39 protein-coding genes are annotated in these 50,003 nt (G+C 63.0%); 19 read left to right on the forward strand and 20 right to left on the reverse strand.

Going from position 1 to position 50,003, the window contains the following annotated elements:
• The coding region (locus tag ACFHWW_RS32960) for a GIY-YIG nuclease family protein (RefSeq protein ID WP_379943559.1) at positions 1-78 on the reverse strand (78 nt) is incomplete at its 3' end.
• A 199-nt stretch (positions 79-277) separates the two neighbouring features.
• Positions 278-520 carry a DUF1127 domain-containing protein gene (locus ACFHWW_RS32965; RefSeq protein ID WP_234841310.1) on the reverse strand — a complete coding sequence of 81 codons (243 nt, stop codon included), beginning with the start codon at positions 518-520 and terminating at the stop codon, positions 278-280.
• Between the two features lie 82 nt (positions 521-602).
• On the opposite strand from ACFHWW_RS32965, the gene ACFHWW_RS32970 reads away from it, so the two are divergent.
• From ACFHWW_RS32970 to ACFHWW_RS33005, 8 genes are all read left to right on the forward strand, one after another.
• A complete protein-coding gene (locus ACFHWW_RS32970; protein WP_018095084.1) occupies positions 603-2,021 on the forward strand; it encodes a PLP-dependent aminotransferase family protein in 1,419 nt (472 codons plus the stop codon).
• A 90-nt stretch (positions 2,022-2,111) separates the two neighbouring features.
• Positions 2,112-2,699, forward strand: coding sequence for an acyloxyacyl hydrolase (locus ACFHWW_RS32975; RefSeq protein WP_379943523.1), 588 nt, complete (start codon positions 2,112-2,114; stop codon positions 2,697-2,699).
• Between the two features lie 182 nt (positions 2,700-2,881).
• Positions 2,882-5,113 (forward strand): phosphoribosylformylglycinamidine synthase subunit PurL, encoded by a 2,232-nt coding sequence (gene purL, locus ACFHWW_RS32980; protein WP_379943525.1) that lies wholly within the window; start codon positions 2,882-2,884, stop codon positions 5,111-5,113.
• Between the two features lie 123 nt (positions 5,114-5,236).
• Entirely contained in the window at positions 5,237-5,470 is a 234-nt protein-coding gene (locus tag ACFHWW_RS32985; protein ID WP_003531391.1) for a BolA/IbaG family iron-sulfur metabolism protein, read from the forward strand.
• A 7-nt stretch (positions 5,471-5,477) separates the two neighbouring features.
• Positions 5,478-5,720, forward strand: coding sequence for a hypothetical protein (locus ACFHWW_RS32990; RefSeq protein WP_100673142.1), 243 nt, complete (start codon positions 5,478-5,480; stop codon positions 5,718-5,720).
• Between the two features lie 159 nt (positions 5,721-5,879).
• Entirely contained in the window at positions 5,880-6,215 is a 336-nt protein-coding gene (gene grxD / locus ACFHWW_RS32995) for a Grx4 family monothiol glutaredoxin (RefSeq protein ID WP_100673141.1), read from the forward strand.
• 336 nt (positions 6,216-6,551) lie between these two features.
• Positions 6,552-7,799 (forward strand): multidrug effflux MFS transporter, encoded by a 1,248-nt coding sequence (locus tag ACFHWW_RS33000; protein ID WP_275597850.1) that lies wholly within the window; start codon positions 6,552-6,554, stop codon positions 7,797-7,799.
• Positions 7,800-7,856: 57 nt separating this feature from the next.
• Positions 7,857-9,170, forward strand: a complete 1,314-nt coding sequence (locus tag ACFHWW_RS33005) for a multidrug effflux MFS transporter (RefSeq protein WP_275597849.1) — start codon at positions 7,857-7,859, stop codon at positions 9,168-9,170.
• A gap of 112 nt (positions 9,171-9,282) precedes the next feature.
• Here the strand turns inward: ACFHWW_RS33005 and ACFHWW_RS33010 are convergent, their stop codons facing one another.
• The 8 genes from ACFHWW_RS33010 to ACFHWW_RS33045 form a co-directional block, all read right to left on the reverse strand.
• Positions 9,283-10,107 carry an inositol monophosphatase family protein gene (locus ACFHWW_RS33010; protein ID WP_018095093.1) on the reverse strand — a complete coding sequence of 275 codons (825 nt, stop codon included), beginning with the start codon at positions 10,105-10,107 and terminating at the stop codon, positions 9,283-9,285.
• Positions 10,104-10,988, reverse strand: a complete 885-nt coding sequence (gene ttcA, locus ACFHWW_RS33015; RefSeq protein ID WP_100673138.1) for a tRNA 2-thiocytidine(32) synthetase TtcA — start codon at positions 10,986-10,988, stop codon at positions 10,104-10,106. The genes ACFHWW_RS33010 and ttcA overlap by 4 nt, the downstream gene beginning before the upstream one ends.
• Positions 10,989-11,137: 149 nt before the next feature.
• Entirely contained in the window at positions 11,138-12,085 is a 948-nt protein-coding gene (locus ACFHWW_RS33020) for a glutaminase (protein ID WP_018095095.1), read from the reverse strand.
• Positions 12,086-12,229: 144 nt separating this feature from the next.
• Complete coding sequence (rpsD, locus tag ACFHWW_RS33025) at positions 12,230-12,847, reverse strand: 30S ribosomal protein S4 (protein ID WP_003533017.1); 618 nt, start codon at positions 12,845-12,847, stop codon at positions 12,230-12,232.
• 253 nt (positions 12,848-13,100) lie between these two features.
• On the reverse strand, positions 13,101-14,615 hold the full coding sequence (locus ACFHWW_RS33030; protein WP_379943530.1) for a helicase HerA domain-containing protein: 1,515 nt from the start codon (positions 14,613-14,615) through the stop codon (positions 13,101-13,103).
• 167 nt (positions 14,616-14,782) lie between these two features.
• Positions 14,783-15,616, reverse strand: coding sequence for a glutamate racemase (gene murI, locus ACFHWW_RS33035; RefSeq protein ID WP_379943532.1), 834 nt, complete (start codon positions 15,614-15,616; stop codon positions 14,783-14,785).
• Positions 15,603-16,433, reverse strand: a complete 831-nt coding sequence (locus ACFHWW_RS33040) for an RNA methyltransferase (RefSeq protein ID WP_379943534.1) — start codon at positions 16,431-16,433, stop codon at positions 15,603-15,605. The genes murI and ACFHWW_RS33040 overlap by 14 nt, the downstream gene beginning before the upstream one ends.
• 50 nt (positions 16,434-16,483) lie before the next feature.
• On the reverse strand, positions 16,484-18,499 hold the full coding sequence (locus ACFHWW_RS33045; RefSeq protein ID WP_379943536.1) for an FUSC family protein: 2,016 nt from the start codon (positions 18,497-18,499) through the stop codon (positions 16,484-16,486).
• Positions 18,500-18,805: 306 nt separating this feature from the next.
• On the opposite strand from ACFHWW_RS33045, the gene ACFHWW_RS33050 reads away from it, so the two are divergent.
• A complete protein-coding gene (locus tag ACFHWW_RS33050) occupies positions 18,806-20,020 on the forward strand; it encodes an NADP-dependent isocitrate dehydrogenase (RefSeq protein WP_010969471.1) in 1,215 nt (404 codons plus the stop codon).
• An 84-nt stretch (positions 20,021-20,104) separates the two neighbouring features.
• Here ACFHWW_RS33050 and ACFHWW_RS33055 read toward each other — a convergent pair whose 3' ends face one another.
• Positions 20,105-20,953 carry an AraC family transcriptional regulator gene (locus tag ACFHWW_RS33055; RefSeq protein ID WP_338282913.1) on the reverse strand — a complete coding sequence of 283 codons (849 nt, stop codon included), beginning with the start codon at positions 20,951-20,953 and terminating at the stop codon, positions 20,105-20,107.
• Positions 20,954-21,123: 170 nt separating this feature from the next.
• Between ACFHWW_RS33055 and ACFHWW_RS33060 the strand changes: the two genes are divergently transcribed.
• Positions 21,124-22,782, forward strand: coding sequence for a SulP family inorganic anion transporter (locus ACFHWW_RS33060; RefSeq protein WP_379943538.1), 1,659 nt, complete (start codon positions 21,124-21,126; stop codon positions 22,780-22,782).
• A gap of 47 nt (positions 22,783-22,829) precedes the next feature.
• On the opposite strand, the gene alaS is transcribed toward ACFHWW_RS33060, so the two are convergent.
• On the reverse strand, positions 22,830-25,493 hold the full coding sequence (alaS, locus tag ACFHWW_RS33065; RefSeq protein WP_379943540.1) for an alanine--tRNA ligase: 2,664 nt from the start codon (positions 25,491-25,493) through the stop codon (positions 22,830-22,832).
• A 238-nt stretch (positions 25,494-25,731) separates the two neighbouring features.
• Positions 25,732-26,817 (reverse strand): recombinase RecA, encoded by a 1,086-nt coding sequence (recA, locus tag ACFHWW_RS33070; RefSeq protein WP_010969478.1) that lies wholly within the window; start codon positions 26,815-26,817, stop codon positions 25,732-25,734.
• A gap of 334 nt (positions 26,818-27,151) precedes the next feature.
• Between recA and ACFHWW_RS33075 the strand changes: the two genes are divergently transcribed.
• The gene (locus tag ACFHWW_RS33075; protein WP_379943542.1) at positions 27,152-28,111 is read left to right on the forward strand and encodes a carbohydrate kinase family protein; all 960 of its coding nucleotides are present in this window, start codon (positions 27,152-27,154) and stop codon (positions 28,109-28,111) included.
• 135 nt (positions 28,112-28,246) lie between these two features.
• Positions 28,247-29,176 (forward strand): pseudouridine-5'-phosphate glycosidase, encoded by a 930-nt coding sequence (locus tag ACFHWW_RS33080; protein WP_379943544.1) that lies wholly within the window; start codon positions 28,247-28,249, stop codon positions 29,174-29,176.
• 121 nt (positions 29,177-29,297) lie between these two features.
• Here ACFHWW_RS33080 and cckA read toward each other — a convergent pair whose 3' ends face one another.
• Positions 29,298-31,907, reverse strand: a complete 2,610-nt coding sequence (gene cckA / locus ACFHWW_RS33085) for a cell cycle histidine kinase CckA (RefSeq protein WP_379943546.1) — start codon at positions 31,905-31,907, stop codon at positions 29,298-29,300.
• 365 nt (positions 31,908-32,272) lie between these two features.
• Here cckA and ACFHWW_RS33090 point away from each other — a divergent pair, with 365 nt between their 5' ends.
• Positions 32,273-33,235, forward strand: a complete 963-nt coding sequence (locus ACFHWW_RS33090; RefSeq protein WP_379943548.1) for a flagellar biosynthetic protein FliO — start codon at positions 32,273-32,275, stop codon at positions 33,233-33,235.
• Positions 33,236-33,326: 91 nt separating this feature from the next.
• Here ACFHWW_RS33090 and dksA read toward each other — a convergent pair whose 3' ends face one another.
• Entirely contained in the window at positions 33,327-33,746 is a 420-nt protein-coding gene (gene dksA / locus ACFHWW_RS33095; RefSeq protein WP_003532995.1) for an RNA polymerase-binding protein DksA, read from the reverse strand.
• A 406-nt stretch (positions 33,747-34,152) separates the two neighbouring features.
• Here dksA and ACFHWW_RS33100 point away from each other — a divergent pair, with 406 nt between their 5' ends.
• The 4 genes from ACFHWW_RS33100 (at position 34,153) to ACFHWW_RS33115 (ending at position 38,119) form a co-directional block, all read left to right on the forward strand.
• Positions 34,153-34,689 carry a SixA phosphatase family protein gene (locus ACFHWW_RS33100; protein WP_379943551.1) on the forward strand — a complete coding sequence of 179 codons (537 nt, stop codon included), beginning with the start codon at positions 34,153-34,155 and terminating at the stop codon, positions 34,687-34,689.
• A 168-nt stretch (positions 34,690-34,857) separates the two neighbouring features.
• A complete protein-coding gene (locus ACFHWW_RS33105) occupies positions 34,858-36,357 on the forward strand; it encodes a YcjX family protein (RefSeq protein ID WP_275597840.1) in 1,500 nt (499 codons plus the stop codon).
• Positions 36,354-37,433, forward strand: a complete 1,080-nt coding sequence (locus ACFHWW_RS33110) for a YcjF family protein (protein ID WP_379943553.1) — start codon at positions 36,354-36,356, stop codon at positions 37,431-37,433. Before ACFHWW_RS33105 ends, ACFHWW_RS33110 begins: the two co-directional genes overlap by 4 nt.
• 134 nt (positions 37,434-37,567) lie before the next feature.
• Entirely contained in the window at positions 37,568-38,119 is a 552-nt protein-coding gene (locus tag ACFHWW_RS33115) for a hypothetical protein (protein ID WP_018095108.1), read from the forward strand.
• Positions 38,120-38,160: 41 nt separating this feature from the next.
• Here ACFHWW_RS33115 and folK read toward each other — a convergent pair whose 3' ends face one another.
• Genes folK through folP form a run of 3 tightly spaced genes read right to left on the reverse strand, consistent with a single transcriptional unit; the run spans position 38,161 to position 39,909 of the window.
• Positions 38,161-38,685 (reverse strand): 2-amino-4-hydroxy-6-hydroxymethyldihydropteridine diphosphokinase, encoded by a 525-nt coding sequence (gene folK, locus ACFHWW_RS33120; RefSeq protein ID WP_100673125.1) that lies wholly within the window; start codon positions 38,683-38,685, stop codon positions 38,161-38,163.
• A complete protein-coding gene (folB, locus tag ACFHWW_RS33125; RefSeq protein ID WP_018095110.1) occupies positions 38,672-39,043 on the reverse strand; it encodes a dihydroneopterin aldolase in 372 nt (123 codons plus the stop codon). Before folB ends, folK begins: the two co-directional genes overlap by 14 nt.
• Positions 39,044-39,057: 14 nt before the next feature.
• The gene (folP, locus tag ACFHWW_RS33130; RefSeq protein ID WP_275597839.1) at positions 39,058-39,909 is read right to left on the reverse strand and encodes a dihydropteroate synthase; all 852 of its coding nucleotides are present in this window, start codon (positions 39,907-39,909) and stop codon (positions 39,058-39,060) included.
• Positions 39,910-40,105: 196 nt separating this feature from the next.
• Between folP and ACFHWW_RS33135 the strand changes: the two genes are divergently transcribed.
• The gene (locus ACFHWW_RS33135) at positions 40,106-40,741 is read left to right on the forward strand and encodes a DUF922 domain-containing Zn-dependent protease (RefSeq protein WP_275597838.1); all 636 of its coding nucleotides are present in this window, start codon (positions 40,106-40,108) and stop codon (positions 40,739-40,741) included.
• A 472-nt stretch (positions 40,742-41,213) separates the two neighbouring features.
• Here the strand turns inward: ACFHWW_RS33135 and ACFHWW_RS33140 are convergent, their stop codons facing one another.
• The gene (locus ACFHWW_RS33140) at positions 41,214-41,534 is read right to left on the reverse strand and encodes a 2Fe-2S iron-sulfur cluster-binding protein (protein ID WP_029957011.1); all 321 of its coding nucleotides are present in this window, start codon (positions 41,532-41,534) and stop codon (positions 41,214-41,216) included.
• A gap of 399 nt (positions 41,535-41,933) precedes the next feature.
• The gene (locus ACFHWW_RS33145; RefSeq protein ID WP_018095114.1) at positions 41,934-42,302 is read right to left on the reverse strand and encodes an Hpt domain-containing protein; all 369 of its coding nucleotides are present in this window, start codon (positions 42,300-42,302) and stop codon (positions 41,934-41,936) included.
• 504 nt (positions 42,303-42,806) lie between these two features.
• Between ACFHWW_RS33145 and ACFHWW_RS33150 the strand changes: the two genes are divergently transcribed.
• Positions 42,807-49,091, forward strand: a complete 6,285-nt coding sequence (locus ACFHWW_RS33150) for a kinesin (RefSeq protein ID WP_379943557.1) — start codon at positions 42,807-42,809, stop codon at positions 49,089-49,091.
• Positions 49,092-50,003: the final 912 nt, after the last annotated feature.

Here is a 50,003-nt window from a genome sequence, read left to right on the forward strand (position 1 = left end):
GCGCGGCAGGTCCCGGGTCACGCCCGTGTACAGCGTCCCGTTTCGCTTCGATGCGAGAATGTAGACGTAACCTTTCATTGCGTGAAAGGTTGACCATTCTCTCGCATATTCGCAAGCAGAAGTTGTAGCGCCCAAACCTCCCCGGCCCTCATTCCTGTGCTTGTCACAGGAATCCAGCCGGACCAAGTCATTGGACTGGAAGGACTCTTTCGCGCCGCAGACGCGGCGCCGCTCTCATCCCCGTGACGGGACAGGGAGGAAAGCAATCGCCGGACACCTACCGCCAGAAAGGGACGGCCGATTCACGCCGCGCCTCTTTTTCGCTCACACCGATATCGTCGAGCAGATGCGTGCTCAGTTCGTCGAGCGCCAGACGGCTGCGCCTCTTGGACGCCAGTTTGCAATAAAGCTGCCAAAGCCGCGACAACAGGTTTCCCGCGCCACTTCGTGAATCAATGCCGAAGCGGGCCGGTGGCCGCGCATTGCACTCCCGGGGCTGAATTGCATCAATTGCACCCATTGTCATCACCATTGCTCGCATTGCATCTGCTGCCATAGAGATAATTGACATGAAATGTCGCGCAATATAGAGAATTGTCACTATGACAACTTGGCTTCCCGACATTGAACAAGGTCACGGGCCGCTTTACGCGCGCATCGCCGACCAGATCGAAGAGGCGATCGGCAACGGCACCCTGCCCGCGGGTACGAAGCTGCCGCCCCAGCGCAATCTCGCCTTCGATGTAGGGGTCACGATCGGCACGATCGGGCGCGCCTACGGCATTGTCCGCGAGCGTGGCCTGGTCAGCGGCGAGGTCGGCCGCGGCACCTACGTTCTCGATCATCCGGAAAGCCGGCCGCCGGAGCAGTCGGATCCGCTGACGACGTCGCTTTCAGGGACGCGCCCGCTCATAGCTCCAGCCGGCAAGCTCCGCTTCGACAGCACCGCCGCTCCTGATATCGGACAGGGCGACATCCTGGCGCAATTGCTCGGAGACATCAGCCGCGAGCATCACGGGGACATTGCGAGCTATGCCCGCAACTTTCCGGATCATTGGTTCGAGGCTGGATCTCAATGGCTGGCACGCGGCAATTTCCGGCCCGGGCCGGAAACGGTCGTCCCGACGCTTGGGGCTCATGCCGCAGTCGTCGCGGTGATCTCGGCCGTCACCTCCCCGGGCGACCGCATCGCCTTCGAGACGCTGACCTATTCCCAGATAAGCCGCAGCGCGGGCCTCATCGGCCGGCGGATCGCGCTGGTGGAAAGCGACGAATTCGGAATGCGGCCGGAAGATTTCGAGCGTGTCTGTGCCCAGCAGCACCCGAAACTCGCCTTTCTGATGCCCGGCGCGCAGAACCCTACGGTGGCGGTCATGCCGCTCGACCGGCGTCAGGCAATCGCCGACATCGCGCGCAAATACGGCGTCTGGCTGGTCGAGGACAATCTCTACGGTTCCATGACCGGGGACCCGCTGCCATTGCTGATGGAACTTGCGCCCGAGCGAACCTTCCTCGTCGGCGGACTTTCGAAGTCCGTTGCTGCCGGCGTACGCGGCGGCTGGGTCGCCTGCCCGCCGCATTTCAGCCAGCGCATCCGCGTAGCCCACAAGATGGTGAGCGGCGGCCTGCCTTTCATTCTCGCGGAGCTTTGCGCCCGTCTGGTCCTCTCCGGATCGGCGTCGGTATTGCGCAATCGCGGCGTCGAGGAAATAGGCGCACGCGAAGCTCTGGCGCGCGAGATCTTCACGGGCTTCGATTTCAACTCGCATCCGAAGATTCCGTTTTTCTGGCTGAAGCTGCCCGAGCCCTGGCTTTCCGGAACCTTCAAGCAGGCCGCCCTGCAGGAGGGCGTGCTCATCGACGACGAGGATGAATTCAAGGCCGGACGCTCCGACCGGGTTTTTCACCGTATCCGCGTCGGTTTCTCCTCGCCAATCGAACGATCCGAGGTACGAAGAGGCTTCGAAATACTGCGCCGTCTCCTCGATAGCGGGCGCGCCGGATACGACAGTTTCGATTGATTACTTTTTAGAGGTGACTTTCGCACAAGCCTCGGCAATCTATTCTTGCTTTTTATCCCGCAGAATTGATTCGCACTGGAAGGTTTGGGCATGAAGGATTTCCGCTCGTTTGCAGGTCGGGGACCGTTTACATTCGTTGCAGCAGCCCTGACGCTTTCGAGCGCACTCATCGGTTCTCAGGCCGGTGCAGCAGAAGGTGTCTTCGATGAATTGCGGTTCGGCGCTACGACCTCGATCGGCAACGGCTCAAATCAGGAAGGCGGGGTCTTCCCCTCCGCTACATTGTTCTTCGATCCGCTCGGCGCCGGCAGCGCAAGCGGTCTTGTCGAGAAAATCCTGCGGCCGCGGATCCATGCCGGCGCGTCCGTCGCGACCTCGTCCAGCGGCGTAAACGAAATCTACGCCGGCTTGAGTTGGAATGCCGACATCACCGAGCGCTTCTTCATCGAGCTCGGCGCCGGCGGCACGGTGCATGACGGCGATCTCAATGACGATGGATCGGACGGACCGAAACTCGGCTGCAGACTGCTGTTTCGCGAATATGCAGCAGCGGGCTACCGTTTCGACGATCACTGGAATCTCTCGGCCACGGTCGAGCATGCGTCCAATGCCAACCTCTGCGACGGCCCGAACGACGGGCTCACGCGCGCCGGGCTGATGCTCGGCTACCAGTTCTAGAGTCCCGCTCCGACGGGCTGAAATCCGGGCTGCCGCCCTGTTGATCGACCGTATTTTTCTGTCGCGCCGCGCCGCAGCATAGGCTAAAGAAGCCGCAAAGCGCCCCTGTTACGTTGCGGTACGCACGCGCCTTCCCTTTGAAGCCAGGGTTGCGCGCCGCCCGAAGGATTTGACGGTCGACGATGACGATTTCCAACACCCGCCCCATCACCCCGGACCTGATCGCCTCGCACGGGCTCAAGCCCGACGAATACGAACGCATCCTGAACCTGATCGGGCGCGAGCCGACCTTTACGGAGCTTGGCATCTTCTCCGCCATGTGGAACGAGCATTGCTCGTACAAATCCTCGAAGAAATGGCTTCGCACGCTCCCGACCAAGGGGCCTCGCGTCATCCAGGGCCCGGGCGAGAACGCCGGCGTGGTCGATATCGACGACGGTGACTGCGTCGTCTTCAAGATGGAGAGCCACAACCACCCCTCCTACATCGAGCCCTACCAGGGAGCGGCAACGGGCGTCGGCGGCATCCTGCGTGATGTCTTCACGATGGGTGCGCGTCCGGTAGCGGCGATGAACGCGCTGCGCTTCGGTTCACCGGATCACCCGAAGACCCGCCACCTCGTCTCGGGCGTCGTCGCAGGCGTCGGCGGCTACGGCAATTCCTTCGGCGTGCCGACGGTCGGCGGCGAAGTCGAGTTCGACGCGCGCTACAATGGCAACATCCTCGTCAATGCCTTCGCTGCGGGGCTCGCCAAGACCGACGCGATCTTCTACTCGAAGGCGGAAGGCGTCGGCCTCCCGGTCGTCTATCTCGGCGCCAAGACCGGACGCGACGGTGTCGGCGGGGCGACGATGGCGTCGGCCGAGTTCGACGAGTCGATCGAGGAGAAGCGCCCGACCGTTCAGGTTGGCGATCCCTTCACCGAGAAGTGCCTGCTCGAAGCCTGCCTGGAGCTGATGCAGACCGGTGCGGTCATTGCGATCCAGGACATGGGCGCTGCCGGCCTCACCTGCTCGGCCGTCGAAATGGGCGCCAAGGGCGATCTCGGCATCGAACTCGATCTCGACAAGGTGCCGGTGCGCGAAGAGCGCATGACGGCCTATGAGATGATGCTTTCGGAAAGCCAGGAGCGCATGCTGATGGTGCTGCGCCCGGAAAAGGAAGAGGAAGCCAAGGCCATCTTCGTCAAATGGGGCCTCGATTTCGCGATCGTCGGCAAGACCACCGACGACCTGCGTTTCCGCATTCTGCACCAGGGCGAAGAAGTCGCGAACCTGCCGATCAAGGAACTCGGAGACGAGGCGCCGGAATACGACCGCCCCTGGACGCCGGCAAGGACACCCTCGCCGCTCGCCACCAACGACATTCCGCAGGCTGATGTTTCCGATGCGCTTCTGAAGCTTGTCGGTTCCGCCAACAATTCCTCGCGCCGCTGGGTCTATGAGCAGTATGACACGCTGATCCAGGGTAATTCGCTGCAGCTTCCGGGCGGTGACGCCGGCGTAATCCGCGTCGAGGGCCACGAGACCAAGGCACTTGCCTTTTCTTCGGACGTTACGCCGCGCTACGTCGAAGCCGATCCGTTCGAGGGCGGCAAGCAGGCGGTCGCCGAGTGCTGGCGCAACCTGACTGCGACCGGCGCGCTGCCACTCGCCGCCACAGATAATTTGAACTTCGGCAATCCCGAACGGCCGGAGATCATGAGCCAGCTCGTCCATGCGATCAAAGGTATCGGCGAAGCCTGCCAGGCACTCGACTTCCCGATCGTCTCCGGCAACGTCTCGCTCTACAACGAGACCAACGGCCAGGCGATCCTGCCGACCCCTACCATCGGAGGCGTCGGCCTCGTCCGCGACTGGTCGAAGATGGCGCGGATTCGCTTTGCTGCGGCGAACGAGACCATCCTCCTCGCCGGTGCTCCGCAGAGCTGGGGAACGCATATCGGCCAGTCGGTCTACATGCGCGACATCCATGGCCGCACCGACGGTCCCGCGCCGCATGTCGACCTCGGCCATGAACGCAAGGTCGGCGATTTCGTTCGCGGATTGATCGAGGACGGCCTGGTTACGGCCGTGCACGACTGCTCCTCGGGCGGACTTGCGCTCGCCGTGGCCGAGATGGCCATCGCTTCCGGCATCGGCGCGACGATCGATACACCGCCGGAACACGACCCGATCCCGGTCTTCTACGGCGAAGACCAGGGGCGCTATGTCGTAACCGTCGCGGAGGGTTCGGCCGAGACGGTGGCCGCGCGGGCAAAAGCCGCCGGCGTTGCGCTGCCGGTGATCGGCAGGACAGGCGGAAATGCGGTGCAGCTCGGAAACGCCAGGCCCGTATCCGTCGACGAATTGCGTTCCGCACATGAGGCGTGGTTCCCCAATTACATGGGTGGCGATCTCGCACCGGACAATTGACCCGCCGGCCGGCAGACGGCCGAAACAGCATTTGCCTTCGGCCCCTGAATCGTGTTCCCTTTAGTTCATAGCGGGCGGCGGCAATGCCGCCGCGCCGCAAAATTACAAGGGAGTTGGCGTATCATGCCCATGGCACCAGGCGATATCGAAGACATGATCAAGGCCGGGATTCCCGGCGCAAAGGTCACGATTCGTGATCTGGCCGGTGACGGCGACCACTATGCCGCCGAAGTCGTGGCCGAAGCGTTTCGTGGCAAGACGCGCGTGCAGCAGCACCAGATGGTCTACAACGCCCTGAAGGGCAACATGGGCGGCATTCTGCATGCGCTCGCCCTTCAAACCAGCGCGCCGGAGTGAGGCGGAAATGGTCGACCTGATCAAGGAGCTCGTAAGCGGGGTCGTTGACAGCGCATTGAAAGAGATCCTCAAGAAAACCAGAGCGACCGGAACCGCGGCCAAACGGGCGAAACGGCGAAGCAGGAAAGCCAAGTCTGGCGGCATACTGGCTGACATCGTCGAGGCGGCCTTGCGTAAACCGGCAAAGAAGCAGGTGAGCCGTCGCCGGACCGCGGCTTCCCGGAGCAAACTGCGCCGCCGCTCGGCCTAGATCCCCTAGCCCTCGTGTCCCGCGGATAGTGGTGCGGAAGCCGAACTTTGAGGGACCATCAATAATTTTGCGATTGGGTGGTGAAAACCACGTCCATGCGTGCTATCTAGACCCCAATCGATATCCGGTCCTTGAAACCGGCGCAGGAAGGAAGACAAGATGAGCGGAATCAGCGATTTCATCGATAACGAGGTCAAGAGCAACGACGTCGTTCTTTTCATGAAGGGAACGCCGCAGTTTCCGCAGTGCGGTTTCTCCGGCCAGGTGGTGCAGATCCTGGATTACGTCGGCGTCGACTATAAGGGCATCAACGTGCTCGCCGATGCCGATCTGCGTCAGGGCATCAAGGATTATTCCAATTGGCCGACCATTCCGCAGCTTTACGTAAAGGGCGAGTTCGTCGGCGGTTGCGACATCGTGCGGGAGATGTTCCAGGCGGGCGAGTTGCAGACGCTTCTTCAGGGACAGGGTATTTCCGTCAAGGGCGCCGCCTAACACCCTCCGAACCGCATCTTTGCGATGATCGGAAAAGGCGGGTAACCGCCTTTTTTGATTCCGAAGCAATATGCCGCGCGCCTAATGTTCGATACGCTTCATGAGCGGGCGGCGAAATTCACGCCAGTCATGGGCGTCATGGACGACCGGCCGCGCGGTCTCGTACGCAGCCCTGCCCAAGGGTGCGGCCTCTTCCGCCGGCGAGTACTGCGTCCTTCTTCGATCCGACACAACAAAAGACTGAATTTATTCAGCAGATCCAAATCATTGCGAAACGTGCCACGCACTGGCTCGGCGTGGCAAAGAACCGGCTCCGGGAAAGCGGCAGCCGGCAGGATGTATGAAATGACAAGGCCCATAGACCAAGCCGCCACCCTCTCCGGGCTGACGAAAGTCCAGTTCATTGCATTGATGGCCATGCTGATGTCCATCAATGCGATCTCGATCGACATCATGTTGCCCGGGCTGCAGGAAATCGGCGCGAGCCTCGGCGTGGCCGATGAGAACCATCGGCAATACGTCATAACCGCCTACCTGCTCGGCATGGGGTTCGCGCAACTGTTCTTCGGCCCCCTGTCCGACCGCTTCGGGCGAAAGGCACCCTTGTTGGGCGGGCTGGCCCTTTACGGCGTCAGCGCTCTCGCGATCGTCTTCGTACCGACCTTCACGACACTCCTCTTCCTTCGGCTCGTCCAGGGCATAGGCGCGGCGGCAACCCGCGTCATCACCGTTTCCATCGTGCGCGATGTCTATGGCGGGCGGCAGATGGCCGAGATCATGTCGCTGGTAATGATGGTGTTCATGATCGTCCCGGTCATCGCGCCGAGCATCGGACAATTGATCATGCTCTTTTCCGAATGGCACATGATCTTCGTCGTGATCGCACTGTTCGCGGTTGCCGTAGCGCTTCCGGTCGCCTTGCGCCTTCGTGAGACTTTGGCCCCCGCCAACCGGCGCCCCTTCACGGCCTCGTCCATACTTGCGGGCTTCCGCATCGTGCTGACGAACCGGCTGGCGCTGTTCTATACGCTCGCGACGTCGGCTCTCCTTGGCGGTCTCTTCGGTTTCATCAACTCGGCGCAACAAATTCTCGTCGGCGTCTATGGCCTGGGCGTCTGGTTTCCGGCAGTATTCGCCGCTTTCGCCGGCATGATGGCGGTCGCCTCCTTTACCAATTCGCGACTTGTCCGGACGTTCGGCATGCGGGCATTGTCGCACGCCGCGCTTCTCGGCTTCACCCTGGCAAGTTTCATCTGGATGTCGGCTTCATTGATCGGGCCGCTGCCTTTGCCGGTCTTCATGCTCCTTCATGCCGCCACCATGTTCCAGTTCGGGCTGATCGCCGCCAACTTCAACGCCATGGCGATGGAACCGCTCGGCCACGTTGCCGGCACCGCCTCATCCGTTCTCGGCTTCACGCAGACGATCGGCGGCGGAATCATCGGCGCGTTCATCGGCCAGGCATTCGATAACAGCGTCACGCCCCTTGCGGTCGGCTTCTTCACGGTCGCACTCGTGGCGCTTGTCTGCGTGCTGATCGCAGAGGGCGGCAAGCTCTTCAAACCGCACAATCCGGCAGGCTAGCCGGATCGGCTCGAGGCCACCGATTTTTCCTCCCAGTCCATTTTGGATGTTTTGAACATGACTTCCGTTTCCCAACAATCTTCGCTTGGTGAACAATCATCGGGCCATGCCGATCAGGCTTCGGGCGCCGCGCGTCTCGGAATGGGCCTTGTCGAATTCATCGTCACCATTGCAGTCATGACCGCGAGCATTGCGCTCGCGATCGACAGCATGCTGCCGGCTCTGCCGAGCATCGGCCAGACGCTCAACGTTGCCAACGCCAACGATACGCAACTCGTGATCGGCGTCTTCTTTCTCGGCTTCGGCCTCTCCCAGATATTCTTCGGGAGCCTTTCGGATGCCTTCGGGCGCCGGTCCGTTCTCCTTTGCGGCCTTGCACTCTTCAGCGTGTCGATGTTCGCCGCCTCCTGGGTCGAAAGCATAGAGACGCTGCTCCTGCTCCGCTTCATCCAGGGGATCGGCGGTGCCGCCGTCCGCATCACGACCATGGCGATCGTCCGCGACTGTTTCGGCGGCCGCGACATGGCGCGCGTCATGTCCTATGTGATGATCGTCTTCATGATCGTGCCGATCGTCGCCCCGACACTTGGCCAAGTGGTTATCGCCTATGCCGACTGGCACTGGATCTTCATCTTGATCGGCGTGGTCGGCACCGCCCTGTTCGTCTGGGCGCTGACCCGGATGAAGGAGTCCCTGCCGAAGGAGGAACGTCTGCCGCTTTCGGTGGGAGCGGTCCTTTCCGGCTTCCGCACGGTGCTCACGAACCGCATCACCTGCGGCTACATGATCGGAATGACCCTGTTTACCGCCGTCATTTGCGCCTATGTCGTCAGCGTTCAGCAGGTCTTCGGCGAGGTCTACAACCTCAGTGACTGGATGCCTATCGCCTTTGCAGGCACCGCCGGCGGGATAGCGGTCGCGAACTTCGCCAACGGCTATTTCGTGCGCAGTTTCGGCATGCGACGCATCTCGCATGCCGCGATGATCCTCTTCACCCTCTTTGCTGCGACCGGTTACGTCCTGTCGCTCGCGGGCACTCCGGCCTTCGCCATCAGCTATCTCCTGTTTTCGTTATTGCTGATGTTCTTCGCCGTCATCGCCACCAACTTCACGGCCATCAGCCTCGAGCCGATGGGACATCTGGCGGGCACGGCAACCGCCGTCACCGGTTTCGTCTCCACCACCGGCGGTGCGCTGATCGGCGGTGCCGTCGGCCAGCTCTTCAACGGCACGCTGCAGCCGCTCTTCGGCGGCTACGCCCTGTTCGGCGTGCTGACCATCCTCGCAACGCTCTGGGCGGAAAATGGAAAGCTGTTCACCCATCCGGGCGACAGCGATGGGACGCACGAACACGGCGGCGGACACCTTTAGAGCACTTCCAGGAAACTGTGTAGCGGTCTTCCGTCCGGAGGGTGCATCGGGTCTAACGACAGAGGCCGCCCGGAAAACCGGGCGGCCTCTGTCGTTCGAAAGCGCTTTCAGATCAGACGGTGAAGACCTCCCGCCGCAACTCCTCCCAGCTCTCCTTGTCGGTCGCCAGAAGCAGCCCGCCGTTCGTGTGCGCGGGCAGATAACGCGAGCCGTCGAAACGGGCCGCATAGGCGCCGGCCTCTTCGGCGATCAGGGTGCCGGCAAGGTGGTCCCAGGGCATAAGCTTCTGATACATCAGGAAGTGCAGATGACCGCCGGCAAAGATTCGGTATTCATGCGCCGCGCAGCGATAGCTCGTGGCCATCCGGACCTTCGCCATATTGCCCATGACGATGCGGCGCTCGGCCTGCGCGTAAAACCCGGCCGATGCGACGCCCACCATGTTGTCGACGGTGACCCCGGCTGTGACCGACAGTCTCTCCTGCGTCCCGTCGGGCCGGCACATCCACGCGCCGGAGCCCCGCTCGGCGATGACCCAGTCGTTGCCGAGCGGATCGTAGATGATCCCTGCGACGGTCTCTCCCCCGGCAACGACGCTCGCCATCACTCCGAAGAGCGGCAGGCCGGCTGCGAAATTGAAGGTGCCGTCGATCGGATCGACGACGATCGCGAGATCTGCACCGGCGAGCTTGTCGAGGAGCGCCGGATCGGCGGCGACGGATTCCTCGCCGATGAACACGGCCCCCGGCGCAATCGCGTCTATATTCGCCTTGATCAGCCTCTCGGCGGCCTCGTCGCCTTCCGTCACCAGGTCGATCGCTTCCGATTTCATCCGCACATCGCCGGAGCCGAGATTGCGAAAGCGCGGGAGGATTTCCTTTACCGCCGCTTCCTGCAGCAGGTTGGCAAGTGCGGCGATGTCGACGGAATGGCTCATTCTTTGGGCTCCGGAGAGAGGGATTGGAAGTCGAAAAGCTTCGGATCGAGCAGATGCGAGGCGTTCACGTGTCCGAGCGCGCGCAGCATCGTGTCCTTGCGGCCCGGCATGCGCCGCTCGATATCCGCAAGCATCGCCTTCATTGCATTGCGCTCGAGCCCATCCTGCGAGCCACAGAGGTCGCAGGGGATGATCGGGAACTCCATGGCCGCGGCGAACTTCGCCAGATCGTCCTCTGCCGCATAGGCAAGCGGCCGCAGAACCATCAGATCGCCCTCGTCGTTGAGAAGCTTTGCCGGCATCGACGCCAGGCGCCCGCCATGGAAAAAGTTCATGAAAAAGGTTTCGAGGATGTCTTCCCGATGATGGCCAAGCACCAATGCGTCGCAGCCCTCCTCCCGGGCGATGCGATAAAGATTGCCGCGCCGCAGCCGTGAACAGAGCGAACAATAGGTCGCGCCCGCCGGCACCTTCTCTTTCACTATCGAATAGGTGTCGCGGTATTCGATGCGGTGCTCGACGCCGATGGACCGGAGATAGTCGGGCAGGACATGCTTCGGAAAGTTCGGCTGCCCCTGATCCAGATTGCAGGCGACGATTTCGACGGGAAGCAGACCCCGCCACTGCAGGTCCATCAGCAGCGCCAGCAGGCTGTAGCTGTCCTTTCCACCCGACACGCCGACAAGCCAGCGTCTGGAGCCCTTGAGCATGCCGAAATCGTCGAGCGTCTGGCGCACCTGCCTGAGCAGGCGCTTGCGCAGCTTGTTGAAGGAGACGGAGGACGGCATGCGCGAAAAAAGCGGATGGGCCGCACCTTCGAAGGCGGCGTCATCGGGAATGACGCTGTCTGTTTCGTCCGGGGAGGATTGTGCGACTTCCATGGCGGCAATCTCGGATTGTGCAGAGCGCAGGTGGCGCTTCGTTTTCTGAAGCAGCACTTGCCCCGTCCGGCCGGGAAGATCAAGAAAAAACGGGCATGCGGGCCCGTGGCGTCCTGTGAAGGGTACAGGGGCGGCTACTTTCCGCGCGCTTACGGCCCGAACACCGACCAACCCGTACGCGCAGCCAGCATTTCGAGCGCCAGCGACCCCAGCAGCGAATTGCCGTATTCGTTGAGCCCCGGCGACCAGACGGCGATAGACGCCTTGCCCGGCGCCACCGCCATGATGCCGCCGCCGACGCCGCTCTTCCCCGGCAGACCGACGCGATAGGCAAAATCGCCGGAGCCGTCATAATGGCCGCAGGTGAGCATAAGCGCATTGATGCGCCGCGCGCGCTGGCGCGACACGACCGAGTGGCCGGTCAGCGGGTTGGTGCCGCCGGCTGCCAGAAACAGGCCGGCCTTGGCGAGCTGGCTACAGGTCATCGCGAGCGCGCAATGATGGAAATAGACGCCGAGCACGTGCTCGACCGGATGATCGAGCCGGCCGAAGGACCGCATGAAATTCGCAAGCGCGATGTTGCGGTAACCGGTCGCGGTCTCCGAGCGTGCGACTTCGTGGTCGATCACGATGTCCTCGTCATCCGCGAGATAACGAACGAAGCGAACGATCTCTCCGATCAGTTCCTTCGGCGTGTGGCCGGCGAGAATGAGGTCGCTTATCCTGATCGCGCCGGCATTGATGAAGGGGTTGCGCGGCTTACCACCCTCATGCTCGAGCTGCACGATCGAGTTGAAGGCCGAGCCCGAAGGCTCGCGCCCCACCCGGTTCCAGATGTTTTCGCCGTGTTTGCCCAGCGCCAGCGTGAGCGTGAACACCTTGGAGATGCTCTGAATGGAGAACGGCATCTCCGCATCGCCGGCGCGATAGACCTTGCCGCCGGTTGTGACGATCGCCATGCCGAAGTGACGGGCATCGACGCGTGCTAGCTGTGGAATATAATCCGCAACCTTCCCTTCGCCGAGGCGCGGCGTCAGTTCCAGAAAGATGTCGTCGATGATCGCCTGGAGGTCTTCTTGCGGTTTCGGCTCGCGCATACGGCACTTCTCACTTCGGAAGCGGTCTCGTTCAGGACACGCCGTCCTGCACCCGCCTCCAGTCTATGGGATTCGTCCGGCAACTTCGTACAAAAAAACCGCCCGTCTCCGGGCGGTTTTCCAATTCGTTCAGGCGAGCCCTGATTAACGCGAATAAAATTCGACGACCAGGTGCGGCTCCATGACGACCGGGTACGGCACGTCCGAGAGCGCGGGAACGCGAACGAAGGTCGCGACCATCTTGTTGTGATCGGCTTCGATGTAATCAGGAACGTCACGCTCGGCGAGCTGTACGGCTTCGAGAACCGTAACGAGCTGCTTCGATTTTTCTTTGACTTCGATAACGTCGCCCGGCTTGCAGCGATAGGAACCGATGTTCACGCGAACGCCGTTGACCTTGACGTGGCCATGGTTGACGAACTGGCGCGCGGCGAAAACGGTCGGAACGAACTTGGCGCGGTAAACGATCGCGTCGAGGCGCGATTCGAGCAGGCCGACCAGGTTCTCCGGGGTGTCGCCCTTACGGCGCGATGCTTCGGCGAAGATCGCACGGAACTGCTTTTCACGGATATCGCCGTAGTAGCCCTTCAGCTTCTGCTTGGCGCGCAGCTGCACGCCGAAGTCGGAAAGCTTGGACTTGCGGCGCTGGCCGTGCTGGCCCGGGCCATATTCGCGACGGTTCACCGGGGACTTCGGACGGCCCCAGATATTTTCGCCCATACGGCGATCAATTTTGTACTTGGACGACTCGCGCTTGCTCATCGCATTTCCTTTCAAAGTGTTACACCGGTTTGCTGCCAAACCGGATCAAGGAAACACGCCCTCCTCTGAACCCATTTTAGGGGCTCTGACAGGCCTCTCACGATCACGCTGCCGGAGAAACCACGGGACATGTCAAATGAAACACCGGGCATCACTGCCCGGCGTTGAGCGGGTCTTTAAGCACTGGGCGGCGAATTGTCAACGGAATATGACAGGAACAATGGCAAATTCAGCCGCGCTTCCGAATGCAAATTCACTCGGCGGCCGCGCGCGTTGAATCGCCCGCGTCCGGGGCATTGGCGTCGCCCGGAGCCGTTTCCTTGCCGAGATCCGGGAAAGCGACGATGCGCTTGCCGGAGAAATCCGCATGCACCACGACAAGCCCCTGCTCTTCGAAATAACCGAGCAATCGCCGTGCGCGACGGGCCGAATGCGTTCCGTAGGCGCGGGCAATCATAGCGTCCGACGGACAAGGCAGCCCGCGCAGGGCCGCCTGTGCCAGCATCAGGAAGACTGCCTGCAGGTCTTCCGTCACCCGGTCGGCCAGCCCAAGCGCCGAGGCCCAATCCTCGCTTTCCGCCGTCTCGGCATCGATGCCCGATCGGGCGACGGCCATCTTGCGGCGGAATGCGCTCAAGGAGAGCGCGGGTCCGGGGACGCGGCGAATGCGGCAGCGAACGAGAAAGTCCTGGTAGAGCTCAGCATCGGGCCTGAACGCGGCTTCCGGATTTGCGACGATTTCGGCAAAGAGGCTGCCGATCAGCGCCTCCCGCTCCTCCGCCGAGATTTCCGGTTGCACCGGCTTGGCTTCCACGGGCGCTGCGGGCTCGGGCCTTGGCCGCGACAGCTCCGCGAGAATATCGCTCGCGGGGCGCGGCTGCGGCGCTGTGCGGCGGACAACCGGGCGGGTGAATTCCTCCGGGTCGGGCGTGAAGATCAGGTCCGCCACGTCCTGCGGCGCTTCGGGCAGCGGCATCAGCTTCGGGCTCATCGACCGTGCCGAGGTCTCGACCGAACCGATCGTCACCCTCAACGGCCGGCGGGAAAGCGCGGGACCGAGCGCCACGAATGAGCCGCGCTTCAGGTCGCGAAACATCTCGGCGGTGCGCCGGTCCATGCCGAGCAGATCGGCGGCGCGCAGCATATCGATGTCGAGGAAGGTGCGTCCCATCAGGAAGTTCGAGGCCTCTGCCGCCACGTTCTTGGCGAGCTTGGCGAGGCGCTGCGTGGCGATGACGCCGGCAAGCCCGCGCTTACGGCCGCGGCACATGAGATTGGTCATTGCGCCGAGCGAGACCTTGCGTATTTCCTCCGAAACGTCGCCGCCGACGGACGGTGCGAACATCTGCGCCTCGTCGACGACCACCAGAACGGGATACCAATATTCCCGGTCCGCATCGAACATTGCATTCAGAAACACGCCGGCGCTGCGCATCTGCTGCTCGACATCCAGCCCTTCGAGCGAAAGCACGCAGGAAACGCGGTACTGGCGGATGCGGGTGGCGATGCCGATGAGCTCCGCATCGGTACGCTCCCCCTCGATCACCACATGGCCGAACTTGTCGGCAAGCGTGACGAAATCGCCTTCCGGATCGATGATGCACTGCTGCACCCAAGGCGCGGATTGTTCCAGCAGACGGCGGAGCAGATGCGACTTGCCGGAGCCGGAATTGCCCTGCACGAGAAGACGCGTCGCCAGAAGCTCTTCGATATCGAGCGAGGCCGAAGTCCCTTCGGACGTCGTTCCCATGTCGATGCCGACTTTCATCCTTACCTCTTCGTGACGGGTTGATTCGCGGCCGCGGACGGGTCGCCAAAACGGGCAACACCTAGCATGGATCGCGCTCGAACGTGCCGCCGATTATGGAAACCCACAGGGAATAGTTGGCGCTCGAATGCCGCTCTCGGACATGCGCAGCAATGTCGTGCGCCGATTCAGGTGACCGCTTCGCGCCTGTCCGCAGTTGCGGCAGCGGCAACGCTCAAGCCGAAGCCTTGCATCAGACGGCGTGTCGCGAAATCGGGATTGCCCGATGTGAAGATCGCCGGGTCCTCGCCGTTCAATGGCTCGAACCCGTTCGGCAGCGGCACCAGCGAGCGAGCCCGCCTCGCGATCGCTTCGGCCGGATCCAGCCAGTCTACCGGCCAGGGCGCCAGCCGGCGGAAAACATTGGCCATGAAAGGATAGTGCGTGCAGGCCAGCACGACGATATCGGTTCTCTTTCCCTCCGCCTCCACGAAGCAGGGCGCGATCTCGGCGAGAACCGCCTCGTCACCCAATGCGTCGCCGCGAATATAGGCTTCCGCCATGCGCGCGAGGTTCTCCGAACCGACCAGTCTGACGTGACATTGCGAGGCGAAGGACTGGATGAGATCGCGGGTGTAGGCGCGCTTCACGGTTCCCGGAGTCGCAAGCACCGACACGAGGCCGGAACGGGTGCGCTCGGCCGCAGGCTTGATGGCCGGAACGGTGCCGACGAAGGTCATCTGCGGATAGGCGGCGCGCAGATCCGCGCCGACGAGCGTGAATGCCGTATTGCAGGCGATGATGCAGATTTCCGGATCATGCTCGGCAAGCAGCCCACCGAATAGAGCGATCACCCGCTCCTTCAGAGCGCCCTCCTCCCAGCCACCATAGGGAAAACCGGCATCGTCGGCGACGTAGATGAAATGCCGCTCCGGCATCAGCACGCGCGCCTCGCGCAGCACCGTCAGGCCACCGATCCCGCTGTCGAAGACGAGAATGGGCTTCAGCTCAGTCTTTGTCACCGCCGCTCTGTTCTTTCCTGCTATGCCCGGGCGGAGCTGCGGAGCCACGCGGATTTTCGCGCGTGAAACGGTCGAGCGAAGAAATGACGCCGCGCAGCACCTGGATTTCCGATTCGGTAAAGGATGGTCTGGTCAGAACCGCGCGCAGATTCTCGACCAATTTCGGCTTTTTGTCGGCGGAACGGAAATAGTTGCGCGCGTCGAGTGCCTCTTCCAGATGCTCGCAGAGCCCATGCAACTGCTCCTTCGTCGCCGGGCGCTGCTGGCTCGCCTGGAAAGATGTCTCGTCCTCGGAGGTCATGCCGGTCTTCAGCCACTCATAGGACATGAGCAGCACTGCCTGGGCGAGGTTCAGCGAAGCGAAGGCGGGATTGACCGGGAAGGTCACGATCTCGTCGGCAAGCGCGACCTCGGCATTGGTCAGTCCGGTGCGCTCGCGGCCGAAAATGATGCCGACCTTCTCGCCCTCCTTGAACCGGTGACGGAGTTCCCGGGCGGCGACGATCGGCGAGCGCACGGGTTTGAAGCCGTCGCGGTCGCGCGCGGTGGTCGCGTAGACGAAATTGAGGTCGGCGAGCGCCTCTTCGAGCGTGTCGTAAAGCTTGGCGCCGTCGATCACGTGATCGGCGCGGCTGGCGGCGGAGCGTGCCTTTTCACTCGGCCAGCCATCGCGCGGGCTGACGAGGCGCAGTTCGGACAGGCCGAAATTCGCCATGGCGCGCGCCACCATGCCGATATTCTCGCCGAGCTGGGGAAAGGCGAGAATGATCGCCGGACCTTCCGTCAAAAGTTCGCGTTCGCTGTTTGTGCCTGCCATCGCCTGTGTGCCTTCTGTTCGGCGCTTCCCTCGCATATATGGAGGCGGATTTAAAGCCCGCGCTCCTGCCCGGCGGGCCGCACGCGCGGCGAATGAAGACGCTCGAGCGAAACGGCAACCATCTCCAGTCCAAGGCCTGCGTCGTCGCGCGATACCGGCAGATGACGCTCGACCGGCGCAGCGACGCTCCGGGACCGGTAGAAATAGTCCGCTCCGGTTTCGCGCACCTTGCTTGCGAGCTTCAGATTTTCCGCGATCTGCGCCGCGCAGTCATCCGGGCTTTCCGCGGCCTGCGACATCTTTCGCGCGAATATGCGCGCCCAATAGGTGCAGCCCATGAACACCGCCAGGGTCTGGCGCACATGCCCCGGGCGGGTGACGAGCTGCCAGGAGACGCCGAGGGGTTTGGCGGCAGCGGCCAGGTCCCTGTAGGCGCGGTCGAGCGACTGTGACCGGCTGACGAGATCAAGGCCTGACGTTCCCCTCCTTGCCTCCTCCAGCAATTCGGCGAGCTTGTCGCACCAGTTTCTGATCGCCCCATCGAGCGTCGTGCGGGTCTTCGTCGGAAACACGACGAAAGCCACCGCCGCGCCGGCGATTGAGCCGACAAGGGTCTCCTCGAGACGTAGCTCCAGAAGCTGCGGCGTCAAAACGCCGAGCAGGCTGTAGGCGAGAGAGAGGACGACCGAGACGAAGAAAGTCATGCTCGCGTAGGAGACCGGGAGGAAATAGAAGGCCAGAAAGATGCAGGCCGCACCCAGGGGCAGGACTATATAGACAGTCCCGCCGATCGCGCTTGCCGCCGCAAGTCCGACGACGATGCCCGCCAATGTGCCGGCCGACCGCTGCAAAGCCTTCACTGCGGTATCACCCCGGGAGCGCGTATTGGTGAAGACGAGGAACGCAGCGAGAACCGCCCAGAACCAGCGCTCGCGTGAAAGCATCAGGCCGAACACCATTGCGATGCCCGAGGCGAGGGTAATCTGGATCGCGCTCCGTAAAGCCGGGTCGGCCATGGAAAAGCGAGCCACTGCCGCCAAGGGCACAGGAGATGGCACCGGATGCGGTTCATCGAGGTCGGCCTCCTTGAGGGCGCCCAGACTGCGATCGAGGCGATCTCGAACCGTATGAAGCCAAAGCAGAGCCCTGGCCGCCTCGAACTGCCTGACATTCGCCTCGCCCAGCGACTGCATTCCCCGTTCTATCTCGTCCGCATTTTTCGCCAGGGCTGCGTCGACAACTATCGCAGGCGGCATTGCCTGAAGGCTGAGCACGATCACGCTCTCGGCCGCAAGATGAATGTCGAAGAGCCCGATGGCGAGGTCCGCAGAGACGACGCCGGGTTCCGGCGCCGGGCGACGGTTGTCCGTCGCAATGAAGCTCTCCGCCATCAGCACAGCTTCCTTCAACCTCTCCTCCAGCGCGTGCAGCCTGCGGCGATCGGCAGCCTTGAGAATGGGCCTGCGCGCAGCCGCTGCGATCTCATGAAGGATTTCATCCACCCTCTGCTGGACGCTCGCGATCGCCCTCAGGAGATCACGGTAGCGGTCGTCCGGAAGAAGGACGGTTCGGACAAGATGCGCGGTCGCCGCCGAGATCCCGGCACCGAGAACCAGCGCCGGCAACTGATCCAGCGACGGGCGCAGATAGGCTCCGGTGAAATAGGACATGAAGGCGAACATGCCGACGGCGAACCACCGCTGACCGAAGGCGCGGCCATAGACGGCTACGAAGATCACCACGAGAAAAACGAGATCGGAAACGTGCCGGTAGCGTTCCAGCGTAGAGGCGAGCGTGACCATCGCAACGCCCGTGACGACCGCCAGAATACGCGTGACCAGTTGTTCCGAGGCTGTCCGGTCGCGAACCGCCAGGCCGCCTTCGATCGAAAGCGTTATCGCAAGCCCATAGGCGGCCGGCGGCAGCGGTGTGGCGATGAAATGGAAGGCGATCAGCAGAGCAACCGAGATCACCACCGTCGCCGTTATGCGGGACGCCTGCCGCAGCCGGGAAAAGGCCGGATCATTGGCCAGCAGCCAGTCCCGGAAGCGAAGCCTGAACGTCATGGCGCCTCTGCCTATCCGCACGCCCGCAGCGTGCAGCGTTTGTGGGATGACGACGCGCAAAAACAGTTGAAGCACGCCGCCGCTCGATTTCTGAAATAGCCTTTCGCGCGGTCTTTTCAAAGACGTGAGGTGACCGGCCCCCGGTCTGAAGACCGGGCGCGACCGGCCGATTCCGAGCTCGCCGCCTTGGTCCAAAGTTTCGGCCAAGCATGCTTTGCCTTGCTGCCTCACAGTGCTATAGGGCTCTGGATTTCTCCCACCGTCGGAATGCCGCACGCGGTGTTCCGCAAGCTACGAGGCATATCAATGGCAAAGATCAAGGTCGCCAATCCGGTCGTCGAACTCGACGGCGACGAGATGACCCGCATCATCTGGCAGTTCATCAAGGACAAGCTGATCCATCCTTATCTCGACCTCGATCTCGAATATTACGACCTCGGCGTCGAAAACCGTGATGCAACTGACGACCAGGTGACGATCGACGCCGCAAACGCCATCAAGAAACACGGTGTCGGGGTCAAATGCGCCACGATCACGCCGGACGAAGGCCGCGTCGAGGAGTTCAAGCTGAAGAAGATGTGGAAGTCGCCGAACGGCACGATCCGCAACATCCTCGGCGGCGTCATCTTCCGCGAGCCGATCATCTGCAAGAACGTGCCGCGCCTCGTTCCCGGCTGGACCAAGCCGATCATCGTCGGCCGCCACGCCTTCGGCGATCAGTACCGCGCAACCGATTTCAAATTCCCGGGCAAGGGCAAGCTCTCGATCAAGTTCGTCGGCGAAGACGGCCAGACGATCGAGCATGACGTTTACGACGCGCCGGGCGCCGGCGTGGCACTCGCCATGTACAACCTGGACGAATCGATCACCGAATTCGCGCGCGCCTCGTTCAACTACGGCCTGCAGCGCAAGGTTCCGGTCTACCTTTCGACCAAGAACACGATCCTGAAGGCCTATGACGGTCGCTTCAAGGATATCTTCCAGAAGGTGTTCGACGAGGAATTCGCCGCCCAGTTCAAGGCCGAGAAGCTCTGGTACGAACACCGCCTGATCGACGACATGGTCGCCTCGGCGCTGAAGTGGTCCGGCGGCTATGTCTGGGCGTGCAAGAACTATGACGGCGACGTGCAGTCCGACATCGTCGCGCAGGGCTTCGGCTCGCTCGGCCTGATGACCTCGGTGCTGATGACGCCGGACGGAAAGACGGTCGAGGCGGAAGCCGCCCACGGTACGGTGACGCGCCACTACCGCCAGCACCAGAAAGGCGAAGAAACCTCGACCAACTCGATCGCCTCGATCTTCGCCTGGACCCGCGGCCTCGCCCACCGCGCCAAGCTCGACGGCAACGCCGAACTCGCGAAGTTTTCCGAAACGCTGGAGCGCGTCTGCGTCGATACGGTCGAATCGGGCTTCATGACCAAGGACTTGGCACTCCTCATCGGCCCCGACCAGCCCTGGCTGTCGACCACCGGCTTCCTCGACAAGATCGACGAGAACCTCAGGAAGGCAATGGCCGCCTAAACGGCCAGCCCGACTACCACAACTGCGAAACCCGGCCTTGTGCCGGGTTTCTTGCTTCAATGGTACGAGCAAAATGGAGCCGCATTACTTGAGCGGCAGATAGATTTCCGTAAGCAGCTCGGTCGGGGCCACCTCGCGCGGGTTGTTCAGATATTTCTCGAACATGACGCAGTCGCGGATTTCGCGGCCGGAGTTCGGAAGCCAGGTCCCATAAAGCCATCGATAGGCCTTCGGCATGTCGGCATAGGGGCCTTTGTGCCGCAGCACGGCATAGTGCCCGCCCTCGATTTTTTGGGGCGTCAGCGGCGCCTCGGCCGCGTGCTCGCCGTTGACCGTCACGCAGGCGAAGGATCGGAGCTTATCCGTCTCCACGAGTTCCGGGTCATCCAGGTAGATTCCGACCATCTCCATGTCCGGCCGAAAGAGGCCGCGTGCAAAAAGGGTACCGTAAAGCGTTTCGAACGCCTCGCCGATACCCATGTAGGAACCGGAATGGGCGACACCCGCCAGGGTCAGAGGCTCTATCGTCCTCAAGTCAACATCGTACATGACAGCATTTCCTTCCGTAGAGGCGGCTTCAAAGGCCCTGTGGCTCCCCTCCTTCCTGTAGCGCGCCGGCGGAAGGCCATAGACGGCCTTGAAGGTGCGGTTGAAGGATTGAACATTCGGGTAGCCGGAGCGTCGCGCGATCGCTTCGACGGAAAGATCGGTCTGGACGAGCTCTGCCGCCGCGCGCTGCAGCCGCAATCTCTTGACGGTCGCCGCCAATGTCTCGCCATTTACCGCCCGGTAGATGCGATGCCAGTGGTGCGGCGAAAGACATGCGATCTCCGACAACCGGCCGAGATCCAGTTCTTCATCGAGATGCCCGTAGATATAGGCCGAGACGCGATGAAGCCGCCTCTCATATGTAGCCCATGCACCGCCCGTCATATCGAACCTTCCGCGCTTCGCTCGATCGCCTTCAAACCACGGATCGATTTGACAAATCCTGCTGACCTAAGTGCTGCCCGCTCCGCTTGTGCGGCAATGCGACTCAGATAGGCTGACAATGCCCGGCGCGCAGGATCCTGCAAACGTGGCGGATCTCGAAGGTTTCTCCGATGCCCGATTCTCTTATCCCGAAAACAGTCAGCGTGATCGCCGAGGGATACGGCCGCACCAGGCTGAAAGCGGACGCCCTGGCCGGCCTGACGGTCGCCATCGTCGCCTTGCCGCTTTCGATGGCCATCGCCATCGCCTCCGGCGTAACACCCGATCGCGGCCTCTATACCGCAATCGTCGGCGGCTTCCTCGTCTCACTCCTCGGCGGCAGCCGGGTCCAAATCGGCGGTCCGGCGGGTGCCTTCATCGTTCTCGTCGCCGCGACCGGTGCCCGGCACGGCATCGACGGCCTGCTGCTTGCGACTGCCATGGCTGGCATCATGCTCGTTGCCGCCGGCTACTTGCGCCTCGGACAGTACATCAAATTCATCCCCTACCCCGTCACAGTCGGCTTCACGGCAGGGATTGCCGTGATCATCTTCGCCAGCCAGTTGCGCGACCTTTTCGGCCTGACGCTTTCGGGTAGCGAACCCGGGCCGATCGTCGAAAAGACCGTGGCACTCGGCCGGGCTGCCGACACGGTCAATTGGGCGGCAGTGGTGACCGCCACCCTCACGATCGGCATCATTCTCGCGCTGCGCCGATCGAGGCCGCATTGGCCCGGCATGCTGATTGCCGTTGGTGCCGCATCGGTGCTCGTCGCCGCCTTGTCTTTGCCGACGGACACGATCGGCAGCCGTTTCGGCGGTATTCCGCGCGGCCTCCCGCTTCCGACCTTGCCGCCGCTCTCCCTTGAGAAAGCCGTTGCGGTGTTTCCGGACGCGGTCTCGTTGGCTCTTCTCGGCGCGATCGAGTCACTGCTTTCGGCCGTGGTGGCCGATGGCATGACGGGACGCAGACATAGATCCAGCATGGAGTTGATTGCTCAGGGAGTCGCCAATTTAGGTTCGGCGCTCTTCGGCGGCATCTGCGTCACCGGCACCATTGCCCGCACGGCAACCAACGTTCGCGCCGGAGGCACCAGCCCCGTTTCTGGCATGCTGCATTCGGTCTTTCTCCTTCTCTTCATGCTGCTTGCCGCACCGCTCGCAAGCTATATCCCACTCGCTTCCCTCGCCGGCGTGCTTGCAGTCGTTGCCTGGAACATGATCGAGAAGCCGGCCTTCATGGCGCTCTTGCGGTCGTCCTACGGTGATGCCGTCGTGCTGCTCGCGACGTTTTTCATCGTTGTCTTTCGCGAATTGACAGAAGGGATAGTGATCGGAGTCGCGCTCGGCGCCCTCCTGTTCATCAATCGAATGGCGAAAAGCATTTCGGTCGGTGAAATGAAGTCGCTCGAGCTGCTGCAAGCGGGGAACGGCAACGAAGAGCACCCCGTCATCGGCGATGATCCCGAAACGGTGATCTATCGGATTGCAGGCGTCTTCTTCTTCGGATCGGCAGCCACCGTTGCCGCGGTGCTCGATCGGATCGCCGATCAGCGCCGCAACTTCATTCTCGATTGCTCGGAAATCCCCTTCATGGATTCTACCGCCGCGAACATCATCGAAGGGACGTTGCGCAAGGCGGAGAGGATCGGCGTGCGCGTCATTATCGTCGGTGCCAATACGCAGGTTCGTCGCGCCTTGTATCAACACCACGTGCGTCCACCGCGTGTCTTGATGCGCGCCTCGGTTCCGGCGGCACTCGACACAATCCGCAGCGAACGGCGCACATGAAAAAGGGCGCCGCAGCGCCCATTATTCGTCTTTTCGCACCACGCCGCTCACCCGGCCAACGCTACTGCGACCGCCTCGATCGCCTCCGCTGCACGTCCGCCGTCCGGACCGCCGGCCTGGGCCATGTCGGGCCGCCCGCCGCCGCCCTTGCCGCCGAGCGCAGCCGAAGCGACGCGCACCAGATCCACGGCGCTGACTTTCGAAGTGAGGTCGTCGGTGACCGCCACCACGGCGCTCGCCTTGCCGTCGCCGCTGACGCCCACGAAGGCGACCACGCCCGAACCGAGCGTCTTCTTGCCGTCGTCCGCAAGGCTCTTCAGGTCCTTCGGCTCGACGCCGGATACCACCCTGCCGAGGAACCGGACGCCGCCGATCTCGCGGGCGGCATCCCCGGAGCCGTTCTGACCGTCACCCGCGAGCGCGAGTTTCTTCTTCGCCTCGGTAAGTTCCCGTTCCAGCTTGCGGCGCTCGTCGAGCAGCGCCTCGACGCGCCCGAGGACATCCGAGGGCTGGACCTTCAGGGCAGATGCCAACGTCTTGACCCGCTCATCCTGTTCGTTGAGATAGGCTCGCGCGGCCTCACCGGTCAGCGCCTCCACCCGGCGCACGCCGGCGCCGACAGCGCTTTCCGAGACGACGCGAACGAGGCCGATATCGCCCGTAGCGGACACATGCGTACCGCCACAGAGCTCGACCGAATAGGGCCTGCCGGCTTTGGAGCCGCGAAGGCCCTGCCCCATGGACACGACCCGCACCTCGTCGCCGTATTTCTCGCCGAAGAGCGCCATGGCGCCCTCGGCGATCGCATCGTCGACGCTCATCAGCCGTGTGACGACCGGCGTGTTCTGGACGATGATCTCGTTCGCCATCTCCTCGACGATCTTCAGCTCCTCCGCCGTCATCGGCTTCGGATGCGAGACGTCGAAGCGCAAGCGCTCAGGCGCGACGAGCGAGCCCTTCTGGGCAACATGGGTACCGAGGACCTCGCGCAGCGCCTCGTGCAACAGATGCGTCGCGGAATGGTTGGCGCGCAGCCGCGCACGGCGCGCATGGTCGACCGTCAGGGCAGCCGCTTCGCCGGTCTTCACGCTGCCTTCCTCCACGGTGCAATAGTGGACGAAGAGCCCTTCGCCACGTTTCTGCGTGTCAGTCACAGTAAGCTTGCCGGTCTCGGTGGTGATGGCGCCGGTGTCACCCACCTGGCCGCCGGATTCGCCGTAGAAAGGCGTCTGGTTCAGAACCAGCTGCACGTTCTCGCCCTTGGTGGCCGCCTCGACGACGGCACCATCCCTGACGATCGCCTGAATGACCCCTTCGGCTGACTCGGTGTCGTAGCCGAGGAAGTCGGTCGCGCCGTGCTTATCCCTGAGCTCGAACCAGATGGTCTCGGTCGCGGCTTCGCCGGAGCCGGCCCAGTTGGCGCGGGCCTCGGCCTTCTGCCGCTGCATGGCGGCCGTAAATGCGTCCGTATCGACGCCGATGCCCTTGGCGCGCAGCGCGTCCTGGGTGAGGTCGAGCGGAAAACCGTAGGTGTCGTAGAGCTTGAACGCCGTCTCGCCGTTGAACTGGTCGCCTTCGGAAAGATCGGCCGAAGCCTCCGCCAAAAGGTTGAGGCCGCGCTCCAGGGTCTTGCGGAAGCGGGTTTCCTCCAGCTTCAGCGTTTCCGAGATTAGCGCTTCGGCGCGGACGAGTTCCGGGTAAGCGCGGCCCATCTGGCCCACGAGCGCCGGCAGGAGCTTCCACATCAGCGGATCCCGCGCGCCGAGCAACTGTGCGTGGCGCATGGCGCGGCGCATGATTCTGCGCAGAACGTAACCGCGGCCCTCGTTCGACGGCAGAACCCCATCGGCGATCAGGAACGCGGAGGAACGCAGATGATCGGCGATGACGCGATGGCTCGCGCGCCGGTCCCCCTCGGCCTTCACGCCGGTCGCCTCTTCGGAAGCCGCGATCAACGCGCGGAAAAGGTCGATGTCATAATTGTCGTGCTGGCCCTGGAGCACGGCGGCCACGCGCTCCAGCCCCATGCCCGTGTCGATCGAAGGCCGCGGCAGGTCGACGCGCTCTTCCTTGGTGATCTGCTCGTACTGCATGAAGACGAGGTTCCAGATCTCGATGAAGCGATCGCCGTCTTCCTCGGCCGAGCCGGGAGGTCCGCCCCAGATATGATCGCCGTGATCGTAGAATATTTCCGAGCACGGGCCGCATGGACCGGTGTCTCCCATGGCCCAGAAGTTGTCGCTCGTCGCGATGCGGATGATGCGATCGTCGCTCAGGCCGGCAATCTTCTTCCAAAGGCCGAAGGCCTCGTCGTCGGTATGGTACACCGTGACGAGCAGACGCTTGGCATCGAGCCCGTATTCCTTGGTGATCAGGTTCCAGGCAAGCTCGATCGCGCGCTCCTTGAAATAGTCGCCGAAGGAGAAATTGCCGAGCATCTCGAAGAAGGTGTGGTGACGGGCGGTGTAGCCGACATTGTCGAGGTCGTTATGCTTGCCGCCGGCGCGCACGCATTTCTGCGCCGTCGCCGCGGTCGAATAGGGTCGCTGCTCGAGGCCGGTGAACACATTCTTGAACTGCACCATGCCCGCATTGGTGAACATCAATGTCGGGTCGTTGCGCGGCACGAGTGGGCTGGACGGCACGACCTCGTGACCGTTCTTGCGGAAATAGTCGAGGAACATCGACCGGATTTCATTCACGCCGCTCATCTTGCGTCCTATCTGTGTACACTCCGGCGGCAGCCCGATCTCTCCAGGCTGCAAGCCGCACTTTTCAACCCCGCGCTTAGGCGCGTCGCATTCAATCACGTCACGCCTCCCGCCGGCCGAGCCGTCGGAACCACAGGCTTTTATCGTCCGCATTTCATGCTGTCCAGCGGGCAGCAAAAAACCGGCCGCGGGTGACGACGGCCGGCTTCGCATGCTTCAACCAGACGGTTGCTGCAGATTACATATCGGCGGCTTCGTCGCCGTCGCTTTCCGGCCCGCCATTCTCCAGGAACCGGTCGGCGATGAGACCGGCATTCTGCCGCAGAGCCGTCTCGATTTCACGCAACAGTTCGGGATTCTCCCGCAGGAAGAGCTTGGCGTTTTCCCGTCCCTGGCCGAGCCGCTGGCTGTTATAGGAAAACCAGGCGCCCGATTTCTCGACGATGCCCGCCTTGACGCCGAGATCGATCAATTCGCCCGTCTTCGAAACGCCTTCGCCATACATGATGTCGAACTCGACCTGCTTGAAGGGCGGTGCCATCTTGTTCTTGACGACCTTGACGCGGGTCTGGTTGCCGACGACTTCCTCGCGCTCCTTGACCGAGCCGATACGGCGAATGTCGAGGCGCACCGAGGCGTAGAACTTGAGCGCATTGCCGCCCGTCGTCGTTTCCGGCGAGCCGAACATCACGCCGATCTTCATGCGGATCTGGTTGATGAAGATCACCATGCAGTTTGACTTGGAGATCGATGCCGTAAGCTTGCGCAGCGCCTGGCTCATGAGGCGCGCCTGCATGCCCGGCAGACTGTCGCCCATCTCGCCCTCGATTTCGGCGCGCGGCACGAGTGCGGCCACCGAATCGATGACGAGAATGTCGATCGCACCCGAACGGACCAGCGTATCGGTGATTTCCAGCGCCTGCTCGCCCGTATCAGGCTGCGAAATCAGAAGATTTTCGAGATCCACCCCGAGCTTTCGCGCATAGACCGGATCGAGTGCGTGTTCGGCATCGACGAAGCCGCAGATGCCGCCCTTCTTCTGTGCCTCGGCAATGGTCTGCAGCGCCAGCGTGGTCTTGCCCGAGCTTTCCGGACCATAGATCTCGATGATGCGGCCTTTCGGCAGGCCGCCGATGCCGAGCGCGATGTCGAGGCCGAGCGAACCGGTGGAGACGGTTTCGATCTCAACTACGCTGTCCTTCGCTCCGAGCTTCATGATCGATCCCTTACCGAACGAACGTTCGATCTGGGAAAGAGCCGCTTCAAGTGCCTTGCTTTTGTCCACCGATTTGTCCTCTACGAGCCGCAAAGAATTTTGTGCCATTGGTCCACCTTTAGGTTATTGGAGCTATCGAGGCAATGAAGCCGCCGCAAGCCTTTTTGTACATGTTTTGTTCCAAATTGGCAATGGCACGTCAAGTAGTTGAAAATGCTCGGAATATTTCACTACGTTCGATTCTTGTTCACGCCTTTCGTCCACAGTATCCACAAGTTGCGCGTCAACGCATGCCGGCTTTCACGCGCCGCCCCGATTCGCTTCGTGATTCACGATGGATCAAAGCCGGACAAAGCCCTAAAAGGTAGTCCGAAACGATAGATCGGAATGCCGGCGGAAGAGAGACTTCGCCACCTTTTCTCCGCCCTTCATCGAGGACCAGATGCAAGCACAGGTGAAGTCGCAGAACATAGCCGTTTTTGGCGGCGCTCATATCGACCGGCGCGGCCGGATCAGCGGCGCGACGACACCGGGCGCGAGCAATCCGGGCACCTGGTTCGAGGAAGCCGGGGGCGGCGGCTTCAATGCAGCGAGAAATCTCGCGCGCCTCGGCCATCGCGTAACCATGATCAGCCCGCGGGGCGGCGATCCTGCCGGCGACACGGTGGCGGCCGCTGCGGAAGCTGCCGGTGTGATCGATCGCCCTTTTACCTTTCTCGATCGCAAGACGCCGAGCTATACGGCAATCCTGGAAAACGACGGCAACCTCGTCATCGCGCTCGCGGACATGGACCTCTATGCTTTGTTTACGCCGCGCCGGCTGCAGCAGCGGACCACGCGCGAGATTTTAGCGGCGAGCGAACTCGTGCTGATGGACGCCAATCTGCCGGAGGAGACGTTGACGGCGCTTGCCGGCACCGCCGCGAAGTTCAGCCCTCTCCGTGCCGGTATCGCCGTTTCTCCGGCAAAAGTGGTCCGCTACCGCGCGTGCCTCGACGGGCTCGATTTCCTGTTCATGAACGAGGCGGAGGCGCGCGCGCTGACCGGAACCGAGGCCGCAACCGCCGCGGAATGGCCGTTGCTGCTGCGCTCCGCCGGTCTTTCCGGCGGTGTCGTGACGCGCGGAGGCCGGGCCGCGGTCGCCTTCGACGGCAAGGGTGCCTGCCTCGCTACGCCGCCGGCTCTTTCAGCACTTGCCGACGTCACCGGCGCCGGCGATGCGCTCGCCTCGGGCTTTCTCGCCGCCCGGCTTGCCGGTGCGGATCTTGCCGCCTGCCTGCGCCGGGGCATGGCGGCCGCCGTCATAACGCTGCATTCGCCCTACGCTGCCTCCGAAGAGATGCTGCCTGACAAGCTGGAGCAAGTGCTGCGCCTTGTGCCGGAAGCGGAAATGCTGGCATGAGAATTGGCAGCTGAATGGGAGCCGGGTAGCGCGGAATGCGGGCGGTTCTTCCGCACCCTCTGCTCCAGGCACCGGAATCGATCAGGCACCCCCGATGCAATTTGCCGTCGGATGTCATCAATCAAGGAAACGATCATGACCAAACCCTCCTCCCCGTCCCTGCCGATGGAATATTCAGATGAAGTCGCGGCCGCCAAGCAACGAGGTGCGCCGATCGTCGCGCTGGAATCCACGATCATCACGCATGGCATGCCCTATCCCGGCAACCTCGACATGGCCCGCAGCGTCGAGACGATCATCCGCGAACAGGGTGCCGTGCCCGCGACCATCGCCGTAATCCATGGGGTCCTCCATATCGGTCTGGACGATGCCAAACTGGAGGCGCTGTCGAAGACGCAGGGCGCGATGAAACTTTCGCGCGCCGACCTCGCCTTCGCGATCGCCGAACGCCGCACCGGAGCCACGACCGTTGCCGCAACGATGATCGCCGCTGCCCGTGCGGGCATCCGGGTTTTTGCGACCGGCGGCATCGGCGGTGTTCACCGCGGAGCGGAGCAGAGCTTCGACATATCGGCGGACCTGGACGAACTCGCACGTACCGGCGTCATTGTCGTCTGTGCCGGCGCCAAGGCCATTCTGGACATTCCCAAGACGCTCGAAGTGCTCGAAACCCGCGGTGTCCCTGTCGTGACCTATGACAGCGAGAACTTCCCGGCCTTCTGGTCGCGTGAATCCGGCCTCAAGAGCCCGCTGATGCTGAACAGCCCGGCGGCAATCGCCAGTTTTCAGCGGACGCGCGAGTTGCTCGGGATCGACGGCGGAATGCTTGTCGCCAATCCGGTGCCGGAACAAAGCGAAATCCCGAGCGAGGAGATGGAGATCTACATCACCCGCGCACTCGACAATGCGGCGAGCGAGGGCATTTCCGGCAAGGCGGTCACACCGTATCTGCTCGACAACCTCTTCCGTTTGACGGACGGACGCAGCCTGGAAACCAATATCGCGCTGGTCGAGAACAATGCGCGGCTTGCCGCCGGGATCGCTGTCGCACTCGCTGCGAAGTAACCGCAGAAATGGAATAAAAAGGCGAAGGGGATCTGGCGCGCCGCCGTTTGCCCTTCTCCCTATCGAAATGGGGAAGATGCCGGCAAACGGCGAAGAGCACAGGTTCGGAGGAGAAACCTCGTCAGCTGTCGAGCATCTCGCGCACGGCGACCGCGAGTTGCTTCAGAGAGAAGGGCTTCGGCAGGAAGCCGAACTTCGCGTCGGCCGGCAGATTTCGCGCAAAAGCATCTTCGGCATAGCCGGATACGAAGATGAACTTCAGGTCCGGATACGTCTTGCGCAGCTCGCGCAGCAGCGTCGGCCCGTCCATCTCCGGCATCACGACGTCGGAGACGACGATATCGACGGCGCCTTCGAGTTCGTCCATGATCTCCAGCGCTTCGATACCCGATCCCGCTTCGTGAACCGTATAGCCGCGCGTCTCCAGCATGCGCTTGCCGCCGCGCCGGACCGCTTCCTCGTCCTCGACGAGCAGCACGACCGCCGAATCCCCGGTCAGGTCGGCAGGCTCGGCCCGAGGCATCGGCACCGCAACCGGTTCGCTCCTCGCCGGCGCCGCGGAATGCGTTGCGGACGCGTCCTCGTCCTGGATTTCGGGCACGTCGACATGCCGCGGCAGCAGGATGCGGAAGGTCGTACCGCTGCCGATCTCCGACTCGGGATAGATATAGCCGCCGGACTGCTTCACGATGCCGTAAACCATCGACAGTCCGAGCCCTGTGCCCTTACCGACATCCTTCGTGGTGAAGAAGGGCTCGAAGATCTTGTCCATGATTTCCGGCGGAATGCCGGTGCCCTGGTCGGACACCTCGACCATGACGAAGTCTTCCTCGGGCAGTTCGCGCCGTCCAAGCGCCGACACTTCGCTCGCCGGCAGATTGCGCGTCCTGAGCGTGATGATCCCGCCCGCAGGCATGGCGTCGCGGGCATTGACGGCGAGGTTCAGGAGCACCTGCTCGAACTGGCCGAGGTCGGTCTTCACCGGCCAGAGATCGCGGCCATAGTCGACCTCCACCTTGACGTTGGTGCCGGTCATGCGGTCGACGAGCATCCTGAGATCGCCGATGACGTCGGTGAGATTGAGCACCGTCGGACGCATCGTCTGCTTGCGCGAGAAGGCGAGCAGCTGCCGCACAAGCACGGCTGCCCGGTTGGCGTTACGCTTGATCTCCATCAGGTCCGCGAAGGTCGCATCCGCCGGCCGCGCCGATAGCAGCAGATGGTCGGCGGAAAGCAGGATGGCCGTCAGGACGTTGTTGAAATCATGGGCGATGCCGCCGGCGAGCGTTCCCACGGCATTCATCTTCTGCGTCTGCGCCATCTGGTTTTCGAGCGCCTTCTGCTCCGTGATCTCCAGAGCATAGATGATCGCAGCCTCCTCGGGCGCCTGATCGCTCTGGTCGATGACGGCATTGACGTAGAAGCGGAAGTGACGCCCATCATCCTTGGGATGAAGCGCGTCGATCGGGGCAATATCGCTCTGCCGGTCCTTCGCGGCAGCCAGCGACTCCTGCAGACGCCCTCTCTCGGATTGGTGCACCACGGCGTCGATCAGGGCCCCACGCTCGACCTCGTCCTGCGAAACGAGCCCGGCGAAGAGCTTCATGAACGGAGCGTTGGTTCGGAGAATGCGGCCGTCTCCATCTACCGAGGCGATCGCCATGGGCGTGTTGTTGAAGAAGCGGGTGAACCGCATCGCGGCATTCGACGCCGACTGATCGCCGTCGTCGCCTTCCCGCGACATCACGATCGTCCGGCTTTCGCCGGGCGCACCGTCCCGTGCCGAGGAAACGCGATGAATCAGGCGTACCGGCAGGCTCTGGCCGTTGGTCTTTCTGAGATCGAGGTCCAGGATCTTGGTTTTCTTGAGGCCGGGCTCCGCCTGTACCGATTGTACCAGCGCCAGCCCCTCGCCCGCGACGAGATCGGCAATGCTGACGGAGCCGGGCTGGAACTTGGTCAGGTCTATTCCGAGCCAATCGGCGAGCGTCGCGTTGATATAGAAGATCTCGCCCTTGCGCCCGGCGGAGAAGAAGCCCGCGGGTGCGTGGTCGAGATAGTCGATCGCGTTCTGCAGTTCCTTGAAGAAGCGCTCCTGCTCGTCGCGCTCCGCGGTAATATCCGCGATCTGCCACAAGTAGAGCGGATTGCTGTCGGCATCCTCGAGCGGCAATACCCGCGCCTTCAGCCGATACCAATGGGCGCCGGAACCGGCCACCTTGCCGTTTGCCAGAGGTTTCAGCAGCCGGAACTCCTCGTGTCCCTGCTTGCCCTCATGCAGACCGTTGGTCAGGCGATAGATCGCTTCGGTTGCCTCGCGGTTGCGCGACAGGATCGTTTCGAGCGACTGGATGCCTGCCGCACTCTTGGCGCCCGTCAGGGCACCATAGGCCGCGTTGGCATAGATGATGCGCCCCTTGCGGTCGGTCACGATCGTCCCGTCTTCATGCGCGTCGAGGAAGGCGCGCGCCAGTTCGTCCGGCCGCGATTGCGGCATCACTTCGATAAAGCCGATGACGGAAGAAACGAGGAAGAAGATGCCCACCATGGCCAGCACGCCGAGAATGCCGAGCACGATCTCGTTTTCGAGCTGGTCCTTGAAGACGACGAAAGCGGCAGCCGACGCGGTGAGGACGATCGCAAGCAGGATGATCCTGAGGATGGTTCCCGGACGAACGCCCCGGTCAACGACCGGCATCTGGTAGTCACCTGCCTGCCGCAATTTCGTCATCGGGTCCTCACCTGCTGCCGGGTCGCATCGAACGCGATCCGAGCGCTTGCAGTGCCGTACATCCCCGTGGATGCACAAGGGCCGCTGCAATACTTTGAATTGCCGCATGACTTATCCCCAATCCGTTTCCGGCTTGAGGAACCATGCGGTGGCCGGGTCCGAAGGCATCGTCGCGAATCGATGGCCGCCCTCCGCGCTTTCGCGCATCGACCTGGAATCATCTTTAACAATCAGAGATAACAGCAAAAAGTGTCTCTGCGGAAGCGCTGCGGTCAATTCACAGGGAATGTCGGGCCGAAGCTTGTCCAAGCCCGAAAAAAGCCGTCAAATATTGACATGCGAAGCGGCAGTAAGGAGTTCAGCCTATGTTGGAAACAATCCTCGGGGACAACGCCAGCCGGTTCATGATCGCCGCAGGAGCGGTTGCGATCGGTCTCTTGTGCCTGGTCGCCGTGCTTCGGCTCATGCGCAACAAGCCCTCCTCTCCCTTCGTCCGCGGCGGCAAGAACAGGCAGCCGCGGCTTGCGGTGCTCGATGCCGCCGCAGTCGACACGCGTCGGCGGCTGGTGCTCGTCCGCCGCGACGACGTCGAGCACCTGATCATGATCGGCGGCCCGACGGACATCGTGATCGAAAGCCGCATCGCGCCCGAGGGAGAAAATCCGGTTCCGGCCGCACTTCAGGCGGAGCCGGAAGAAAAGACGACCCACGCCCCGATTGCGGAAACCCGGCCTCAGCCGGTTCCTTCCCCTGTCCCGCCCGAACGCCCTCTCCCGACGGAAGCTGCCGCCGATCCCGTTCGGCAACCGGCGCGTCCGAGCGAGCCGCCGCGGGTCACCGCGCGCCCGGAGCCTCCGGTGCGGGTGGTTCCGGATCAGCAAGGCCCCGCACTCGGCTCACCGCAGCCGCAGCAGGTCTCCAGGCCTTTACCTGCGCCTCACATTCCGCCGGTATCAGCCATCGAGCCGTCGCACACCGATTTCAGCGCGGTGCGTGACCGCTCGCTTCCGGTGGAGCCCGCTGCTCGCGAAGAGCGCCCCGTCCCGCTTACGGCGCTCGAGCCGGTAAAGGGCATGCCGGGCCAATCTCTCCCGCCTCGGCCCGCAGCGCCGGAAGCGGCCGCGGAATTCGAGCGCATGCTCGATGCGGAAATCAGCGGCGATCTCCAGCGCTTCTCACCTTCAGGGCCGCCGCGTCCGGAGATCAGGCCCGCCGGTCGCCAGGAACCGGTACTCGGATCGCCTTCGCAGGACCCCCGCAAGGAGCCGACGATCGAAGAGGAAATGGAAAGGATGCTCGCCGATATCTCCGTGAGCCGCAAATTGTAACTCGTACGCCGCGGAACAACGCATCGGTGCCAAATGAAAACGGCGCGGTCGAACCGCGCCGTTTTCGATAGTCCCAACGGTGTCCCGGGACTTATTCGTCCCGGTAGACCTTCTCGCGACGCTCGTGACGTTCCTGCGCCTCGATCGAGAGAGTTGCGATCGGCCGGGCGTCCAGGCGCTTCAGTCCGATCGGCTCCCCGGTTTCCTCGCAGTAGCCGTAGGTGCCTTCATCGAGCCGCTGCAACGCGGCATCGATTTTGGCAATCAACTTCCGCTGACGGTCCCGAGCGCGCAACTCGATCGCCCGGTCCGTTTCGGACGAGGCGCGGTCCGCAAGATCAGGATGATTGGCGCTCTCCTCCGCCAGGTGATCCAGTGTCTCGCGGGCCTCGCGAAGGATGTCGTTTCTCCAGGCATTCAGCTTCGCACGAAAGTATGCCCGGTGGTTCGCATTCATAAAATCCTCGTCCTCCGACAGGACATAGGTACTAAGATCGATCTTCTCACTCAACGCGATTCTCCTGAAGAACATCTCATTGCGGCGGTGTATAGACCTATGGAAGCTCTGATTCAAGCCTTGTAATCAGTGCTTAACTGCATTTTAACACTGCCCGCATCGCAGGCTAACCGGCTAATATTTCATCACAATTACACGCAAAGTCTTGAACGCCGAAATACCGCTCACCGCCGACGGCACCGGCCGCTTGACGTTCCACGGGCGAGCACGGCGGCATTTCGGATTGCGACATTTGGTGCCCGACCCGCATCGGTTCAATGGGCGCACCGGATCAAAAAACCGCGAAACGCGGCTTGATCTTTACGCCGACCGGCGGGACAACGGAGCATCCGCAAGGCGTTTCCAGCCGTTGGCACCAGGGGCGCCTCCATCCTGGGGATTTCCAGCACCGGGTGAATACATGCAAGACAGCGTCGTCCCGGCCTTCCAGCTTCTGCTTCTTCGCCACGCCCGATCGGGCTGGGCTCTGCCCGGCCAGAGCGATTTCGATCGCGCGCTCGACGATGTCGGCTTCGCGGAGGCGGAACTCACGGCACAGTCCGCAGCCGACCATCGCATCAGGCCGGACCTGATTCTTTGTTCGACGGCTGTCCGCTGCCGGCAGACGGCCGAACCGCTATACCGCGCATTTGGCGAAGACATCGACATTCGGTACCTCGACCCACTCTATACCGGTCCCACGACCGTCTATGCCGACCTTGTCGAGGCGCATGCGAGCCGACCCTCGCTGATGATTATCGGGCACAATCCGATGATGGAGGAGCTCTTTCGACGAATTCTGGGCGAAGAACGGGCGGCTGCGGCACTCGCTGACGGATATCCGCCGGCCGGAATGGCGGTGATCGATTTTGCGGCGCGGCCGAAAGCCGGAAGGGCATGGACAGCGACACTTTCGAAGTTCCTCGTTCCCGCCCTTGAAGAAGCCGGGAAAGGATGAAGCCCTGCCAGCCGCTTCCGCCTGCGGAAACGGCGAATTCGCTTCGCCTTGTTGCGCTGACGGAAACATTTCCTATATCGCTCCAGACGCTACGCGGATGCCCGCGACCCGGTTGGGATATCGGCAAATCAAACGTACCGCTCATCATTCCCGAAGGGACGAAACAATTTGGCGCCCATTCTCACCAGTTTCAAAGACGACGCGCTGATCGCCCTGGACAATCTCGCCGACCGCGCCGCGGGTCTCGTCACCCCGTCCGTCAGGCTCGGTGTCACCGGCCTTTCGCGGGCCGGCAAGACCGTTTTCATCTCTTCGCTCGTCCACAACCTGCTGAACGGAGGGAGGCTGCCGGTATTCGAACCGGTCCGGTCGGGCCGGGTATCCAAGATCCGGCTCGAACCGCAGCCCGACGACGCGGTGCCGCGCTTTCAATATGAGGATCACATTGCGGCGCTGGTCCGGGATCGGTCCTGGCCGGATTCGACCAGGGCCATATCGCAGCTGCGGATCACCCTCGATTACGAAAGCGCCAGCGGCTGGAACCGTCTGTTCTCTCCCGGGCGGCTGTCGATCGACATCGTCGATTATCCCGGCGAATGGCTGCTCGATCTGCCGCTGCTCGGCCAGGATTTCCGGCAGTTCAGCGACGCAACGGTTCAACGCGCACGCACCGGCATGCGCGCCGACCTGTCGAGCGAGTGGTTGGGACTTGCCGTCGCGCTCGGAGCCTCGGCGCCGGCCGACGAAGGCAGCGCCCGCCGGCTTGCCGAGAGTTTCACCGCCTATCTCAAGGCCTGCAAGGACGACGACCGGTCCCTCTCCACCCTGCCGCCTGGCCGCTTCCTGATGCCGGGCGACCTCGAAGGGTCGCCGGCGCTTACCTTCTCGCCGCTCCCCGACCTGCCTGCGGGCCGCGCCCCAAAGGGTTCGCTCTGGGCGATGATGGAGCGCCGCTACGAAGCCTACAAGACGCATGTGGTAAAACCGTTCTTCCGCGAACATTTTGCCCGCCTCGACCGCCAGATCGTGCTTGTCGACGCGCTTCAGGCGGTCAACCGCGGCACGGAGGCGCTGAAGGATCTGGAACAGGCTCTGGCAGACGTGCTTGCCTGCTTCCGACCCGGCGTCAACTCCTGGCTGACTTCGTTCGTCACGCGCAAGATCGACCGCGTACTGATCGCCGCCACCAAGGCCGATCACCTGCACCACGAAAGTCACGACCGGCTGGAGCGCATCACGGCTCGCCTCGTCAGCCGGGCGACCGAGCGAATAGGAATGAGCGGGGCGGGCCTTGAGGTCATGGCGCTCGCATCTGTCAGAGCAACGCGGGAGGCCACCGTAGACCACGATGGCCATCGTTTGCCCGTGATCGTCGGAACGCCGATCGCCGGTGAGAAGATCAATGGCGAGATATTCGACGGCGAAAAGAAAACAGCAATATTTCCTGGAGACTTGCCGGAAGATCCTGAACTTCTTTTTGAAGCCGTCGACCGCGTCTCCGCATCGGCCCTATCCGCCTCCGCCCCGGAGCAGGCAATGCCGGAACTGAATTTCGTCCGCTTCCGGCCGCCGCATCTCGAGGAGACGCGCGGCGGTTTGAAACTCTCCGTGCCGCATATCCGGCTCGACAGGGCCATGCAGTTCCTACTCGGAGATCGCCTAGCATGAGTGATGACTTCAACGACCGTCGACGCAGGCCGGCCGCCTTTTCCGTCGAGGCCGAGGAGGCCACCAAACGCGAGATGGAACAGACGCCGCGGCGCCCACCGGGGAGTTTCAGCGAAAAGATCGTCATGACGCCCGATGCCGAGGACCCGTTCATCGGGACCACCGCGGCGATCGAATCGCTCAACCTGCCGGAAGCAAAGCCGCAACGGCGCCGGCTCTCCTTCGGCAAGATCGCCGGGGGGGCTTTCGGCATCCTCATTTCGCTCGCGGTCGGGCTTTGGATCGACCGGCTTGTGCGCGACCTCTTTTCGCGCGCCGACTGGCTTGGCTACGGAGCCGTCGCAGTCGTGGCGATCGGCGTCGTCGCTTTCCTGATCGTGGTCGCGCGCGAAGTCTTCGGCATGATGCAACTGACTGCCGTCCAGACGCTGAAAGCCGATCTGGCCGCGGCCGCCGCGGCCGGAAAGACGCAAGCCGCACGTGCTGCGACCGCGAGGCTCGTTCACCTGCTCGCCGGCAATCCCCGGACGGCCAAGGGCCGTGCCCGCCTGACGGAGACCGAGGGCGATATCATCGATGCACCCCATCTCATCGAACTGACGGAGCGTGAATTGCTGGCGCCGCTCGACCGCGAGGCGCGGCGGATCATTCTTGGCGCCGCGAAGCGGGTGTCGATCGTGACTGCCGTCAGTCCGCGCGCACTCGTGGACCTCGGCTACGTGATCTACGAATCCGCGCGGTTGATCCGTGCCATGGCCGAACTCTACGGCAGCCGCCCGGGCACGCTCGGCCTGCTGCGCCTGATGCGCGACGTCATCGCGCATCTCGCCGTCACCGGCTCGATCGCCGTCGGCGACAGCCTCATCCAGCAGATCCTCGGCCACGGCCTGGCATCCAAGCTGTCCGCCCGCCTCGGCGAGGGCGTGATCAACGGGCTGATGACGGCGCGCATAGGGATCGCGGCGATGGATCTCTGCAGGCCGATGCCGTTTCGCGCGCTGAAGCGCCCCAGTATCGGCGACTTTCTGGGCGACCTGGCGCCCGGCGCCGCACGGTCCGAGGACGCAGCCGGCTGATCGTCGATCGATCGCCGGCGCGCCCTGCCCTCTACGCAAGATAAGCGGCCCAGAAGCCGGGCTGAAACCATCCGTTAACCATTTTCACGGCAATGTAGACGTCAGTTTCCAGCTTGATCCATCAAGGACTGCTCATGCTCTCGCGCCCTTCTCCGATTGTTCGCGGCATTGCCGTTATCGCGCTCGTCGCCGCCGCGGGCCTTGCGACACCCGCGTTCTCCGGCGCCCGTGACAAGGCGTTCTTCGACAGGATTGCCGGGCAATGGAAAGGCCCGGGCGAAATCGTTGCCGGCAAGTACAAGGGCACGAAGTTTACCTGCGATCTTACCGGTGAAGCGGCACCCGGCAACGAAGCCGGCCTGAAACTGGACGGCTTCTGCCGCGTCGGGGTATTCAAGCAGCCGATGTCGGCGACGATCGTCCGGAAGGGCAACAGCTACACCGGAAAGTTCCTGGACGGTGCCGAGGGCAAGGGTCTCGACGTCGTGTCCGGCAGCGTTGCCAAGGACAAGGTGGTCGTCGGGATCAACCGCAAAAAGCTCAATGGCGCGATGATCGCGCGCCTGCACGGCGAAGAAACAATGAACATCACGATCTCGGTGAAGGTCGAGGACACCATGGTTCCGGTCATCGGTGTGAGCCTCAACCGGCAGATGGACGATATCGCCGTCGGTTCGATCGAGTAACCACCCTTCCCGACAGACCTGTACGAGCACGGCTTCTCCGCTTATTGCTCCGCGCGCCACCATTCGACGTTTTCGTCGGCCACTTCGATACCCTTCACATCCGCCCGGCCCAGCCATTCTCTGACTGTCCGTCCGTCGACGGTAAGGTCTGCGGCAAAGTCGGCGAGCGGCTTCAGCACGAAGCCGCGTTCGGTCATGCGCGGATGAGGCAGCGTGAGCGTCGCGCTCGCCCTGTTGAGGTCACCGAAGGTCAGGAGATCGATGTCGATGGTGCGGGGACCCCAGCGCTCCATTCTCACACGCTTCATGGCTCGTTCGATCTCGAGACAGGCGGCAAGCAATGCCTCTGGTTCCAGCGTCGTTTCGACTTCCGCACAGGCGTTGAAGAACCAATCCTGATCCGTCTTGCCCCATGGCGGCGTGCGGTAGAGCCGCGAAACCGCGACGATCCGGCAATCCGACCGCGCATCGAGCGCCCGCAGGGCTTCTGCCATCGACCGGCGCGGATCGCCGAGATTGCCGCCGAGACCGAGTATCGCGTGCCGCCAGCTCCTATTCGGCGACATGCTCGACCGTGACTTCCACGTAGTCCAGGATGCCCGGAACCGGCGCGTTCGGCTTGCGGATGGAGACCTTTGCCCGGCGAATCTGGCGAAAACGGGCGCAAAGCGTCTTGGCGACCTCAAGCGCCAGCGCTTCGATCAGGTAACGCCGGCGTCCAGTGACGATCCTCTCGATCTCGGCGAAGGCGATGCCGTAATGCACGGTGTCGTCGATGCAGTCCTCGGCAAGCGCCGTCCCCTGGTCGACGACCAGTTCCGCATCGACGAAGAAACGCTGCCCGAGAAACTCCTCTTCGTCGAGCACGCCATGGCGGGCAAAGAACGCGCAGTTCTTCAGTGTGATCGTGTAGGTCGCAGTCATGGCTTCATGTCCCGTCAGCTGATCTTTGCGGCCAGCATAGCATCGGCCACCGCTAACGCATCCCTATTGATTGCGACATCGTGTACCCGAAAAATCGCAGCGCCGGCAGTTCTGAGGAGCGCCGTCGTCGCGGCGGTACCGACGTCGCGGTCTTCCGCCTCTCGGCCCGTCACCGCACCGACGAAGCGCTTGCGCGAAGTTCCGACAAGAAGCGGCCGTCGAAACCCATGCAACGCCCTGAAGCGCGCCATCAGTTCGAGGTTCTCGTTCGTGTCCTTCGCGAATCCAAAGCCCGGATCGAGCACGACCCGTTCCCGCGCCACGCCGGCGTCGGCGGCGATCCGCAGAGACCGTTCCAGGAAATGGAACTGATCCTCGATCACATCGCTCAGTTTCTCCCGATCGCGTCCGGTATGCATGATGCAGAGCCCCGCACCCGTCTCGGCCGCCACGGCCGCGATCGCCGGCTCGCGCTGCAACCCGTGCACGTCGTTGACGATGTGGGCGCCGGCGTGAACCGCCAAACGCGCGGTTTCCGCGCGGTAGGTATCGACCGAGATGACGGCCCGGGACTGCCGCGCGATCGCGGCGATAACGGGCAGAACGCGGGCCTGTTCCTCGTCGGCGCTGACCGGTTTGGCGTCCGGTCGCGTGGATTCGCCGCCGATATCCAGGATTTCCGCACCCGCCTCCAATGCGCGCAGCGCAGCTCTGACAGCAGCGTCGGGATCAGCGAAACGCCCGCCGTCGGAAAATGAATCCGGTGTAACATTGATGATCGCCATCAAAACGCCACGCGGGCCCAGTTCGAGATCGCGTCCATGCGCCAATTGCCAGCGCCAGGGCTGAAATGGATCGTATGTCATTGTTCCGGTCCGCAGCTGAACGGTTTGAATTCACCGCCCGTCATGGTGCAAATATATCATTCGAAAGCAACATGTTATGACGCCTTCCTCACACACCTTGCAAGCTTGTCGACGTCGGTTGGGGCCGATTTGTGTTGCGCTGGCTTTGGCTATGCCCCAAGCTTCAATGAAGTTCAACCGGCGAGAACGCGCTTCCATGCCCCGACTACACATCCCGCTGCGTGCAGCCCTGGTCGCATTGCTCGTCGGAGTCCCGTTCGGCAACGCCTCGGGCGAAACACTGATCAGCAAGAGAATCTCCTACTTCTCGATCGGCGGGCGCACGGCCGCAGAACTCGACAAGGCGCTTTCGGCGTCCGGCCCTATGATGAAGAGCACCGGAACGCGGCATCCGGGCGCCACCCGGATCAAGTTCGGCGGCACGGTCACCTATGTTAGTCGCGACGACCGCTGCGCGGTGGGCTCGGCCAAAGTCACGCTCAACACGCGCATCATTCTGCCACGCTGGAAGCATCGTCGACAGGCGGGCCGCGATCTGGCCCTGGTCTGGGACACGCTGGCGAGCGACATCAAGCGCCACGAGGAACGCCATGCGGAGATCGCGCGCATCCACGCGCGCCAGATGGAAAAGGCACTGCTTTCACTGAAAGCCGAGGACAGTTGCGAGCGCATGCAGGCCCGGGTAGCGGAAGTAAGCGCCGAAGAAGTCGAGCGGCACGACAAGGACCAGGCGCGCTTCGACCGCACCGAGGCGGCGAATTTCGACCGGCGGATGATCCGGTTGCTGCAATACCGCCTCGAAAGCCTGAAGAAGAACGCCAAGGCCCGCTGATGGCGTGAGGCAGGCCGTGCATCGCCGCGGCGCGAAGCGCGGGACCGTGTCCGCGCTTTCGATCGGAATACCCCAAAGAAACGGTGGGATATAGTTTCCGCTTCAGAAGAAAACGCCGGGAACCCACAGTATTTTACTGGCGGAATCTAGTGATAGCGGGGCGCAGCCGACTCAGCTATATTAAAGTCATGCAACGAGCGGAGGAACCGAAGTTCAACTGCTCGATGAAGTTGACATTGGATTGCGGATCAATACCGAGATCTCGCGTTTTAGTGGCAACCGGCGTGAGTTTGGCTTCGTCGTCTTCGGCTATTGCAGCATTATCCGGACGATGAGGCAGCACAGGTTCTCCTGGCGTGTCCTGGTGCGGCAGATGTTCCCTCCCTCATCTGCATGCGATGCGCCCTCCTAGCCTCGCTTGTCGATTGACCGGCGAGGCTTTTTTTTTGCAACGACGGCCCGTTCGAGCCGATCAGGCCTGGCGCTCGGGGACATGAACGACAAGCCCGTCCAGAGCTTCGCTCATCTTGATCTGACAGGAGAGACGCGAGGTCGGACGCACGTCGTAGGCGAAGTCCAGCATATCCTCTTCCATCGCTTCCGGCGTGCCGACCTGCGCCGCCCAGGCCTCGTCGACATAGACATGACAGGTGGCGCAGGCACAGGCCCCGCCGCACTCCGCCTCGATCCCGGGGACCGAATTGCGAACCGCATTCTCCATGACCGTGGAGCCGTTCTCGACATCGAGTTCGTGGCGCGCGCCGTCAAAGGCTACGATCGTAAGTTTTGTCATTTTTCTTTCCGGAACGAATTGAGGGGCCGGCCGGCTGGCACAGGGCTTGTCAGGACTAGGCGGTGCCCCGGCTTTGAATTCAGGGCACGTTCTTCCAACAAATCAACCGGCCAGTCAACACAATGCGGCCGGTCCGCACAGCCTCAAATTGCCGCGGCGGTCGGGCAGATCGCGTTTAATGATAGGTTTTAAGCCATCCCGCCCAAAAGTGCGCAGCGGTTTTGGGACAACGACATGCACAATAACGACAAGCTGCAGCCAGATCACGTTCATGTTTCTAGGTCGGGGTCGACCGACATGAGCGTGACCGGCCCCAAAAAGTTAGAGCGGGATGCGAGCGGAAAACCGCGCCCGCTTTCCTCACCCGCTCTTGCGCCCGATAGGTGCGCGCGCTTCAGGTCAACGGCAGAGTTTCAAAACGAAGAGCTCAGCCTCGAGAACGGCAGCGCCGAGAGCGCTCCGCAGAGCAGCATCGGCGGGACATGTCTCGATGGCGGCTGCAGCCTCGGCGACCGCGACCGCACCGACCGCGAGAGCCGCCCCCTTCAGACGGTGGGCCTCCTGGCTGCAGGCCTCTGCGTCACGTTCCGCCATCTCGGCCATCGCCTGACGTGCCTGACGCGCAAAGAGCTTCAGAACCTCGATCTCGAGCGCCGTGTCCCCCATGGTCTGTCTGTAGAGATGCGCAAGGTCGATGGGATTCCTGCTGGAGGGAGTGGAACTTGCGGGGATGTCCGGTGCCTCGAAGGCTATTTTGAGTGCCGCCATGGGCTCGCTTCCTACAATCGATTTCGCGTAAACAATCGCACCGTTTTCAAACAGGAATATCGGTGCGCGGCACTGCCATTGACCTAAAACGCGGCGCAATGGAGGCAGAAAAATTGAGGAAATGGTTAACGACCATTAAACCGGCTGATTCCCTTGGCTTTTCGGGTCCCGAGCGCTCGCTTCCGTTAAGAAATCATTAGGATTTTAATGAATGGGGAACGCTCATAATTGTAAGAGCCCGGCTAATGTGTCACTACGATACGATTAGGAACGGGTCCGTATATGAAAATGGCAACTGTTCCGGTGGATAAGCTGCGTCCCAAGGTGTCGCAGGGCATAGGCTGCGGCTATCCATCGAGGCGATGTAATGGGTGATCAGTCAATCTGTGGCTTCGTTGCGAAGCTTGGACCTTGCGGTCACCGCCCTGGTTCGGATGTTCCGCTGGGCACCTGGCGGCACAGGAAGACGGCCATCATCGGGCAATAGTAGTGAGGCGTATCCGTATGGCGACGAAGAAGACCAACGAGTCGATCGACGAAAAGGCGTTCCAGGCGCTGGAAGCTGCCCTGAAGATCGACTTTGACGACCTGAAGTCGGCCTTGAACGACGAGACTTCCCTGGACGAGCCGGTGCCGGAAAGTGTGTCCGAGAGCGCCCGCCAGGCCGCCGGTTCCGGTGAGGCCCGCGCCGCACGAACGCAACAGGAAGCTGCGAAGCCCGCGCGCGGCGCCGAAGCACCGCGCAGTTTTGCGAGCGAAATGGCTCCGAAGCAGCCCCCCCTGGCGCCGGCCAACGATGACACGCGCAAATCCCCGGCCGCCATGCTGCGCTCGCTGGAGGTCCGCTCGAGCCGCGCGGCAATCCGCGTCGCTGCGATCGTCTCGCTGGTCTGGACAGTGGCCGGACTCGGCGTCGCCCACCTTCTTTATGCGCCCGGGATCTGGCAGATCCGCTCTCTCGGCGATCTCGCGGCAATGCCTGGAGCGATCGGCATCCTGCTCGGCATCGCCCTGCCCGTCATGCTCTTCTTCTCCTTCGCGATCATGATCGCGCGTGCTCAGGAACTGCGCAGCGCCGCGCGTTCGATGGCAGAGGTCGCGATGCGCCTCGCCGAGCCGGAAACCAATGCCGCCGACCGCGTCATGACGGTCGGTCAGGCCGTGCGCCGCGAAGTCTCGGCGATGAACGAGGGCATCGAGCGCACCATCGCCCGGGCAACCGAGCTCGAAGCGCTCGTGCATTCGGAAGTCAGCGCACTCGAGCGCAGCTACAGCGAAAACGAACTGCGTGTCCGCACGCTCGTCCAGGAGCTCGGTCTCGAACGCGAGGCGATCATCGGCCATTCGGATCGGATCCGCACGGCTATCGCCGGCGCGCATACCAAGCTGAAGGACGATCTCGAAACTGCAAGCGAGGACATTGCGTCGCGCATCGCCGTTTCCGGGGAGGCCTTCGCTTCCCTCATCGATACCCGGGCCGCGGCACTTACCGACAAATCGGACCATGCGCTCGAAAATCTGAGCACCATGCTGACCACGCGGACCGACGCATTGCTTTCGGGCCTTACGACCGCGGGAGTGGCGCTCAGCAACGAGTTCGACGCGCGTCTCGATGCGCTCAGCGATAACCTGACGCAGCGTGGCGAGCAGTTGCTCAGCCAATTCGAAACCCGTGCCTCGACGCTCGACGCCAATACCGAGAAGCTCAACGCCGCCCTGAACGAACGCGCCCGTCAGCTCAACGAGACGCTGATCGCCCGCACACGTGACCTCAATGAGAGCCTCAGGATAGGCCAGCAGGCGATTTCCGGCGGTCTCGACGACGTGCTTTCCTCGCTCAACTCGGCCCTTGACGAAAAGGGAGCGAGCTTCCGCCAGAGCCTCAAGTCGAGCGCCGACGACGCCATCATGGATCTCGATCTGCGCGGCGGCTTTTTCGAGGAAAAGCTGCAGACGACGGTCGGCCAGTTGGCAAGCGCCTTCGACGAACGCTTCCACGAATTTGCAAGCGCCTTCGACAAGCGGGCCAGCCAGCTCGACACCAAGCTCATGGAAAGCCTCCACCGGATCAACGAGACCGTTTCCGGCGGCTCGGAGGCGATCGGCGGCGCCCTTGACAGCAGCGTGGACAAGATCAATTCGGCGCTGTCCGACCAGTCGCTCACCCTGGCAACGGCGCTCGGCGCGACGCAGGACTTCATCGAGGAGACGATCGGCAGCCGCACCGCCGAGCTCAGCAGCCTGATCGGCAACGCGCACAACCGCATCGAGAGCGTGCTTTCGGACAAGACCGGCTCGCTGATGGGCGCGCTGACCGAAGCGCAGGAGCGCATCGAAAACGGCTTCGGCCAGCGTGCCGATGCGCTTGCCAACGCGCTGACGGCGAGCGAGCGAAGCCTGACGGACGGACTAGACTCCCGTACATCGGCCTTCATCGAGGGCTTGCAGTCTGCTCATGCCCGCATCGAGCAGACTCTTACCGGCTCCATCGACGAGATCACGAGCGCGATCGCCGCAAGCCAGCATCGGCTCGACAACACGCTTTCGGAACGGACCGCCGCGCTGTCGACCGCCCTCGCCTCAGGAACAAGCGTCATCGAAAGCGCCGTCGGCGGCACAGCAGACCGGCTTGAGCGTGTCCTTTCCGAGCGCGGGCAGTCGATCACCGACGCACTGTCCCACCAGACAGCGGCGCTCGACGGCGTGCTCGCCGAGCGCGCGACGCAAATCAATTCCACCATGTCGGCCCGCGCCAGCGAAATGGCTGACTCGCTCAGCCGTCATGCCGAGGACGTCGCCGACAGCCTTACTTTCCGCGCCATGGCGGTCGCCGAGACCATGACCGACCGCGTCGGCGAGATCGAAAACAAGCTTTCGCAGAGCGTCTCCGAAGTCGCCGAAAACCTGGGCGGCCGCGTCAGCCTGATCGCCGATACGCTCACCGATACCAGCGCCCGCATTGCCGAGGACCTGAGCAGCCGAGTCGGAAAGATTTCCGAGACGCTGGCCGGTACCAGCGCCGAAATCGCGGAAGCGCTTACCGCCCGCACGTCGGAAGCAACGGCTTCGCTTGCAGGAAAAGCGGCCGAGATCGAACAGACGCTCACCGGCAGGGCCTCGCACCTTCGCGATACGCTGACGACGACGCACGACGAGATCCGTTCGACGCTCGACGACCGGATCACGGCGATCAACCTTGCCGTCGGCCAGGGCCGCGAGCAGCTGGAAGAACTGCTCTCGGATCAGTCCATGGCGATGGCAACCACCCTGGCGACCAGCGCCAGCATGCTCGAAATGTCGCTGGAAGAGCGCCAGGCATCGATCGCCGGTGCGATCGAGCGCAGCACCGAGGCGCTCGCCGCCCGCACGTCGGAAGCAACCGCATCGCTTGCCGACAAGGCCACCGAGATCGATCGGACGCTCTCCGGCAAGGCCGCGCAGCTGCGCGACACGCTGGCGACCACCCATGAGCAATTGCGCACGACCCTCGACGAGCGGATCAACACCATCAACCTCTCGGTTGGCCAGGGACGCGAGCGGCTCGAAGAGTTGCTGTCCGACCAGTCGATGGCGATGGCCACCACACTGGCGACCAGCGCCAGCATGCTCGAAATGTCGCTGGAAGAGCGCCAGGCATCGATCGCCGGAGCGATCGATCGCAGCGCCGAGGCGCTCGACTCCCGTATGCGCTCGACGACGGGCGAGATTGCGGAACGTCTGGCCGAAACAGCCGATCAGATCAGTCTGGCGGCCGACACGCTCACCAATCGCGTCGACATTTCGATCAGCGGCGTCAATAGCCGCCTCGACGAAACCGGCGCGCGCATCGAGACAAGCCTCGGTTCGCTCGAAGAACGCATCCGCGGCAGCGTCGGCGACGTCGACGCCATTCTCGGCGAAACCGGCGCACGCATCGAAACGAGCCTCGGCTCCCTCGAAGAGCGCATCCGCGGCAGCGTGGGCGATGTCGACGCCATTCTCGGTGATACCGGCGCGCGCATCGAAACGAGCCTCGGCTCCCTCGAGGAGCGCATCCGCGACAGCGTCGGCAGCGTCAATGCGATCGTCGACAATGCCGGCCAGCGGATCGCCGACAGCCTCGGTGAGCGCGCAGGCGAAATCGACCGGATCAGCGAGGCTGCGGCAACGCGCATATCGACTGCCATCGAAGCCGGCACGGGCCGGATCGAGGAGCGGCTCGGCACGATGGATCGGGCCCTCAATATCGGCCTCGACAACGTAAACCGCACGATCGAAGGGAAAGCTGCGGCGCTCGTAACCAGCCTGCGTGGTGCCGTCAGCGACGCCACCCAGGAGATCGACGCGGAAGCCGCCCGGTCGGCCGGGCTCCTGTCCAAGGCCGGCGCCGACTTCGCGGGTGCGCTCGCCGCGAGCAACGCCGAATTTGCATCGTCGATCGAGCAAACCGCATCGGCCACGGCCGCACGCCACGCCGATCTCGCCCGCTCGGTCGCGGAAGCCGCGGACACGGCGACCGCCCGATTGGCCTCGACCAACAGCCAGATCGCGACCCATGCCAAGAGCATTCAGCAGAGCCTGACCGAGGCGGAGAAAGCGCTCGATGCGCGCGGCCAGTCCATCCGCAGCACGCTCGACGAAAGCACCCGCGAACTCAACTCGATGCTTGCCGGGCGCTCGATGGAACTGTCGCGTCTTCTCGACGAGCAGGCTCGCCCTGTCATCGAACAATACGCCGCCACCGGCAAGGAGGCCGCCGAACGCATCGCTTCCCTCACCCAGGAAAGCGCCGACCGCCTGCGTGCCGAAAACGCCGCGCTCATCAACGCCATTACCGAACGGACCGGCGAGACGCTCGACGCCATCTCGTTGCGTGCGGAAGAGACCGCCAAGGCGATGAAAATGGTCGAGAACCGGCTGCAGTCGACGGCCATGGGCCTGATCGATCAGCTTGCGTCGAGCAATTCGGCGATCGCCACGGTCATCGACCAGGCGAGCGGCAATCTCGGAGACATGGACCAGCGGCTCGAGGCGACCGCCGCAAAGGTCTCGGAAACGGCGCGGCAAGCCTCCGACATGCTCTCCACCTCGACCCGCCTGATCGAAGGCAAAGTCGACAAGCTGTCGGACATTTCCTCCTCGACATTGTCGCAGATCGGCGGCATCGTCGGCCGCTTCGAAGACCATTCGAAGGTTCTCGGACAGGCTTCCGACCTCCTGGCGGCCGCCCAGTCGAACCTTGTGAGCACGCTCGAAGAGCGCCAGGACGCGCTTCGGACACTCTCGGTCGGCCTCGTCCAGCGTTCGGAGGAGATCGAGCGGACCATGCGTGCGCTCGAGGGCTTCGTCGACGGCGCCTTCCAGCGCGCCGAGGAACGCTCCGGTCAGGTTGCCGGCAACCTGCGCAGCGGGATCCAAACCTCCTTCGCCGATGTGGGCCGACTGCTGTCGAACACCGAACAGCGGGCAACCGAGGCGGCAGAGGCCCTGCGCGATACGCTTGTGAAGGCGAGCGATGAAGCCGCCGCTTCGGTCGAAGGGGTCTTCTCGCAGGCCGAGGAACGCTCACGCCAGATCGCCGACAGACTGCGCTCCGGCGTCGAGACGTCCTTCGCCGACGCAAACAAGACGCTTTCGCAGGTCGAAGGACGTGCACTCAGCGCCTCCGAGGCCCTGCGGCAAGTCGTGGCAAAGACCGGCGAGGAAGCCGGCCAGGCGCTCGAAGGCGCGTTCGCCACCGTGGAAGAGCGTGCCAAGGACGCGGCCTCGCGGCTGCGCGGCAGTATCGGTGCGTCGGTCTCCGACGTCGAGCGTATGCTGGCCGAGAGCGGCAAGAAGTCCGATGGCGTCGCAGCACAGTTGCGCGAAGCCGTCCGCCAGGCGATCGAGGATGCGATCGGCCGTTTCAACGGCGCAACCGACGACATCCGTCGTTCCGCCGGCGAAATCCGCAAGGAACTCGACATGACGCGCGAAGAATTGAAGCGCGGCGCTTTCGACCTTCCGGAAGAGGCCAAGGAAAATGCCGCGCTGATGCGGCGCGCCGTCGGCGAACAGATCAAGGCTCTGCAGGAACTGTCCGAGATCATCGGCAAGTCTTCCTCGCAGCTCGAAGTCGCCCAGCCGGTTCGCCAGCAGGAAGCCCCCGCTGCCCCGGCAGCCCGCGTCGTCGCGCCACAAGCCGTCGCACCGCAGTCATCGCTGCCGCAAGCCGCCGTGCCGCAACCTGCCGCACCGCAGCCGGCTCCGAATGCCGCTCTGCGCGGAAGCCTGGGCATAGAGCAGGCCACCCGCCCGCTGCAGCCTGCCCGGCCGCCGGCAACGGAGGAACGCGCCGAAGAGGGCGGCGGCTGGATGCGCGATCTCCTGCGCGCGGCTTCCCGCGAGGAAGAGCCTGCAGCAGCGCGGCCGCGCTCGGCGGAAAGCCAACCGGTGGCAAAAGCCGGCGACAGCCGCAACCCTCGCCATGTGGTCGAGTCGCTGAATTCGCTCTCGGTGGACATCGCGCGTGCAATCGACCACGACGCCTCCGTCGAGCTTTGGCGTCGCTATCAGCGCGGCGAACGGGACGTCTTCACCCGCCGCCTCTACACGCTGAAGGGGCAGCAGACCTTCGACGAAATCAAGCGCAAATACGATCGCGAACCGGAGTTCCGCACCGCCGTCGACCGCTATATCGCCGACTTCGAGAAGCTGCTCGCCGATGTGGCGCGCAACGATCCCGACAAGCGCATCACCCAGACCTACCTGACGTCCGATACGGGCAAGGTCTACACCATGCTTGCCCACGCGGCAGGGCGCTTCAGCTGACACGGACAGCAATCGGTCTCTCGGGAACGGCCTCGTCGCAAGACGGGGCCGTTTCTATTCATCTCTCCTCTTCCTCATCTCTCTCTGTGCTCGTCACGGAGATGAGGGCAGCGCCGCGTCTGCGGCGCGGAAGAGCCTTTCCAGCCCAAGGACTTGGTCTGGCTGGATTCCTGTGACGAGCACAGGAATGAGGGACCGGGGATGTCCCGCTACTACATCGAAGCGAAGCGGGACGCTGTAAACGGGCCTGGCCCGCGACCTTTCCGCGCCGCCTCGCTATCTTCACGGTTTATGAAACGCGCCGAGGGGTCGCACCCTCTCGACCCTCATCCCTGTGCTTGTCACAGAGATCCAGCAGCGCCGCGTCTGCGGCGCGGAAGAGCCTTTCCAGCCCAAGGACTTGGGCTGGCTGGATTCCTGTGACAAGCACAGGAATGAGGGACCGGGAAGTGCGGCCACTACATCGAAGCGGAGCGGGACGCTGTATACGGGCGTGGCCGCGACCTGTCGTGTCGCCTCGCTATCTTCACGGTTTATGAAGCGCGCCGAGGGACCGCACCCTCTCCTCACCTCATCCCTGTGCTCGTCACAGGGATCCAGCAGCGCCGCGTCTGCGGCGCGGGAAGCGTTCTTTCAGCCCAAGGACTTGGTCTGGCTGGATTCCTGTGACAAGCACAGGAATGAGGGACCGAGATGTGCGGCTACTACAACTATTGCTTGCGAATATGCGAGGGAATGGTCAGCCTATGACGCAATGAAAGGTTACGTCTACATTCTCGCATCGAGACGCTGTATACGGGCGTGACCCGGGACCCTCCGCGCCGCCTCGCCATCTTCACGGTTTATGAACCGCGCCGAGGGGCCGCACCCTCTTCGTCCTCATCCCTTATGTGGACGGCTCCCCCTTGCAAG

This window comes from Sinorhizobium sp. P24N7 (assembly GCF_042436655.1).
Taxonomy (GTDB): domain Bacteria; phylum Pseudomonadota; class Alphaproteobacteria; order Rhizobiales; family Rhizobiaceae; genus Sinorhizobium; species Sinorhizobium meliloti_A.

What these genes read in the sequence shown, in the direction of transcription:
- ACFHWW_RS33005 (WP_275597849.1), top strand. Translation starts at nt 7,857, where the DNA reads ATGACTTCCGTTTCCCAACAATCTTCGCTTGGTGAACAATCATCGGGC.
- ACFHWW_RS33150 (WP_379943557.1), top strand. Translation starts at nt 42,807, where the DNA reads ATGGCGACGAAGAAGACCAACGAGTCGATCGACGAAAAGGCGTTCCAG.
- folP (WP_275597839.1), bottom strand. Translation starts at nt 39,909, where the DNA reads ATGACATACGATCCATTTCAGCCCTGGCGCTGGCAATTGGCGCATGGA.
- ACFHWW_RS33110 (WP_379943553.1), top strand. Translation starts at nt 36,354, where the DNA reads ATGAGTGATGACTTCAACGACCGTCGACGCAGGCCGGCCGCCTTTTCC.
- ACFHWW_RS33090 (WP_379943548.1), top strand. Translation starts at nt 32,273, where the DNA reads ATGTTGGAAACAATCCTCGGGGACAACGCCAGCCGGTTCATGATCGCC.
- ACFHWW_RS33100 (WP_379943551.1), top strand. Translation starts at nt 34,153, where the DNA reads ATGCAAGACAGCGTCGTCCCGGCCTTCCAGCTTCTGCTTCTTCGCCAC.
- ACFHWW_RS32970 (WP_018095084.1), top strand. Translation starts at nt 603, where the DNA reads ATGACAACTTGGCTTCCCGACATTGAACAAGGTCACGGGCCGCTTTAC.
- ACFHWW_RS33135 (WP_275597838.1), top strand. Translation starts at nt 40,106, where the DNA reads ATGCCCCGACTACACATCCCGCTGCGTGCAGCCCTGGTCGCATTGCTC.
- ACFHWW_RS33080 (WP_379943544.1), top strand. Translation starts at nt 28,247, where the DNA reads ATGACCAAACCCTCCTCCCCGTCCCTGCCGATGGAATATTCAGATGAA.
- folB (WP_018095110.1), bottom strand. Translation starts at nt 39,043, where the DNA reads ATGACTGCGACCTACACGATCACACTGAAGAACTGCGCGTTCTTTGCC.
- grxD (WP_100673141.1), top strand. Translation starts at nt 5,880, where the DNA reads ATGAGCGGAATCAGCGATTTCATCGATAACGAGGTCAAGAGCAACGAC.
- ACFHWW_RS33055 (WP_338282913.1), bottom strand. Translation starts at nt 20,953, where the DNA reads ATGACGGGCGGTGCATGGGCTACATATGAGAGGCGGCTTCATCGCGTC.
- purL (WP_379943525.1), top strand. Translation starts at nt 2,882, where the DNA reads ATGACGATTTCCAACACCCGCCCCATCACCCCGGACCTGATCGCCTCG.
- ACFHWW_RS33010 (WP_018095093.1), bottom strand. Translation starts at nt 10,107, where the DNA reads ATGAGCCATTCCGTCGACATCGCCGCACTTGCCAACCTGCTGCAGGAA.
- ACFHWW_RS33050 (WP_010969471.1), top strand. Translation starts at nt 18,806, where the DNA reads ATGGCAAAGATCAAGGTCGCCAATCCGGTCGTCGAACTCGACGGCGAC.
- ACFHWW_RS32990 (WP_100673142.1), top strand. Translation starts at nt 5,478, where the DNA reads ATGGTCGACCTGATCAAGGAGCTCGTAAGCGGGGTCGTTGACAGCGCA.
- ACFHWW_RS32985 (WP_003531391.1), top strand. Translation starts at nt 5,237, where the DNA reads ATGCCCATGGCACCAGGCGATATCGAAGACATGATCAAGGCCGGGATT.
- ACFHWW_RS33145 (WP_018095114.1), bottom strand. Translation starts at nt 42,302, where the DNA reads ATGGCGGCACTCAAAATAGCCTTCGAGGCACCGGACATCCCCGCAAGT.
- rpsD (WP_003533017.1), bottom strand. Translation starts at nt 12,847, where the DNA reads ATGAGCAAGCGCGAGTCGTCCAAGTACAAAATTGATCGCCGTATGGGC.
- ACFHWW_RS33140 (WP_029957011.1), bottom strand. Translation starts at nt 41,534, where the DNA reads ATGACAAAACTTACGATCGTAGCCTTTGACGGCGCGCGCCACGAACTC.
- ACFHWW_RS33040 (WP_379943534.1), bottom strand. Translation starts at nt 16,433, where the DNA reads ATGGCAGGCACAAACAGCGAACGCGAACTTTTGACGGAAGGTCCGGCG.
- ACFHWW_RS33030 (WP_379943530.1), bottom strand. Translation starts at nt 14,615, where the DNA reads ATGAAAGTCGGCATCGACATGGGAACGACGTCCGAAGGGACTTCGGCC.
- ACFHWW_RS32975 (WP_379943523.1), top strand. Translation starts at nt 2,112, where the DNA reads ATGAAGGATTTCCGCTCGTTTGCAGGTCGGGGACCGTTTACATTCGTT.
- cckA (WP_379943546.1), bottom strand. Translation starts at nt 31,907, where the DNA reads ATGACGAAATTGCGGCAGGCAGGTGACTACCAGATGCCGGTCGTTGAC.
- ACFHWW_RS33075 (WP_379943542.1), top strand. Translation starts at nt 27,152, where the DNA reads ATGCAAGCACAGGTGAAGTCGCAGAACATAGCCGTTTTTGGCGGCGCT.
- ACFHWW_RS33045 (WP_379943536.1), bottom strand. Translation starts at nt 18,499, where the DNA reads ATGACGTTCAGGCTTCGCTTCCGGGACTGGCTGCTGGCCAATGATCCG.
- ACFHWW_RS33000 (WP_275597850.1), top strand. Translation starts at nt 6,552, where the DNA reads ATGTATGAAATGACAAGGCCCATAGACCAAGCCGCCACCCTCTCCGGG.
- ACFHWW_RS33115 (WP_018095108.1), top strand. Translation starts at nt 37,568, where the DNA reads ATGCTCTCGCGCCCTTCTCCGATTGTTCGCGGCATTGCCGTTATCGCG.
- alaS (WP_379943540.1), bottom strand. Translation starts at nt 25,493, where the DNA reads ATGAGCGGCGTGAATGAAATCCGGTCGATGTTCCTCGACTATTTCCGC.
- ttcA (WP_100673138.1), bottom strand. Translation starts at nt 10,988, where the DNA reads ATGGAAGTCGCACAATCCTCCCCGGACGAAACAGACAGCGTCATTCCC.
- ACFHWW_RS33020 (WP_018095095.1), bottom strand. Translation starts at nt 12,085, where the DNA reads ATGCGCGAGCCGAAACCGCAAGAAGACCTCCAGGCGATCATCGACGAC.
- ACFHWW_RS33060 (WP_379943538.1), top strand. Translation starts at nt 21,124, where the DNA reads ATGCCCGATTCTCTTATCCCGAAAACAGTCAGCGTGATCGCCGAGGGA.
- ACFHWW_RS32965 (WP_234841310.1), bottom strand. Translation starts at nt 520, where the DNA reads ATGGGTGCAATTGATGCAATTCAGCCCCGGGAGTGCAATGCGCGGCCA.
- folK (WP_100673125.1), bottom strand. Translation starts at nt 38,685, where the DNA reads ATGTCGCCGAATAGGAGCTGGCGGCACGCGATACTCGGTCTCGGCGGC.
- recA (WP_010969478.1), bottom strand. Translation starts at nt 26,817, where the DNA reads ATGGCACAAAATTCTTTGCGGCTCGTAGAGGACAAATCGGTGGACAAA.